We start from the raw sequence: 57671 nt of genomic DNA on the forward strand, positions 1-57671 counted from the left end.
CAAAATATAGATTATTCCGCTGTCAAAAGGTGACGCCACGCCCGGAAGGCAAGAAAAAAGCAAAAAAACGCAGAATTCAACCGCCTGCAGGGGTCACTTTTCCTCAAAAATGCCAAAATTTCCGCGAAAATCGCCGATTGTCATAATATGACATACGAGGAATGTATATTTGCATCGAGAACACTTTGCCCCGCCTTTTTTTGCTTGTAGGCGGAAGGAGTAGAAGATGGCTAGAAAGACCGAAAAAACGGATGATATCGCACCTAACCCGCTGATGGAGTCGGGCATCGGAAAGATGATTCAAGTCATTCGAGGCAAGCAGGTGTTGCTTGACCGCGATTTGGCGACGCTTTACGGGGTGGAAACGAAGCGTATAAATGAGCAGGTAAAGCGCAATATTGAGCGTTTTCCCGAAGATTTTTGCATACAACTCTCTTTAGAGGAATCGCAACTTCTAAGGTCGCAAAAGGGGATGCGGACGAATAGTTGGACACAACTAGAGGACGCATCATGTACTTTACTGAAGAACAAATCGCCAAGGCGCTGGAAACATTCCATGATTTAAAGTCGGCGACAAAGGTCGTAAGAGAACTCGGCTATCCATCGACAAAACAGCTATATAAGTGGATAAGGAGGGAAGGCCAACCACGTCAGGAAAGAAAAAAGCATCACAAGGTTATAAACACTACAGAACATCCGGCTCACGCCCCTCTCAAGATTAAACTTGAGGCCATCCACAGATGCTACGAAATGGGCGAACCGATGATTTCTGTAGCCAAGGATATTGGATATACGTATGCAAGTATCTATTATTGGTACCAGAACTATAAAAAGTACGGACTTATGGGACTACAGAACAAACCTAGACCAACGAAGCGGAAACAGGCGAAAGAAAAGGATCTTTCTTCCGAAGACGCGAAGGCGCTGAACGAGAAGATTCGAAGCCTACAGCTGGAAGTCGACATACTGAAGGAGACGCTGAACATAATAAAAAAAGACCCAGGCGTTGACCTGTCTGCCCTTCGGAACAGGGAAAAAACACAGCTCGTCAACGCCTTACGCAACCGCTACGAATTAAGGGATATCCTGCTCGCGCTGGGGATGTCCCGAAGCGTCTATTACTACAACGTAAAACACCTGGACGACCGGAGCAACAAGGATCGTCGGCTGCTCAAGGAACTCGTTCCCATATTTGACGAATCCAATAAAACCTACGGCTACAGGCGAATCCACAGTGAGCTTTCAAAGACCGGAAGGACGGTTTCCGAGAAGGTTGTCAGACGAGCAATGAAGCTCGGCAACCTCGTTGTCTACAGGCCCAAGAAGCTGAAGTATAGTTCGTACAAGGGCGAGATCACGCCCGCTGTCCCCAATATCCTCAACCGTAATTTTCACGCCGACGCACCCAATCAAAAATGGCTGACGGACATAACGGAGTTCCCGCTGCATGACGGCAAGGTGTACCTATCGCCGATTATCGACTGCTTCGACGGGGCACCAGTGTGCTGGACAATCGGGGAGTCCCCTGATGCGACCCTTGTCGACGAGATGCTGGACAAGGCCGTCGCGACACTCCACGAGGGCGAAGCCCCGATTATCCATACAGACCGAGGGAGCCATTACAGATGGCCTGGATGGATCGAGAGGATGAAGAAGTACGGCTTGACCCGCTCCATGTCAAGGAAGGGCTACACTCCCGACAATGCCGCCTGCGAGGGCTTTTTCGGTATACTCAAGAACGAGTTCTTCTACAGCAGAAATTGGAGAAAAGTCGACAAGGAAGAGTTCAAGGCCGAGCTTGAAAAATATCTGGAATGGTTTTGCACGAAACGGATAAAGGTCGGGCTCAACGGAATGAGCCCAGCGGATTACCGGAAACTATATTTGGACAAACAATCTGTCTAAATTATTGTCCGCATCCCCAAATGCGACCTTAGAAAAAAAGGGGCAAAATTTAAAGGGAAAGCACACAAAATACCGTTCTTTAGCCTTCACCGAACAAGGCGTTGCGATGCTGTCTTCGGTTCTAAAAAGCGAGACAGCAATCAAAGTCAATATCGCCATCATGCGGGCTTTCGTGCAATTGCGTCACCTTATGATGGGTAACGGGGGCCTCGTCAACCGGCTTTCAAACGTGGAAGCAAAGGATTTGGAACAGGACTGCCGCTTGACTGGTCATGACGAGCATCTGCTTGACCATGACCGTAAATTTGACGAACTGTTCGAGGCGATGGACCGTGGCGAGCTCAAATCCAAGGGTTTATTTTATAACAACCAGGAGTTCGATGCCTATGTATTTGTCTGCGACCTGATTCGTCAGGCAAAGAAAAGAATCGTACTTGTCGACAGGTACGTGACAGAAAAAACGTTGACCATGATGCTCAAACGGGAAAAGGGCGTTTCTGTGACAATCTACACCTACGACAAAAGCAAAGTCCTTGAAATGGACCTAGCCACTTACAATGAACAATATCCCGACAGCCCGATGCAAGTTTTGCCTAGTTACGGAATGCACGACCGATTCTTGTTCATAGACGATACGGCCTTCCACTTCGGAGCTTCGCTCAAGGACCTTGGCAAGAATACGTTCTTCTTTACGCAAGAAGATTTCACGTTGCAAGAAGTGCTGAAGGAATCGCAGAAAATTCAGGCAGAAAAAGAAAGCTAGGCGTTACAAGGTAACAACGCAGATTAGGGTTCTGCGGGCGTTACTCCAGCGTAAAACCCCGCCTAAAGTTCTCAATGAGGCAGCAGCTGATGCTCACGTCGGTCTCGTACTCGGGAATGTCCTCGCGCTTCACCCACATGGCTTCGGAGAGTTCTTCTTTTTGCATGTGGATGGTGTCGTCGCCGTCGAGTTCAGCGGTGAAGCCCGCGATGAGCGAGTCGCTGAAGGGCCACGGCTGACTCCCGAAATAGCGGATATTTTTCACGCGGAGGCCAGCCTCTTCCAAAACTTCACGGTGAACCGCCTGTTCAAGACTCTCGCCCACTTCCACGAAACCCGAGATGAGAAAGAGTCGCGGGTTCGGGTTGTCGATGTTGTGCGCCATCAGGAGTTTGTCGCCATTGCGGACAGCCACAATCACGACCGGCGAGATGCGCGGGTACACGGTGTTCCTGCATTTAGGACAAACTACCGCGCGTTCCTTTTCGCTACGGGTCATTTCACTTCCGCAACGGCCGCAGAACCTGTTGAGCGATTCCCAGTGAGCGATGTGCGCGGCGGTCGCGCCACCCATGCGTAAAAGCGGGTCACCCATGTAGCGGTACGTGCGCGCGGGGCAAAGGACATAATCGTCCGACGCGGATTCCACCAGTTCTTTCGAAATGCTTAAATCCGCCAGGAAATACGCAGCATCGTCAATGCTGAAAAGGTAATGGCACGGGATATTCCCTTGATTGAAATCTTCTACCCTAGGAATTTCAAAGGAATCGCCGTTCTTTTTGAGAAGGCTCTTATCCCCGAAAAAAACGACAAGAAAATCCGACGGTTTCGGGCTTTGAACCCGGAACTCGTTATGCAATTTATGTGGCGCGATTTCGTGAATCATGATCTAGTTATTAGTAGTTAGTCATTAGTCATTGGTTTAGATAATCGCGCCTACGGCGCCTGAATAAATTCTATTGACCATTGACTAATGACCAATGACCATTTCCTATTCCAGATACGTGTACCCGTAAAGGCCGCCGCGGTAGATGTTCAGGAATTCCTTGCCTTCTTGCAGGCTAATCTTCCCTTCCTTCACGGAGCGCGACACCCAGTTTTCCATGGTGCGCACGAGAGCCTTGTCGCTGAAGTTCACGTAGTCGAGCACGTCTTCCACGGATTCGCCGTCAATCACCTTGTCGATTTCGTAGCCGCCCTTGTCGTTGCACACGATATGGACAGCGTTCGTATCGCCAAAGAGGTTGTGCAGGTCACCGAGGATTTCCTGGTAGGCGCCCACGAGGTAGACCGCGATGTAGTACGGTTCGCCGTTCTTGAGTTCATGCAGCGGGAGCGTGCGGCTCACGTCGCCACCGCGGACGAACATATCGATTTTTCCGTCGGAGTCGCAAGTGACGTCCTGGATGGTCGTCTCGACTGTGGGTTCCTCGTTCAGGCGCTGGATAGGCATGAGCGGGAAAACCTGGTCCACGCCCCAGCTGTCGGGCAGGCTCTGGAACAAACTGAAGTTGCAGAAATACTTCTGTGCGAGCAAGCGCGGGAGTTCGCTGAGTTCGTAAGGCGGATGGCGCAAATCCTTCGCCAGCTGGTCCACCTTGCGTACGATGCTCCAGAACAGGCGTTCGCACATGGCGCGCGTCGGCAGGTCGTAATCGCCCACCTTGAAACCGTTCAGAACGTCATCGTTCAGCTGGATGGCATCGTGCCAGCTTTCGAGCAGGTTCTTCGGGGTAAGTCCCTTGTAAATGCCGTACAAATCCTTCAACGCATCGGGAGCGTCGTCGTCAATCTCGTGAGCGTTCTCGTCGAAGAACGCCTGGCCTGCGGTTTCCAGCACGTTGAACACCAAAATGGAATGGTGCGCCGCAAGAGCGCGGCCCGATTCCGCAATGATGTTCGGGTGCGGCACGTCGCCGTTTTCGCAGGCTTCGTACATGGCGTACACCACGTCGTTCGCGTATTCCTGGATGGAGTAGTTCACCGAGCTCGCGTTGGAACTGCGGGTGCCGTCATAATCCACACCGAGACCGCCGCCCACGTCCACGAATTCAAGGCTCATGCCCATCTTGCGAATCTGCACATAGAACTGCGAGACTTCGCGCAGGCCCGATTTGATGTGGCGGATGTTCGTAATCTGGCTACCCAGGTGGAAGTGGATGAGCTTCATGCAGTCTTCCATCTTCTCCTGCTTGATGTAGTCCAGCGCTTCTAGCAGTTCGGAACTGTTGAGACCGAACTTGCTGTGGTATCCGCCAGATTCTTCCCACTTGCCGCTGCCGGAGCTAGCAAGCTTGATGCGGATGCCGATGTTCGGGCGCACGCCGATACGGCGGGAAAGTTCCACCACCAAGTGGAGCTCGTTCATCTTCTCGACGACGATGAAAATCTTCTTGCCCATCTTCTGCGCGAGGAGGGCAAGTTCAATGAAGTCCTCGTCCTTGTAGCCGTTGCAGATAATCAGCGAATCCGGGTTGTCCATGTTCGCGAGCACCGCATGCAGTTCCGGCTTGGAACCGGCCTCGAGACCGATGTTGTATTTTTTGCCGTGGCTGACGATTTCTTCGAGCACGGCGCGTTGCTGGTTCACCTTGATCGGGAAGATGCTGTAGTAGCTCCCGTTGAAACCATATTCCTGACGGGACTTGTTGAAGCACTCGTTTATCTTCTCGATGCGGCTGTCCAGGATGTCCGGGAAGCGAAGCAGCATCGGAGTGGAGACGTCGCGGAGCGAAAGTTCCTGCACGAGTTCGTACAGGTCAATGTCCGGGCCGCCTTCCTTGAGCGGGTGAACAGTCGCGTGGCCCTTCTCGTTGATGTCGAAGAAGTTCACGCCCCAACCCTTGACGTTATACAAGTCACGGGAATCGTCAATGCGCCATTTTTTCATTGCTCTGAGTCTCTCTAGTCAACGAGAACAGGGTTGAAGTTTTCCTTCCACGGGAGGCCGTACTTGGTGAGGGCTTCCATGAACGGATCCGGGTCGAATTCTTCCACGGTATGCACGCCCGGCTTGTTCCACTTGCCGGTAAGCACCATCATGGCGCCGCACATGGCCGGCACGCCGGTCGTGTAGGCGATAGCCTGGCTGCCGAGTTCCTTGTAGCATTCCTGGTGGTCGCAAACGTTGTACAGGTAGTAGGTCTTGTCCTTGCCGTCCTTCTTGCCCTTGAAAATACAACCGATGTTCGTCTTGCCCACGGTGCGGGGGCCGAGGCTTGCCGGGTCCGGAAGGAGCGCCTTGAGGAACTGGATAGGCACGATTTCCTGGCCCTGGAACTTGATGGGCTGCGTGCTGAGCATGCCCACGTCTTCGAGGCAGCGCATGTGGTCGAGGTAGCTCTGGCCGAACGTCATGAAGAAGCGGATGCGCTTGACGCCCGGGATGTTCTGGGCCAGCGATTCGATTTCTTCGTGGTGCAGCAGGTACATGTCCTTCTTGCCCACTTCGTCAAACACGTATTCGCGCTTGATGCTCATGGCCGGGATTTCGACCCAGTGGCCCTTGCCGTTAGCGTCGGTGTCCCAGTAGCTGCCCGGAGCGGAAACTTCGCGCAGGTTGATTTCGGGGTTGAAGTTCGTCGCGAACTTGTAGCCGTGATCGCCGCCGTTGCAGTCGAGGATGTCGATTTCCTCGATGGTATCGAACTGGTGCTTGAGGGCGTAGGCGCAGTAGGCCTGGGAAACACCCGGGTCAAAGCCCGAGCCGAGCAACGCCGTGAGGCCGGCCTTTTCAAACTTTTCCTTGTAAGCCCACTGCCAGCTGTAGTCGAAGTAGGCGCTAAAGCCCTGTTCCTTCACGCGCTTGTCGTAGACCTTGCGCCATTCCGGATCGTCGATGTTTTCGGGCTCGTAGTTCGCCGTGTCCATGTAGTTCACGCCGCATTCGAGGCAGGCGTCCATGATGGCGAGGTCCTGGTACGGGAGCGCAATGTTCATCACCAGGTCGGGCTTATATTCCTTGATGAGCTTAGAGACATTTTCGGCCTTGTCCGCATCCACGGCGGCAGTCGTGATGACCGTCTTCGTGTTCGGGCGCAGTTCCTGTGCCAGCTTCTCGCAGTTTTCGCGGTGGCGGCTAGCGATGCAGATTTCGCTGAACACTTCGCTTGCCGTGCAGCACTTCTTGATAGCAACCGTGGCGACAGCGCCACAACCGATAATCAATGCTCTTGCCATTTTTTGTTTATTCCTCACGTTAAGAGTTAATCCATCGGGATGGCGATCCCGGTGGTGAATGTTAGCTTGATAAATTTAGGAAAAAAGTAAGCGTACATTCCCATTCTATTCTTAAAAAGTTCTTCAACGATATGTATAGGTGTATTTGTACCGCCTTATAACCTTATCAAAGTAATCATCTGCGGTTTTACGAACATAGGAACTTTCCACAACATTTCCATTCTCATCAACCGTAACGCCGACCACCCACCTCAGTTTTCCGCCATAATCATAATACTCTTCCCGATCCAAGCGCCCATCCTTATATACAGCACTTCGTGAAACCCCATTTTCCCAAATTGATTTAGTTGTTCCGTCTAGGTTGTAGGTATACTTCCGATGAATTCGTCTTCCAGAAAAATCATCCGAAAAAAGTATTTCAATTGGATTTCCTTTAGCATCCATCTCTTTTAGGCGATAACTATACATCTCTCCATTATAAGTAACCTTCTCTTCTTTTCTGTTTTCGCTAACATCAAAATCAACACGACTCTCACTAAACGACCGCTCATCATGAATAGAAACAAGCGAGCCATCCTCATCGTAATCAATCTTTAATTTGTGTATAAACGGATAATTTATTCGGGCAGAAACCATCCTGTCATTATCCACTCGATATTGGACCTCAAAAACCTTTCCAGAATCATTCTGTAAGGTGTACACCCTTGTAATCGCCCCCTCGTCTACAGATTCCGTCATTCGGAGAGATGATCTTCTATCGGTCCGGCGAGAAATCGGCAGTGTAAAATTTTCAATCGTCCTACTTAATACAACCCCTTTTTCAGTAGTGGATTTTGCCGAAAAGAGAATTTTTCCCAGGGAATCTTCTACAACATGTTCAATCTGTATTCCATAATCATCCCAACACTTTCTCTCTTTCCCATCAACTTTCAATTTGCCGGAAACTGTATCCAACACAAATAGTTCAGCATTTACGCACGCAATCTTTTCAGAAAGCACCCTCCCCTCAAAGTCCGTACGTTCATACTTTTTCCAACATCCAGTTTTATCGAGATGCGAAAAGAATTCCAGCGCCCTTGCTCCTTGGAAATTCGTACATCCCCAAAAGAGAAACGAAATTACAAGGACAAGGGAAAATCGCATCAAAGACATTTGTTACCAAAGCGAAGGTGTTGTAAATGAGAATCCAATTTCTGCATACACCCCAGGAATATATTGTATAGGCGACAACTTCAAGCCCATTTCAAAGCGAGTCCAGGAATCATAAAAGAACCCAGTCTTGGAAGTGATATATTTGATATCGGCATCTAAGGGGATGTCTATACTTTGACGAATGCCAGAAGGAGTATTTCCCTTGATATAATATTCTCCATAAACCATTAAATTATTGACGTGTTTAGTATCAAACACTTCCGTGCTATCCCTTCTATTGGGTTTCTTTTCAAGTTTATTTCCACAGAAGATATTTCTCGCATATCCGGCACCAAAGCCAAAGCACTTCCCACTTGACGGGGAGCAATGGACGACACCTATAGTCGCATCTACAAGGAATCCGACACCTATGCCCGAAGTATCTTCGACCCAACCATTGTCATCCAAAAGATTATCCGTCGGGAAATAGACATCCAAGCCAACCGTAGCACCAAACTTTAACGCCCACGTCTTGTCGTTTGTTCCTTTGGACATTGCCGGGAACAGCCCCTCATCAAAGGTTAGTTTTCCATCCCCAGCATTCTCGGCAACCTTCTTCTTTTCCCAAGTTTTAGAAGCCGAAAATTCCTTACTCCTTCCACCATTCGGATTGTACTCAGTCCAATAATGCTTGAAAGGCGAGTAATAACGCAAGGAATCATAACTATTTACAAATTTGTACGAGAATTTTCCGCTAGAAAAAACACTCATCGGGTTATCCGATTCAAGTTTGTCCCAAATAAGACTTTCTCCATTATACCTATATTGGAAGTTCCCATAAAACGGGGTTATTAGTTCGAGCTCTTCCAAGACTCCGTTCCGAAACGAAGCTCTCATCTTGAACGATTTCTTCTCCGCCGCGGTCTGTTCCGCAACGCTCTGGTCAGATTGCTTCTGCGCAAACTTTTGGTCTTTGATTAAGTTTTCGAGGACTCTAATAAGCGGAGAGTCCTTGAAAAACTTGGGTCCGTATTTTTCGGAGTCAAACAGGTCCCCACAGTCCTGCATCCATTTAGCAGCCAAATCATCCGTTTGCTTGATGACGTCTTCATCGTAACGCAACAGAAGGGAGCCTCTTTCGAAAGAGGTGTGCAAGGCTTTTTGCGGATTGTATTCCTCACCAGTGAATGCCTTGAGGTAGTCCAAACATTCCTGGGCATGAATTTCCAACTGCCTCGTTTTTTCATCTGAGGCAAAGGCATGCCCTGCCATTACAACAAGAAAGAAAGAAAGAAATAAAGAAAGAAGTCTTTCTTGTACAATTCCTCATCAGAAACCTCCTGAAAGAGTAAAAAATGGAGATCCCCACCTTGGTGGCCATGCGCACTAAACAACAAGTTGTTAAGTGCTGTCCGCCCGCCTGCGCGGGGATGACACCCTACTAATAATTTTCAGCGGTCACTTCGAAGAAGGACTGCGGGTGGGCGCACACCGGGCATGCGGCCGGAGCCTTGGTGCCCACGACGATGTGGCCACAGTTGCGGCATTCCCACACCTTGACTTCGCTCTTCTCGAACACGGCGGCGGTTTCCACGTTCTTGAGGAGGGCGCGGTAGCGTTCTTCGTGGCGCTTTTCAATGGCGGCGACCATGCGGAACTTGTTGGCGAGAGCCTTGAAGCCTTCGGCCTCGGCGGTCTTCGCGAAGTCTTCGTACATGTCGGTCCATTCGTAGTTTTCGCCATCGGCGGCGGCCTTCAGGTTGGCAGCGGTATCGCCGATGCCTTCGAGTTCCTTGAACCACAGCTTGGCGTGTTCCTTCTCGTTGTCGGCGGTTTTCAGGAACAGTTCGGCGATCTGTTCGTAGCCTTCCTTCTTGGCGCAGCTAGCGAAGTAGGTGTACTTGTTGCGGGCCTGGGATTCGCCAGCGAAGGCGGCCTGGAGGTTCTTTTCGGTCTGGGTTCCGGCGTACTTGTTTGCCATATTGTATCCTTTTGTGAATTGTGTCTCTTTGTCCTACTAATGTAGATTATTTTGGCTCCAAAAAGCAACCAATTGATAAAATTAACGCGAAAACCGCAGCGAATTAAATTCGTTGCGGCTTTTATGCATTCAAAAAAGAAACTTTTCGAAGCTTATCATCTTCAATTTTTACGAGAAGCGAGCAGAGCGAGGCCGCAGGACCGAAGCTGTACAAATAGTACAGCGAGAGTCCGAGAACGAAGCTATGCGACGCTTATCGTGAAAATTATACAGCCGCGAATGCGGCGCCGAGCTTCGCGAGGGCCTCGTCGCATTCCGCGGCGCTCACGTTCAGCGGCGGCAAGAGACGCAGCACGTTGCCCTTGGCGCTAAGCACCATGAGCTTTTCGCCCCGGGCGGCGGCGATGATGTTACCCACCGGCATGGATTCGTCAAGAGCCACACCGAGAATCAGGCCTTCACCGCGGATTTCCTTGGCAAAGCTGTACTTCTCCACGAGGGCCGCCAAACCGGCCTTCAGCTGGGCGGAACGTTCGGCGACATTCTTGAGTAGCCCCGGAATCTGCTTCACGACAGCGAGACCTGCGGCGCAGGCAATCGGGTTACCGCCGAATGTGGTACCGTGGTCACCGGCCTTGAGCTGGTCGGCAATCTTCTGGCGCAGGAGCACCGCACCCAGCGGGAGACCGCCACCGATTCCCTTGGCAAGCGTTACCAGGTCCGGATTCAGGCCGTACTTCTCGAAACCGAGGAAGGTTCCAAGACGTCCCACACCCGCCTGCACTTCGTCAACGATGACGAGGCAGCCGCATTCCTTTTGCAGGCTATTGATCGTTGCAACCATCTCGGCAGAAAGCGTCATCACGCCACCTTCGGCAGCCAGCGATTCCAGCATGATGGCACATGTATTGCCATCCACCTCAGCCTTCAATGCAGCACAGTCATTCCATGTTACGTGCACAAAATCACCCGGCATGGAACCGAAGCCTTCGCGGATGGCCGGCTGGCCCGTCGCAGAAAGTGCGGCATACGTCCTTCCGTGGAAACTGTTCACGAACGTGATAATCTTCTGCCGGTTCTTTTCGCCCTTCCGGTCGAAGTACTTACGTGCAAACTTGATTGCACCTTCGTTCGCCTCGGTACCCGAGTTGCAGAAGAACGCCTTGTCGAACTTGGTGATTTCAAGGAGTGCCTTGCCGAGATTAATCTGCGGGTAGTTCGGGTAAAGGTTGCTGATGTGGTTGAAGTGGTTCATCTGTTCCACCACAGCATCCTTAATCGCCTGGTTCTGGTGACCGAGCGCATTCACGGCAATACCCGCAACGAAGTCCAGGTACTGAGTGCCCTGGTCGTCATAGAGGTAAGAGCCTTCGCCCTTCACGAAGTTGATGTCTGCCTTGCCGTAGAGCGGCGCGATAATTTGTTTGTCCTGTTCGAGCAGGTTAGCGCAAGATTGTGCCATAGTTTAAATCTCCATTAATTTGTTTGCCAAAGTGTTCCGCGTCCTTCCAACCCACGATGTGGATGCTCTTGAGTCCTCGTCGGATCGACTTGAAACTCTCGCGGACTTTGGGAATCATACCGCCGGAGATGACGCCAGCTTCGATCAGCTTTTCGGCGTCCGCCTCGCTCAGTTCGGGAATCACATTCTTGTTTTCGTCCATCACGCCCGGCACATCGCTCACCAACACGAACTGGTCGGCCTCCAGCGCCACAGCCAGTTCGCTTGCAGCCGTGTCTGCGTTCACGTTCCAGCTCACGCCGTTACCGTTAGCGTCAGGACCAATAGAAATCGGGCTCACCACGGGAACAAACCCCGCACCCCAGAGCGCGGTCACAATGCCCGGGTTCACCTTCTTGATTTCGCCTACCAGGCCAAGGTCTACCTTGCCCTGCTTCTTGACCACCTGGAACAAATTCGCGTCTACGCCCGAAATACCGACGGCACCACAGCCGTTGTTCAGGAGCATGCGCACGAGCTTCTTGTTCACGTGGCCAGAGAGGGTCATCTCGACCATCTTCATGATGCCGGGGGTCGTGACTCGGAGGCCGTCGATGAATGTCGGTTGTTCCTTGAGCAAGGCGATATTCTCGTTGATGTCCTTGCCACCGCCGTGAACCACGGCCACCTGACAGCCACTACCGGGGAGGGTAGAAACTGCCGACACAAAATCAGCCAGCTTGGCTTCGTCGATTGCCAGGCTGCCACCAATTTTTACAACCACTTTTTTCATCGCTCGGTTTGTTCCTCTCGAGTTTTGCCTTGCAAGGCAGTGAAATTACGCGCAAAAATAAAAAAAAGAGGCCGCAGCGGCAATGTTTTTATTATATTATACCCATAATTCAACCAAAGACACAAGAGGTATATTATGGCAATCACGAAAGTTTGGCTCGACGAATCCAACGACGAGTGCGTTTCCTGCGGCGCTTGCGAAGCTACTTGCGACGCAGTGTTCGAAGTTCCCGAGAAGATGAAGGTCAAGGAAGGTGTTGACTATTCTGCTTACGAAAGCGAAATCAAGGACGCTGCTGACGGCTGCCCGGCAGGCGTGATCAAGTACGAGTAATTGAGGTCCGGCGCAACACGCCACCCGAACTCAAAACTTTTAAAGCCCCGTCTTCGTGACGGGGTTCTTTTTTTGCAACTCTCCAAGAAAACGGTTATTCCGGTTTCAACGCCTCGTACTTCGCCCTTATCCACTCGGGGGTGCGAGCGCGGGTTTCGATGCTCACGCGGTCGATGACGCCGTTCCAAGTTTCGGTCCTAACTTCGTTGCCGCCTATGCGGAACGGGACACTGCGGTTCAATTCGTTAGGGACAAATTCCTGCGTTTCGCCCACGGGCCTGCCGTTCACGTACATGTTCACCATGTGGTCCTTTGACACTAGCGCGATGAACGCCCACTCGCCCACGGGGATACTGCTAGAATCACCGAAGAATACCGCCTCAGGATAGCTGGGCATGCTCTTCATCACGGCAAACGACCCGCTATTCACCTCGTAGTGCCACTGGAACCTTGAGGTAGAATCGCTCCAGTAGGCGCGCTGGCAGAACAGCACCTGATGCTCGCCGTTGGGGCCGTTCCACTTGGTCCACAGCGAAAGCGTGAAGTCGCCACCGGTCGGGTTTAGCGTATCGAGGTCGATATACTGGCCAGCACCGAGCAGCACGCCCTTGCCGCTCACGCCATCCACGTAATTCACACTGTCAGCCAGTCTGCCGTCGTGGTTGAACACGTACTCGTCGCCATTCATCTCGATATTCACGGTTGTCCAGCCGGTATCGGACCAGCGAACATAATCGGTATGGTAAGAGTTAAACCCGTACGCATCTGCAAGCAGGGACAGGTCAGGGTTCCAGAGGAATCCGTCATAGTTTTCAAGCTGCGGGAGAACAACGGTATCGCCTTCATCTTGTATGGTAAACGGAATGTAACCCAGTACGGAATCACTTTCCGAATAAATTAACTCTTCCTGCATTCCCGGCGGGATAGAATCAAAACTGAACGAGCCATCTTCCTGCACATCGGCGCTAAGATGCGTCCCGCCAATGTGGACCTTGCCCGAAGTCACACCGGACATGCTCCCGCGCAGGGCCTTGCGCGAACCGACACGAACCTCAGTCGCCTTTCCACTCGGCGGGAGCGAGATACCCGAAAGGGACCCCGACCGTGCATACAGATAAACACCCGCAAACGCATTTACCACGCCCTTTGCAGAATCCGCATACTGGATGACAGTCGTCCGCCCGTTTTGCAGGTAACCGTGCATGTCATTACTTGCCACCTTGAATTCGAACTGCGCATTTGAATCGGCAACAGCTTCCAGAGAATCCTCAATCGCATAACCGTTATCCCAGTACAGCGTGAGCCGTGCGGCAGGCATCTTGTTGCCCTGCATGTCGACAACGGTCCCCGCAATCTTTGTCGTATCCGGTTCACGCGCAATAGAGTTCCCGATATCGGTCACGCCACCCGCAACGTCGTCGCCGTTCGAACAGGCAAAAAACGCAAGGGAAGCGGCAAGGGCAAGCGCCCATACTTGGCAAGGCTTTTTAAGACAAACTATCAAGCGATTCATCCTTCGGCCTCCTTCCCCACCTTCTTGCTCATCGGGAACGCCACGAGCATCATCTCGTAAACGCGTTCCACGTTCGTGTCGTTGGACGCACGGGCAATAATCTTCTTGCGGGCTTCTTCGAGGACTTCCACAGCATAATTATAGGAACTTTCGCTCATGGCAAGCGTCGTGAAGGCGGCAAAGCGCTCGTCCTTCGGCATGGACTCCACCGCGCCTATCGCATGCTGGATATACTCGCGACGAATCTGCCGGAGGGCAATCGGCGGGATTTCTGCAGCATCGAGCATCTGCGAGGTCTGCACGTAACGGCCGTCGTCGAGCTTGCGCAAGAGCCCCCATTCCAGCAGGTTCTTCACCGCATCGCGCGCCTCTTCCGTAGTTATCTGCGGGGTAAGCGAGCGGGCCAACACGCGGTAGTCGCCGTGCCACTGCGTATCCGCCGCGAGTTCACGAATTACCGGGTAGTACCACTTGCTGAAGTAGGCCTGCTCGCGCGTGGTGATGTGCGTGAATTCAATCTGCTTGCGAATTTGCAGAATCTGCTTCCAGGCCTGGTCGCGCTCGTCCACCTGCTGCGCCTGGTTGTACTGCACCAGCGCCTCGAAGTATTCCTTTTGCAGGGGCTCGAAATCCATCGCCTTCGAAATCTTCTCGATAGATTTCGGCGTGAGGTTGAACCGCCCGCGAATCACGTTCAGGCAGTACGAGGAACTGCTGAACCCCGCCTTCGCCGCAAAGAAACGGTGCGAAAACACGGAGCGCATTTTCTTCTGCTCTTCGAAATAGTCCTGCATGAACTTGCGGAAGTCATCGTAGTCAAAAAGATGTTCCAGCGCGATACTCATGCCCATAAACTACATTATTTTTACACAAAAAGGCGATTTTTGAGTAAAAAAGCGTGTAAAACGCGTTTAAACCGCAAATTTTTGCTACACACGCAGTGTAAAACTAAGATCCCCGACCACGTCGGGGATGACAACAGGAAAACCAAAGATCCCCGATCAAGTCGGGGATGACTACAGGAAAACCAAAGATCCCCGACCACGTCGGGGATGACGACAGGATGACAACGGGATGACGACAGGAAAATTACGCGACCTGGCGGAGGGTGAACACGACGGAAGCGGGCCTCCCCTCTTCGTCCCTCTCGACAAGGATAAACGAAAGCTGGACCCTGCCATGCAACTTCCCCTGGCACTCCGCAAAAATCAGGCTCTGCTGATCCAAGCGAGCCGGAAGCGTTTTCAAGTCCAGGAATTCGAGCATCTGCAGCTTGTCCTTGGTCTCGACAAGCGCAAAGACAGCGCGCTCGATGTTTGTCGCCAGGTTGTCCTCGTCACGAACGACATCCGAGACAAAGGGGTCGCGCTGCACCACCTCGTACGTATCATTCTTCAAGTCGACAACATACACGCATTGGTAAAGCGAGGTAATCGCGCGCGTGACTCGGTCCTTGTGTTCCTCGTCGCGGTACTTCTGGTCAAGCACGATATTGCTGGTATAGATGCTCCTGAAGTGATTAGATATGCGGTTGCACAGATAATAGCCCGCCATTCCAATCGCGATGGATTCAATCGTATAGCCGCCCATCACCGCAATGAACCAATCCAGCGGCTCATGGAAATCACTACGGACCAGGGAGCGAAAATCACTTACCAGCACGTTAGACACAAGAATCATCACATAGTTCAAGGCAACGCTGATAAGGTAAATTTTCTTTTCGCAATAGAACAGGCTCACCATGGGCACAAGCGCGTAGGTAATATAGACACCCACCTTGGCCGTACACATGAACGTGAGGACCCCCATAAAGCCAACCAGCCCCCAAAAAACGGTCCACAGGCTAAGCGGGAAGTAGCGGTTCAGAATTTTTTGACCAAACGAAAGAATAATGAGGGCCAAGCTCATCAGTACACACGACGAATACGAGACGTCACAGTAACCCAAGAAACGGTCAAGCGCGATGGCCGGGCCCGCAAAGGCGCAGAAGAACAGAATCTTGGCCATAGACTCGTTCATCGAACGTCTATTCTTTAGAACAAAATCTCTATACCTATTGATCCCGCTATCTTGCACTGGCATAAATCTCCGCTTTCAGTACAAGATAAAATAATCAAAATAAAGTTCAATAGAGCGCAATGCAAATAATTTGTAAGAAAAAAGTTTACTTTGCGACGAGAAAATAATTTTTTGATATGAAAAAGCCCCGCACAAGGCGGGGCTGAATTTGAATGGGAGATCCCCGCCTGCGCGGGGATGACAGAACCAAACTATCTACCCCTCTTCATCTGCTTGAGGAGGGCGCTCATTTTCGGGGGCTGGGCAACCACGTTCTTCTTGGGCGCAAAACCCGGGCGATCCTTGCCCGCAATCTTGTTCTTGAGGTCAGCGATGGTCGCATGGCCCTGGATGCCGCCCTGCGGGCGGGCATTGCCGCGAGCACCATCGCGGCCGCGGCCACCGAAGTTCCCGCGAGAACCGCCGACACGCTGGCCGCGAGGGCCAGTCACACCCGCACCTGCCACACCGTCGGTAGATTCCTGCTTCATCGAGAGGCTGATACGCTTCTGGTTCGCATCTACGGCAACAACGCGCACCTTCACGACATCGCCCACGGTCAGGACTTCCTTCGCGTCGGTCACGTACTTGTCGCTGATTTCAGAAATATGCACGAGGCCATCCTGGTGAACGCCAATGTCCACGAACGCGCCGAAGTTCGCCACGTTCGTGACCACGCCTTCCATCCAGCTGCCCGTAACGAGGTCGTTGATGGTCTTGATGCGGTCATCGAATTTCGCATAACGGAATTCCTTACGCGGGTCGCGGCTCGGCTTCTGCAGTTCCTTCACGATATCGTCGAGGGTAGCCTTACCCACCTCGTCGGAGAGGAACTCATCGACCTTGATAGCCTTCACCGCTTCGGCATTGCCCACGATATCCTTCACCGGAACACCCACCTTCTCGGCCATCTGTTCCACGAGGGCGTAGTTTTCGGGGTGCACCGCGGAATCATCCAGCGGGTTTTCGGCACCCGGGATGCGCATGAAGCCCGCCGCCTGCTCGAAGGCCTTCGGACCGAAGCCCTTCACCTTCTTCAGGTCTTCACGGCTGGCAAACGCGCCGTTCTCTTCGCGGTACTTCACGATGGCTTCCGAAAGCGTATTGCTGAGGCCCGCCACATGGGCAAGGAGCGGAGCGGAAGCGCTGTTCACGTCCACACCCACCATGTTCACGCAGCTTTCCACCACTTCGTCGAGGCGTTTCTTGAGTTCGCGCTGGTTCACGTCGTGCTGGTACTGGCCCACGCCGATAGACTGCGGGTCTACCTTCACGAGTTCGGCAAGCGGGTCCTGCAGGCGGCGGCCAATCGAAATCGCGCCGCGGGTCGTCACGTCTTCCTTCGGGAATTCCTGGATGGCAATCATGCTTGCGCTGTAAACGGAAGCGCCGGCCTCGCTCACGATAACGCGCGGCGGAACCTTGCCCTTGAACTTGAGGGCCATCTCGCCACAGAAGGCGTCGGTTTCGCGGCTCGCGGTTCCGTTACCAATGGCGATGAGGTCAATCTTGTACTTGTCGATGAGCTGCATCAGGTACACAGCGGCACCGGCCTTGTCGTTCCACGGTTCATGCGGCTTGATAATGCCATGATCCATGAACTTGCCGTTTTCGTCGAGCACAGCCACCTTGCAGCCCGTACGGAAACCCGGGTCGAGAGCGAGCACGGCCTTGTGACCGGCAGGGGCGGCAAGCAGAACGTCTTGCAGGTTCTTGCTGAACACCTTGAAGGCTTCCTCTTCGGCGGCGTCCTTGAGCATCAGGCGCACTTCGCTTTCCATGCTCGGCTGCAGCAGGCGTTCCCAGGCGTCCTGGCACATGGCCTCCAGGTACGGAGTCCAGGTCGTTTCGCCCTTGATAATCTGGGTCTTGAGGTAGCCGACCATTTCGTCGTTCGGCACTTCGATGGTGAGGCGCAGCACCTTCTCCTTTTCGCCACGGCGGAGCGCAAGCATGCGGTGGCTCGGAATCTTGCTGACCGGCTCGCTGAAGTCGTAATAGTCCTTGAACTTTGTCTCCTGCTTCTCGAAATCCTTCTTGACCTTGGAAACCATCACGCCGGTCTTTTCCATCTTGGCACGGAGGTACTGGCGGAATTCGGTATTGTCGGCAACCTCTTCGGCGAGAATGTCGGCGGCACCCTTGAGGGCGGCCTTCGGGTCGGCAAGGCCCTTCTCCTCGGAGAGGTAGATGCGGGCGATTTCTTCGGCGGTGTTGCCGGTATTTTCCTGTGCCCACATCAGGCGAGCCAGCGGTTCAAGACCGAGTTCCTTCGCGATGGTCGCGCGGGTGCGCTTCTTGGGCTTGTACGGGGCGTAAATATCTTCGAGGAGAGTCTTGTCCTTGCAGGCCTCGATCTGGGCCTTGAGTTCGGGAGTGAGCTTGCCCTGTTCCTCGATGCTCTTGAGCACCGTTTCCTTACGGTCGGCAAGTTCCTGCAGATAGTCGCGACGGTGGCTGATGTCGCGCAGTTCAATTTCGTTCAGCGAACCCGTCTGGTCCTTGCGGTAGCGGGCGATAAAGGGGACCGTGCCCCCCTGGTCCATGAGTTCAAGCGCCTTAGCGACGCGCCATACTTCGAGCTTCAGTTCTTCGGCAATAATTGCGGAAAAATCCATGTTCTATTCCTATATGTAGATTTTTAGGGTCATAAATGCCCTGGGTTGACAAAGGCGGAATATAGCAAATGAAAATGTCAGTTTTATGACAGAAAAGGCCTTTTTACAAGAAGCATTTTTTGCCACGCACCGTCAAAGCAGCCCTATTTCGTTGAATATCAACGTTTTAGCCCGATTGTGAAAAATCCCACACAACATTACCACAACCGGAAAATTTTTGGTATTTTAAGGAAGACGTCCAACAGGAGTTCCGGATGAAAAGACTTATCGCCATCGCCATGTGCGCAATTTTTGCGGGGTGCCTAGAGCCCCAGCAGGTCAAGGTAGAAATACCTGCCCAAGAGACGCACGCCAAGGCGGAGTCCGTTTTCGACAGCGGCCTGGGTTGGACCCCGGTAAAGACGGTCAAGGTTTTCACGCTCGGCGAAAAGAAGGTCGAGGTGGAACAGATTGCCGTAAGCAGCAAGCAGGATATCGACAGGGCCCTGAAGGAAGGCGCCAAGCACTGGATTACGGACTCAATCTTTATACACGAATCCGCAGACTTTATACTCATCCGCGAATACAGGCGCGACGCTCCACGGTTCTACGAATACCCGCGCAGCCAGTTCGTATTCGAGTTTCAGCCCAAGTAGATTTCGGGATTTTTAGAATAGAACCTGCGATGAGTCCAGCCGTACCAGAGGGCTGGATTTTCTTTTATGCGGGATTCGAGCCAGGCGTTGAAGGCGGGCATGACACCGCCGGGCTTTGAGCTTTTATCGCAGGGAGCGGAAGCTTCATTGCAAGTGTCGGATGCGCGCGGCAGTTCAATCGCATGGAGCACGTGAATTGTTTTCGAGATGCCGGGAACGTCCGTTTTAGACTGTCCGCGGCAATCCTCCAGCCAGCAGATATACACGGGCGTCTCGGGGCGGTGCCGGAGCAGAAAGTCCGGGAGCGGGTTGTTGCGCACGGGCCTGTGCATGAACTCGCCATCGAGCGCACTCGGGATGCGGCTATCCTGATCGGCCAGCAGACAAACTAACTTCCCATCACCCAGCAGGCGCAAGAACTCCCGCGGGGTGCGCGCATCTACGCCGTAAGGGCGACCATCGACGGCCCGAATTCGCTTGTCCAAAATGCGGTTGAGCCAGGCAGGCCTTAGCGGGATGTAGCTTGCCACCAGCGGGATTCCGAGGCGGCAGAGCCAGGGGCCAATCGCCTCGTAGTTCCCGAAATGCGCCGTAAGGAATATACCACCACCGCGCATCTTCTCGAGGACCGGTGCAGAACCTTCCGCAAGGGCAAAGTCCCAACCCTCGATGCGGCAGGGGTACGCCGATACTTCGCGGGGCAACTTCTTGAATGTCGGGAACCGGAAAAGGAGTTCACCCGCGTGGTGCGCGAGATTGCAGATGAGCGTGCCGTAAAACTTTGAGTAACTCGTGCCATAGACATGCCGCAGGTTCGCGTACACCGTAGAGCGCTTCCACCCGCTGGAGCGGAGCACGAAACCGGCGGTTCGCGCGAACACTTTCGACATGATGGAACGGAGTACGGGCATATTACAGCAAAATATACTTAAAAATTGATATGATACGCACCGTATCATTCCCATAAAAATATTGAAAATTTTTGTCTAAAAAATTAAGTTTTTACAACAATTTTCTCATTTTTGTATCATTCCAAGTATTGCTTTTTCAAAATACAGAAGATAAATTTATAGACATGAAACCGATAACCGAATACAAGGACTACCGCAAGTTCATGCAGGACTTCTACGACGAGCGCAAGCGCACGGGCGCGTTCTCGTGGAGGGAATTCTCGAAACTTGCGGGGTTTGCATCCCCCACCTACCTCAAGCTGGTATGCGAAGGCAAGAGTGGCCTGAGCAAGGTCAAGATGTTGCAGGTTTCCAAGGCGATGGGGCTCACCGGTTACGAGGAGGAATACTTCTCGCTGCTCGTGACACTTGCCAAGGCAACCAAGGATGCCGACAAGAAGGCAACGCTGCTCAAACTGGAAAAGATTGCAGTCGAGCACAAGGTGCGCGTTGTCGATAGCGAAGCCTTCCAGTATTACGAATCCTGGAAGTACCCGGTAATTCGCGAACTTGCGCCAATGATGCCGGGAGCACAGCCGCGAAAGATTGCCGACGAGTGCAAGGAATATGTTTCCGCCGAAGAAGTCCGCGACATCCTCGCCTTCCTGGTGAAAGCAGGGTTCCTGAAGAAGGACGGCGAGAAGGCCTATTCACAGACCGAGAAGGCTGTCATCGGTTCGGCAGAAGCGCAACCTATTGCCATCCGCGCCATGCACAAGGAAATGGGCAATATGGCCGTGCGTGCGGTAGACCGCTACAGCGCAAGCGAGCGGTACTTTACCGGAATGACCATCGGCGTGAACGAATCCAACTATGCACGCATCGTCGCCGAAATCGATGCCTGCGCCAAGAAAATCGCCGCCATCGCAAACGAGGGCGGCAAACTGGACCAGGTCTATGGCCTGAACTTTCAACTTTTCCCGTTTACAAACAAGATAGAAGGAGTGAACCATGCTTAACCTCAAGAAGAATCTCTATATCGCAGGCGCGTTCGCCCTTTGCGCTCTGGCAGCCTGCTCTTCGGATAACCCCTCTTCGGCGGGCTCCACGACCATGCCGAACGCGACTGCCGAAAACAGCAGTTCTTCGGACGAGGTGACAACAAGTTCCTCGGACAACGCAATTACTAGTTCGGCAGACGAAGAAATCAACAGCAGTTCCTCCGTAAATTCTTTCGTTCCAGGTAAAGGCATCGTCTTCACGACCGCAGCCACATCGGTAAAGAAAATCAATCAGGGCGAAGTCACCGTCTACGGCAATGAAAACGGAGCGGAAGCGACCTGTTCCGCAGGCAAGTACGCCAGCACGAAGAAATACCTGGCGAGAATCAGCATTGCCGACGGTGAAACCATGGAACGGACAATCGGGTTATACAACTTCGGAAGTGCCTGCAACGATATCTACAAGGCTTTCCAGGAATCGTGCAATTCCGGCTTGGTAGATGTCGCACCAGATGCAGTATGTAGCGGGAACGGAGACTTAAAGGCTTTCTGCTACGCTTCCAAAACTGATTCCGTTACGACATGCAATGCAAGAGGCGAATGCGTCACAGCAGGGCCGGATTCCACAATCAACTTCGACACGCTTCTTGAAAGTTTCACCAAGGAATCCAACGATATCTGCGGCACCATCGCAGACGGTGTAGACACGACAGAATACGACATTCCCAAATCAGACCCCGACAGCAGCATCAAGGCGAATTCCGGCAGGGTATTCATCCTTGAACCTAATACAGATAAACTAGATGTTACCGATGAAGAGCGTGCGGTTCTGGACAGTCTTGCATCGGCTTTCCCGGAAAAACGCAGGATAGACGAAATCGACGGCATGACCATTTTTATCAACGACGATGCCGAATACTACTTCACGACGGAAGGCAAGAAATTCATCCTTAACGAAGATGACAACACCTGTACCGGAAACATATATGCGGAAGAACTTGGTGTAATGCGTTCCGTATCAAAATACGGCAACTGGCGTGTAACCAATACAACTACCCTCCTGGTTCGCGACATCGGAATTGTATACCTGGTCAATGACGGTACCGGTTCGGCCAAGGAAGTTTTCCAAGCGGAATGCGAAGCGACAAACGGTTCTTATTACGAATATATCGAGAAGGCATTTGGATGTGCCGTAAAGAATTTCACCGGCATTCCGTTCGAAACCATCGTTAGCGAACAGGAAACCTTGAGTAGGAACAATTTCAATATTCTTCCGGAATTCACTCCGCGAAACTAGAACGCACTAAAAATTATACTAGATTGTTATCCGTTGCGGCACGTGTCGCGACGGAGTTTTTTTATGGCAATTTTCAATAGCATTCTCGAAACTATCGGCAACACGCCACTCGTACGCATCAACAAGTTGAACAAGGGCGACGCCGAAGTCTACGTAAAACTCGAAAGTTTCAACCCGCTCGGCAGCGCGAAAGACCGCGTGGCGTTCAACATGATTGAGCGCGCCGAAAAGGAAGGCAAGCTCAAGCCGGGCGCGCTCATCATCGAGCCGACCAGCGGCAATACGGGCGTCGGACTCGCCTACGTGGGTGCGGTAAAGGGCTACAAGGTGGTGCTCACGATGCCCGATTCCATGAGCGTCGAGCGCCAGATGCTCCTGAAGGCGCTCGGGGCCGAGGTCGTGCTGACCGAAGGCGCGAAGGGCATGGCGGGCTGCATCGAGAAGGCGAACGAGATTGCGGCGCAGAACCCGGGAAGTTTCATTCCGCAGCAGTTCGAGAATCCGGCGAACCCGGAGGCGCACTACCTCACGACGGGTCCCGAAATCTGGAACGATACCGAGGGCAACGTAGACGTGTTTATCGCGACGGCGGGCACGGGCGGAACCGTAAGCGGTACGGCGAAGTACCTCAAGGAAAAGAACCCGAACGTTTATGTAATCGCCATCGAGCCCGATGACTCCCCGATGATTAGCAAGGGTGTAGCGGGTCCGCACAAGATACAGGGAATCGGTGCGAACTTTATCCCGAAAATCTACGACCCGAAGGTGGTCGACGAGGTGTACCTCACCAGCACGGAGAAGGCCGGGAACGCGGCCCGAGCGGCAGCAAGCGAAGAAGGCATCTTCGTCGGGATTTCGTCCGGAGCGGCTCTGGAATGCGCGTTGACGGTTGCGAAGCGCCCCGAATTCAAGGGCAAGCGAATCGTCGCGCTCCTCCCCGATACGGGCGAACGCTACCTGAGCACCTGGCTCTGGACGGAAAAGTAGCCTGTATAGTTATATTTCAATAAACAAGTATTCGAAAATAGGAGATTCACCAAATGGTCATTACCGTATTTATCCTGTACCTGCTGATGATGCTCGGTATCGGATTCTACTTTTCCAAGAAGGCGAACAGCCTGAACGCTTACTACCTGGGCAACCGCGGCATGAACAAGTGGGTGGTCGCGATGTCCGCGCAGGCTTCCGACATGAGCGGCTGGCTCCTGATGGGCCTCCCGGGCGCCATCTTCGTGAGCGGTTTCTCCGAAGCGTGGATCGGTATCGGACTTGTCATCGGCACATACCTCAACTGGAAAATCGTGGGTCGCAGGCTCCGCAAGTACAGCCACTTCTGCGGCGACTCCATCACGCTCCCCGACTTCTTTGCGAACCGCTTCCGCGACAACAAGGGAATCATCCGCGTTATCGCCTCCATCTTCATTCTCGCCTTCTTCCTGTTCTACACGGTTTCGGGCTTTGTCGCAAGCGCCAAACTCTTCGGCACCATCTTCGGCATGGACTACACCACGGGCCTTATCATCGGTGCGGTCGTCGTGGTGAGCTACACCTTCATGGGCGGTTTCTTCGCCGTGTGCTGGACGGACTTTATCCAGGCGACCATGATGCTCATCGCCGTCATCGCCATTCCCTCGATTATCATGGCAGGTTCGGGCGGTTTTGCAGCCACCATGGATGCGGTGAACGCGCAGAATCCCTACCTGATGAGCCTGTTCACGAACGCTACCACCGGCAAGTCCATCGGGCTGATTGCGTTGATTTCTAGCCTCGCCTGGGGTCTCGGCTATTTTGGCATGCCGCATATTCTGGTGCGCTTCATGAGCATCAAGAACGCCGAAGACATCAAGTTCTCCCGCCGCGTCGCCATGACCTGGGTCACCATCTGCCTCGGTGCCGCCATCATGATTGCAATCCTCGGCCGCTACTATGTGGAAGCGAACGGCATTACCGTCGCCGACCCGGAACGCATCTTCATGATTCTCTGCCAGACGCTCTGCCACCCGGCTGTCGCCGCCATTCTCATGGCTGCCATCCTTGCCGCCATCATGAGCACCGCCGACTCGCAGCTGCTGGTTTCGGCATCTGCATTCAGTAACGACCTCTACAAGCACCTGTTCCGCAAGAATGCGAGCAACAAGGAAGTCATGTGGGTGAGCCGCGGCGTGGTCGTACTCATTACGGTTATCGCGGTCATCGTCGCCATGCAGGGGGCGCCCAGCGCCAACGGCGCTGCACAGGGCAAGAGCTTCCTCGATGTGGTGATGAGCCTCGTGAGCTTTGCCTGGGGCGGATTCGGCGCCTGCTTCGGCCCGATTATGCTCCTTGCCCTGTTCTGGAAGCGCACCTCGCTTCCGGGCGCCATCGCGGGTATGCTCGTGGGCGGCATCACCGCATTCGTGTGGAAGTTCTACCTCTCCGGATTCTCCGCCGAAATCTTCCAGATTTACGAACTGGTGCCCGGCTTCGTGCTTAGCTTTGCGACCATCGTGATCGTGAGCCTCTGCACCAAGGCCCCCAGCAAGGAGATTCAGGAGGAGTTTGACGCTGTGGAACACACGCGCCTGAGCGATATGAAGCTGTAACCTAGAACGGGCTTACGCCCTACAGACGAAAGTACAAAAAAGGCCTGCTCGCAAGCAGGCCTTTTCATTTTCTAGAGTTTCATCCCGTATTGGGAACGCGATTCCACTAGGCTTACTCGACATCCTTAATCGTGCAGTCCATGGACTCGCCCGCCTGTGAGGTAATCGTGCTGTCGGTACCCACAGAATAGATGAACATCGAAAGCGATGCATCCTCTTCGCGTAACGGGAGCATCAGCAACGTGGAGCGCTGGATATCGTAGTGACCTTCATGCTTGTTCACCACATTGTCGCCAACCGAAGTTTCATAGGCGTACGAACTATCGAGGAATTTAAAAATCTTCGTAGAATCGCCATCGGCACATTCATAAATCTTGTTCTGAATCACTTCGGCCTTGGAGACCTTGCTCTTCTGGACAGCGACGCTAGCCTTAATCGCTTCGCTGTAATCGCCACCGTCTACAGAGTACAGAATTGTGTCGTCTTCATCGGCATTGTCGGTTTCTTTGACGACGAACGACATTTTGAAGCCTTCTTTCACTTTTTCCACAATCTTTTTGGCGGCATCGGTTTCGCTATACTGCACGCCGCTATTGCCCTTTTCAATACTCACCACGCCACCCGCAAAATCCGTATAGGTGACCACCCACAATTCGTCCGGAATGCGAAGTGCCAAAACGCCCTGCTTGCTGCCAGTCGACAGGTAGACTGTCTGGTCAAACAGCTTGAGTTCCATATTCTTCAGCAGATCTTCCAGTTTCGCAGCGCGGGCACCTTCCGGAAGCACTATCGAAGATGAAGAAACTTCAGAAGACGAGGATTTTGCATTGTCCTTCCCCGAAGAAGAACTATCGTCTTCTGCCCGCAAAGAGGAGGACGAATCATCTTCGTTGGAAGAAGAGGATTCTTCGGAAGAAGGGTCCGCAGAAGCGGAAGAGGAATCGTCACCGCAAGCAGCAAACACGAACGCCGACGAAATCAAAAGAGCAAGAAACCTATACTTCATATTCTAAAATATAGTTTATCAAGAAACAGGAAGCCCGTTCTTGCTTGAACGGGCTTCCTAATTTACGCCATCGCTTATCGTAGCGTCACGAACTTGTTCGCAAGCACCTTCCCACGGGCATCAAGCAGCTTCGCCACGTAGCGGCCGGCGGGGAGCGACTCGAGCGAAACATGCGCGAACCCTGCCACCTGCTTGGAAAGCACCGCCTTGCCCGTCACGGCAAACAGCGAGAGCGTGCTGCCCGCAGGCGCGGTCACATGCATCGAGCGGTTTTCAAGTTGCATCGCCGGCGCGAAGTTCGCCACCTGACGTGCATCGCGCATCTTGGTAACGAATTCAGTGCCTTCAGGTGCGCCGACAATCGTCCCGCGGCCCACCGTACTCATGTACACCACGCCAAACGTGTTCATGTCGCCCTGCACGAAGTTTCCGTTACCCGGACCACCGAACTGATGCTTGTCATCGTTCACGCGTTCAAAAGTCTTGCACTTGTCGGTACTGCGGTAGATGCCGATCGGGTCACCTTCCTTCGCGGCACCCCAGATAAAGATGGTCTCGTAGTCGGCACCTTCCTTGGCCTTGCCGATACCCACGGCGATTGCAGTCGATGCGCCCTCGCAACGGTTCCAGGTCTTGCCACCATCTTCCGTATAGGCAAGCCCGTTCTCGCTGAAGCCCTTCGGGAGCCACATCTGCGCCTGGTCCATCGGGACCCACACGTGGCCTTCCCTGCCCGGCACCGTGCGGATGAGGCCGCCGCCGTTGTAGTATTCGCCCGCGGCGTCGTTCTGCAAGCGCGCACCATATTTCGCGAAGCTCTTGCCACCGTCATCGGAGCGGTACAGGTTCGCCTGCGCATCCATCACGTAGAACACATCCGGATTCACGGGGTCCGCGACAATGCGGGAATTCTGCGTCTGCCCGCCGTCGAGTTCCACCGCGGTCCAGGTCGCGCCGTTATCGGCGGAGCGGTACGTGGTCGAGCCCATCTCGGGCCGGTGCAGCATCACCTTGCCGTCGGCGGAGAGCACCACCATGCCCTTCGGACCCTTGAGCGTAGTCTTCACGCTGTCCCATGTCTTGCCCATGTCGTCGCTGCGGTACATCACGTTGTAGTTGATGCTTTCGTACTGGCCGTACACGGTAATCACGCCCGTGCGCAGCAGGCTACCGCTGAGCGGCGCGAATGCCATCGTCTCGGTGGAGCCGACCGTCGGCGTATGCCTCTGGGCGCTCGCGTTGATATCGGTATAGACGGCGCCGTCGTAGTCGCCAATCGCGGTCACCAGCGGGCCGCCCGGAATGCTCACGATATCGAGCGGGACGGTTTCCTCGATGCCGCGGGACATGAACTTCCACACGGGGACCTTCGCGGTGATGTCGTCGGTCATGAAAATGCCGTTGCCGCTCGTGACCCACGCCTGCTTGTTGTCGAACGGGTTAATCTCGAGCGAACCCGCCCAGTGGATGGCGTTGCCCGGAATCCAGTCCGTGCCGTTCGCGTCAATGTTGATGCCGTCGCCGTAATGCTGCCCGTGAATCCACGTCTTGCCGCCATCCGTGGTCGTGTAGATGCGGTCGCCGTAGTTGTCGCGCTCCTCGCCCTTCGCGTTCTTCGCGAGGTGACGCCCCGTGTACTTGCCGAGCGTCGAGACCACGATATACTTCGGATCCTTCGGGTCGATGGAAATGCCGCCGTAGGAACTATAGTCCTTCTCGTAGGTGGTGGGGCTCTGCTCGTGCGTCACCGAATCACTCGGGGTGATATCTTCCCACGTGCCGCCCGCGATGTTGTACTTGTAGACCGCGCCACTGTTGATGTTGTGCGGGCCCGGACCGTCGGCATAGGTGATGTACATGTCGCCACCCACAATCTTCGCGCGGTGGGGCATCAGGTTCGCGGGGCCACCCGATACGGTCTTCCATGTGGCACCGCCATCGTTACTCACCTGCAGGTTGTCCTTCGTTTCGGAGATGCCGATGTAAATCGTCTTGGTCGAGCCGTCGGCGTTCTTGCCCTGTGCCTCGTCGAACACCACGAAACTGATACCATTCACGTTGGTGAGGCTGTTCCCTTCGGCATTGGAAAGCGCGACCTTGTAGGCGCTCGTCCACGTCTTGCCGTAGTCGCTGCTCTTGTAGAGGCCCTTCGTGCGACTCCCGCAGAAGATAATGTTCGGCTTGTTCGGGTCCACCGCGAGCTTTTCGCCGGTCTGGCGGCCCATGCCGTTGCCGTGGGCGAGCATTTCCACGTAGCTCGTGTCCCAGGTGGCGCCGTAATCCTCGCTCCGGAGCACGGCAGTCCGGCCCTGGCTAAAGTAGCCCGTCCCGCCGAGCACGTAGATGCGCTTCGGGTCGGTCGGGTCGAGCGCGAACGCCTCGGTGCCGTACAGGCCCTTGTCGTTCTCCGAGATCCAGTCCATCAGCGGGATCCACCTCTTGTTCTCGAAATCGAAGCGGTAGATGCCGCCCACGTCGGTACGCGCATAGAGCACATTTTCGGCCTTCGGGTGGAAGATCACCGCCGACACGAAGCCGCCTCCATCGAAGCGGACATTGCCCCAGTTGTAGTTTTCGGCCTGCGAAAGGCCCGCACCCGCCGCGACCAGCGCGGCACCCAGCATCAATTTTTCGAACATATTCTTACCAAACATAAAGGTACAACACCCCCATACACCGGATATGAAAATATATTATTGGGTTCCGATGCGTCACAGAATGCCGCCGGGGCGCCCCAAAAGCGTTTATGCAAACACAACAAGGCAAAAATCGCCCCAAATTTCCAGAATCCCTTTACAAAACGGCCTTTTTTATTAAATTTGGAACACTCGCGGGAGTAGCTCAGTTGGTAGAGCGCGACCTTCCCAAGGTCGATGTCGAGGGTTCGAGACCCTTTTCCCGCTCTAAAAAAGAAAAGCCACCCAATGGGTGGTTTTCTTTTTTATGGGTCGGGAGAAAAAGGTGGCGAGAACCCTCGAAGAGGGTTCGGCACAAAAGTGCCGTGGGCACGAAGTGACCATGAAATAGGCACTTTTTGAGCTTGATGCGAGCCTGCGAGCATCGAGCCCGTAGGGTTGACAATCAGCCGCGCAGCGGAGTCTGATTGTCAACAAACCCTTTTCCCTTTTCATAGTCGGGAGAAAAAGGTGGCGAGAACCCTCGAAGAGGGTTCGGCATAAAAGTGCCGTGGGCACGAAGTGACCATGAAATAGGCACTTTTTGAGCTTGATGCGAGCCCACGAGCATCGAGCCCGTAAGGTTGACAATCAGCCGCGCAGCGGAGTCTGATTGTCAACAAACCCTTTTCCCTTTTCATAGTCGGGAGAAAAAAGTGGCGAGAAACTTCAAAAAGAGTTCTTTTTTCTATCATTGTCGCATGCATTTCCGCAAAAACGTTTTCAGTATATTCGCCGCGACCATCGTGCTCACCGCTCTCTGCGCAAGCCAGAGCGCCGCAGAAGAGGAAAAATCCCTGTGGCAGCGTTTCGTCGACTGGTTCAAGCCCGCCCCCTCGCTCGAAGGCGAAGGCCCGCTCTACGACGAACTTCGCGAACTGGAAACCCAGATTGACCGCATCGAAGGACGCTACTCGCGCGAACGCAGGCCCGGCAACAAGACCCGCCTGAAAAAGGAAATGGAAGACCTTAAAACCAAGCGCGAAAAGCTTATCGACAGGATCCGCGAAGAGGAAAAGGCCAAGAAAAACGCTCCCGCCGTACAGCCTGTCGCAGCGAGCAGTTCTGCGACCGCCGCTGACACCAGCAAGGCCGCACAGGCGGACATCTGCACGCCCGACACCGTCTTCGTGCGCGACACGGTCATCGTTCACGATACGTTGTACGTAATAGTTTCCGGAAAGCCCGGCGAGCAGCAGGCACCCGCAGCGCAGTCCAATACAGCGAAACCCGCCGGAGAAGCCTCCCCCACGGATTCCGCGACAGCCTCGCAGGCCATACCCGCTGCGGATTCCGCTACGGTTCCAGGTAATAAGTAGGCCTCACGCCCAGCAGTTTCTCGTCGGCAGCAAGCTCTGCCGCCGGCTCATTGCGCCCGACAACAAGCGCGCTGTCAAAACCCGCAACATACGCGCCGTACACATCCGTCCCGAGCGTATCGCCAATCATAACCGCCTTCGCGCCCGCGGGCAAGGTCGCGCGGACCTTCTGCCATATTCCGGGGAAAGGCTTGCCGAAATATTCCGCAGCGCAGCCCGTCTCCCGGCGCAGGCGTTCGCAAAGTTCGCCCGAAACAGGCGCACGAGTCCCGTCAATCCGCGGGGCCCACGCATCCGGGTTCAAGACAAGCAACAGCGCTCCGGGCCGGCGCAAGATAGCTACCGCCTGCGCGTACATCTCGTCCGTCGCCGTCGAAGAAGAAATCGCCACCACGGGCGAAACCGGATTCTCCACGGCAGCAATCCCGCATTCGGCGAGCACGTTCACGCCCGTCGCACGCCCGATGTAATAGACCTCGCGACCGGCATCAAAAGGCGAGCCACCCACAGGCAGACGCGACAACCAGCCCTTCAGTAAACTCCCGGAAGAAATCGTTTCCGCAACGGTGAAATCGAACCCGCGGGCATCCGCCTCATCGGCGAGAGCCTGATCCAAGTTCGACGCCGCATTCGTGACCAGACGGATTTCCTTGCCCACGCGACGCAGTTCAGCGAACCACTCCTTCGCGCCCGGGTACACGAAATCGCCCCGGTTATAGAGCGTGCCGTAACCGTCAAAGCAGAATGCATCGTAGCGGTCGAGAATATCGGAGAGGCGCACGCGCGGCGGCTCCCCATCGGGGGTCGTACGGCCAGAAAAAGCGCCCGACTTTTCGACAAGCGCGCGATACCGCCCGTATATTTCGAGTTCAAGTGCTTCCATCGGCAAGCGAAATGCGCTAGGCGTCGCTTCTCAATATGCCGTAGTCACGCCCTTCTACAGGAATTACCAACTGCATCTTGGAAAGCGTGCCGATATACTTCTTGAAAACAGCCTTGAAATCTTCGCCCAGCACCTCTTCGTCGTCATTTTCGAGGTTGTAGGCGACATAACTTCCGTCCGCAAAAATCGAAATACAGCAGTCCCACGTGATATCGCCTTCCTGTTCTTCCTGGTCGTCGTCGCGGTCCTGGCTTTCGAGCATGAGCATCGGGCGCGGAGCCGGGATAGCCTCCGCATGGCCGTTCTCATAGACAAAGTAATTGCGGCTGATGAGTTCGTGTTCCAGCGCCATCGTGGAAGGCTCGCGTTCAAACTCGCCACGCAGGCGGCGGATATTGCCGAGGTCGTCCTCGTAGGGGTCCTCGAAATCCTTCGGGAGCACAATCTGGTAGTAGTCGAACTGCTTGCCGCTCGCCGCATACGTGTCCTTCCACGCCTGCGGAGGTTCGGGGCGCAACGTCAAGAAGTCCTCGAAAGAATCAAGAATGTCGTGAAGGCGGGACTCCCAGCCTTCGCCCCTCTGGGCTTCAATCAACTGCATCAGGTTGCCCAGGCGCTCTTCGCCCGAGATGGAAGAAAGTTCCTCGCTCGGCACGCCGCTCATATCAAATTCGTTCATATTTTTCATTCCAAGTCAAACATTCATTCCTGGATCCTTCGACTTCGAGGCTTCGCCTCTCCGCTCAGGATGACACATTACCACTTTTCAACGGTCTTTATGGTCAGGCTCATCGCAATGTCCTTCTCGTAGTACGCGGGTTCGTTGATGAAGATGGGCCACACGCTCTCGCGCCCGTCAGCCTCGCCTTCGTACAAAATGTCCTTGCCGTCGAAGGTGCGGAAAAGTTTGTCGCCCTTCTTAAGTTCGCGATAGTCTGCCCCAAGCAAATCCGGGTGAATCATCGCCTCGATGGGTGCGCCCGCCCAAGCCTTCGGGTAACCGAGGTCACGCAACTGCGTATAGACCTCCACCTGGATGGGGGCACGCTTCTGCAGTTCCCCGCGGTTCCATTCATCCGCAAGTTCCAGGTAACGCTTTACCAGCTTTTCGGTCCGTTCGAACAGGCGGGCATCCAGCGTGCCGTGCTGCTGCGGGCCAATTTCAATACACACGTCCGCCTTCGCGACCGTGCCGAAGTAGGGCGACGCGGAGCGCTCCTCCGGCTGGTAGTAAATCCAGGCGTCATCGAATTCCTGCGTCAAGACGGCGGAGGCCTTCATCGTGAACGGGTCACGTGCCGAAAGAATCAGGCACAGCCCCATATTCGAGCCCGTGTTGTGCACGTCGAGCAACAGGTCGGTCTTCGTGTTTGCTCCCTTCGGGCCGTAAATGCGGTTGAGTTCGCGCGCACGGCGAAATTCATACTGCTGCGGTTCGAAAGACGCGTCTAGACAAGTTTGCGAAAAAGAACGGTTCAAATCAAAGTCGCGGTAACGCCGGTTGAGCCGCATGGCCTCCGGGTTCGCAAGCACCAGCGAAACCTCTGCGCTGGGGCAGCACGCACTGTAACATTCGGGGTGGTCCATCCACTTCTCGACAAGACGGACTCCCGTGCGTTCATTCCCGTGCGTTCCGCCAGAAACGACTATGGAATTAATCAAACTCATACTATTTATTATAGAAAAATTTATATTCCCTTTAAACAGGAGTCCTTATGAAAAAGCACCTCATCCCCTTTGTCGCCGCGATGGTTTCTCTTGCCGTCTTCGGTTGCAGCGAAACCAAGACACCTGCCACGGAAAACAAGGCGGCAGAAACCGTCGAGAAACCCGCCCCGGTTGAAAACACCGCAGTCGAGAAAGCCTCGCCTACAGAAAACGCAGTCGAAGGGACAAAAACAGTGACCCTCGCGAATGGCGCAAAGGTAATCTGGATGCAGGACAACCAGGGCGAAAAACTGAACCCGCGCAGCCTCTTCAGCGATGCAAGCGATTCGCTATTTGCAAGCCTGAACATGCCCGACGGCATCCCCGCCTCGGTGAGCACTTTCCTCGTGCAGGTCGATGGCAAGAACATCCTATTTGACGCGGGCCTCGGCGCCTTCGGCGGGCAGACGACGAAACGTCTCGAAGCGCTCGGCATAAACGCCGACGACATCACACTCATCTACCTGACGCATTTCCATGCAGACCATATCGCGGGCCTTATCACAAAGGACGGCGAAGGCAAAGACGTGAAGGTCTTCAAGAACGCGAGCGTCTATGCGGGCAAGGTGGAATACGACGCATGGATGAACGACATCCCGAAAAACGACTTGCAAAAAATGGTCATGGAAATCTACAAGGACAGCATTCATTTGTTCGCATTCGGCGACAGCCTCCCGAACGGAGTCCTCGCGTTTGATGCCATCGGGCACACTCCCGGCCATACCGTTTTCCAGTTCGGGAACCTGCTCGTGATCGGTGACCTGATGCACGGTTACGCCCTGCAGAAGGACCACCCCGAAATCAATTCCAACTACGACATGGACAAGGAAAAATCCATCGAGAGCCGCAAACGCATCATGCAATACGCCCGCGAAAACAAGCTCCTGATGGCGGGCATGCACCTGCCTCCCCCGGGATTTGCGGAATAGGTTAAGGTGTGAGTAGAAAAGGCTTCGCCTTGACTTTATAACCTTTCAGCGGAGAACAACATGCCAACCCAGAACAGAAAAGAAATCCTGAAAAAAGAGGGATATGTGGAAACCAGCGGTCCGGGCGGAACACGCCGCATATTCACGCCGGAAGAGTACAAAGCGTTCATGGAAGAAATTGATGCCTATCCCGACCAACACAAGGCTGACATGCTAAGGCGCATGCTGAAACCGGTGTATCACGAGCCCGAGAATAAAAAGGATTAAAAAACGGGTACTCGCCCTGTATTTTTTCTACATTTGCGCGCATGGATCTGGATTTCAACCGCAAGCTTTCCATCGCGCCGATGCTAGACTGCACCGACCGTCACGAGCGCTACTTTCTGCGGCTGATTTCCAAGCACATTCTGCTCTACAGCGAGATGGTTGTCGCAAACGCGGTGCTCCATGCAAAGCCGGAGCAGTTCCTCGGGCACGAAGCCTTCGAGCACCCCGCAGTTCTGCAGCTCGGGGGCAGCAACCCGGCCGACCTCGCGCAGGCAAGCAAACTCGTGGAATCCGCGGGTTTCCAGGAAGTGAACCTGAACTGCGGATGCCCTTCGGACCGCGTGCAGAACGGGAACTTCGGGGCTTGCCTCATGAAGGATAAGAACCTCGTGGCTGACTGCTTCAAGGCCATGCAGGACGCAGTTTCCATTCCCGTCTCCATCAAGTGCCGTATCGGGGTCGACGAGTTCGACAGCTGGGAATTCTTCACCGATTTTGTACAAACTATCCGCGATGCGGGTTGCAGGGTTTTCATCGTGCATGCGCGCAAGGCCTGGCTCCAGGGTTTAAGCCCCAAGGAGAACCGCGAGGTCCCGCCGCTGCACTACGACTTCGTACACCGCCTCAAGGCAGAGATGCCAGGCCTGAACATCAGCATCAACGGCGGCATCAAGACGCTCGACCAGGTGGAAGAGCAACTGCAGGACCTGGACGGAGTGATGGTCGGGCGAGAAGCGTACGAAAACCCGTGGTTCCTGCGCGATGCCGACGAGCGGATTTTTAACGACCTGCGACCGGCGAGCGACAACCCCGCAGACATTATCGCCGGCAAGGCACGTCCCGCCACCCGCAAGGCGCTGCTCGAGGCCTACCTCCCCTACGTGGAGAAGCAGACCGCCGAAGGCTGCCCCGCGACCATCCTCGTTCGCCACCTGTACGGGCTATTCACCGGACTCCCCGGCGCCCGAAAGTTCCGCCAGATGCTGAGCAACAACGCCCCGCGAGCCGCACAGTTCGGCGGTGCCGCGGCACTTATCCGCCAGGCAATGGACCAGGTGACCGAGTAATTTGCGTTTTTCGGTAAAAAACAGCCCCGTCCGCACCCCCTAGTCTGCCCTAAAATCCCTCTTTCCCCTTGACAAAAGGCCAAAATATTTCTCTATTTGGGGGCACATTTTTAAGTTTAACCTTTAACGGAGATACAACCATGCCTTGCGGAAAGAAAAGAAAGCGCAGGAAGATTGCGACCCACAAGCGTAAAAAGCGCCGTCGTCGTGACCGTCACAAAAAGAAACTTCGCTAATATCCGTTAGCATCTTCTTGTGATTTCCAAAAGACGGAGTGAAAACTCCGTTTTTTAGTTTTTTTTGTTTTTAGGGCTTGCCCAAAGGAATCAAAATGATTGATCGCAACAAGCACTTCCTCCGCCTGATGGACTGGAGTGAAGAAAAAATCCTCGAAACCGTCGAAATCGCCTCCCGCCTGAAGGCCGAGGTTCACGCCGGCAAGGTGTCTGACCGTCTGCACGGCCAGAACATCGCCATGTTCTTCGAGAAACCCTCGCTGCGTACCATCACCACGTTCCAGGTGGGCATGAACCAGCTCGGCGGCCACGCCGTGCTCCTCGCCCCGGATTCCATCGGGCTCGGCAAGCGCGAAAGCGTCAAGGACGTCGCCCGCTGCCTCAGCCGCTGGGTGAACGCCATCGTAGTCCGTTGCTTCAAGCAGCAGCTGGTGGAAGAACTCGCCGAATTCGGCAGCGTCCCTATAGTGAACGCCCTCACCGACGACTGCCACCCCTGCCAGGCCATCGCCTTCGCGCAGATGATCAGCGAGAACCTCGGCGGTTTCAAGAACGCCGATGGCAAGCCGAAGACTGTCGCCTTCATCGGTGACGGCAACAACGTGGCAAACTCCTTCCTCGCGCTCGCCTCCAAGGTGGGCATGAACTTCACTCTCGCCTGCCCCAAGGGTTTCGAGCAGCCGAAGAACGTGGTGGAAGAAGCCGCAGCCGGCCTCAAGAAGCACGGCTGCCAGTACCGCGTGTTCAACGACCCGAAGGAAGCCGTCAAGGACGCCGACATCCTCTATAGCGACGTCTGGGTGAGCATGGGCCAGGAAGGCGAAAAGGCCGAAAAGCAGAGCCACTTCCTCCCGTTTCAGATCAACGACGAACTCCTGAAGCTCGCTCCGGCACACTGCAAGGTGAGCCACTGCCTGCCCGCACACCGCGGCGAAGAAATCACGGATTCCGTGATGGACAACCTCGACGTGAACATGAGCTTCGAAGAAGCGGAGAATCGTCTCCATGCACATAAAGCCGTTCTCTGGCAAGTCATGACTCCTTTTTCCCGATAAGCTTCGCTATACTGCGTTGTTCGGCCTCTCACGTACCTTTTAGTACGCTACGAGGCCTCGCGCCTTGTCTAGCTCGCTTCTCTGAAAAAAGTTTTTCGCAACCCTTTTCTTAAGCAAAATGCGTTTTTGATAAAAAATTATTAAGTGAAAAATCCCGCCAATCCGCGGGATTTTTTCGTTATTTCGCGATAAAGTCGCTGGGCTTGACGCCGTAGAACACGACATCGTCTATCCAGAATTCGGTCTCGTCGTAGGAGGCTATCGAGATGGTCGTCACCGCCTTGCTGATGACATCCCAACCGAGATTGCCGTACATATCGTCGCGCGGCTTGAAATTAGCAGGCTTTATGACGCGCCGCACCCAGCCATCCGTATTGAGGGTATCGTAAGCGAGCGTCTTGCCTTCTTCGTTCGAACTGCCGAGCGTCTCAAGCGTAATCGAGATGACGCCGTTCCCGCGGGCATAGAACACGATAGAATCCGTTGCAGACAGATCGCACGGAGATTCCTCCGGGCAAACCCAGATTCCGTAGAACGACCAGCGTCCGCGCCCCGCAGAAGATACCCAGTGCAAGGCGTTGCCGGCACGGTCCGCACCCGCTTCCACGAAGAATTCCTCAATGTCCTCGCGCGTCTCGGGCACCATCGCCACCTCGGGAGTCGTCTTCACGCTCGTATCCGTAGAAGACATGTAACCCGCCTCGCTTATACCGAGTTCCCGGATAACGAACTGCGCTTCCGCAGATTCGAAGTCCAGCACCTTGACAGAATCCGGTTCAAACGTGCGGACATTCGCGAGCGTTTCCTTCCCGGGCCAAACTTCCGCATATTCGTCCACAATACTATCGCCCACAACCACACGCAGGTCATAATCATACGCCGGGAGCGAATCCATCTCGTAGAACCCTTCACTATCGGTCTTTACAAGACGGTCGGTTCCATACACCTGAATCCAAGCATGGTCAACGCCTTCCGGTAGGTAAACCCTACCACGCATGCTCCCCGTCTTTGCCAACACAAACCGCTGACCATCGAATTCGCGCAAGTCTTCGGCAAAAATCTTCCGGAACAGGCCCTTGCCCTTATCTACAATCTCGATCGTCGCCACATCAACACCGAGACTATCGATACGGATACAGCCCAAGGAATCCGTCACAAATTCCTCATAGTATTCCGGTGCAGCGGAATCTCCGTCAATACTGCGGACAAAACTTGCGGCACGCATACGGGCCAACACACCTGCCGCAGGCACGGAATCCTCGTGAACGACCTGAATCAGGTAGGCATTCTCTGTCTCGACCGTGCTGATGCCCGCCACCTTGTCGTTCGAGCACGCACAAAGAATCACGGTCACAAGGAATAAGAGGAACTTCTTCATTTTCTCGCGCCCTCCTTTTTCACCTGATGGCCATTCTGCACTTCGGCAACCGGGTAAAGGGCAAATACAAACTGCATCGCCTTGTTCGGCACCTTTACCTCACCCACCCTCTTCTGCACCTGGCGCCTGAATTCAAGCGTCATCTCGTTCAGGTCGGCAAAGCAATCTTCATCGACACCCACGAGCAGCGAAGATATATTGCGCCTCGCAGGCTCAATGGAAACCAGAGCGTTCTGCGCAAGGGCGAGCAACTGGTTCTGGTAACTGCGTATGGCGGCAGTCTTCGTGGGCGAACTTCCCGATGTAAAGTTCGCTGTCGTTGCCGCATAGCGTTCCGATGCGAGCGGAGTAATGAGCTTTAGGTCCTTGAGCACCTTTATGGCTTCGCGCACCTGGTCTTCCGAAACAGTCGGCGTAATCTGCTTCACCAGGCGCGAGACTTCGGCATGCCCACCGTTCATCTCGATAAGCGCGCGTACCACGGGAATCCACCACTTGCTTAAGAACAGGTATTCGCTCGGATTGAACTTGCGCAGGTCAACATCCTGCAGGGCAAGCGCCATCTTGTAGAGTTTGTCCTTCTTTGCGGGCGACTTTGTCTTGGACGCCGCCACCAGAATCTCGAAAATCTCGCCACTGCGGCCCTTCAGGTCCAACAGATCCTTGGCCAGCGGAATACTGCGGTTGGGCAAGTGAAGTTCCTTGTTCAGCACGCGGAACACCTGGCTCGTTTCCAGACTGAGCTTCTGCCCCAACATCTTGTAAGAATACAGGGGCATCTCCAGCTTGCGCTGGGTATAGTAGTTCTTCAGCAGATCCCTGTAATCGCTTATTTCGTCAATATTCAGCATAGGCACATTCTAGAAAAGACAATTATCCAATCAATAAAATAATCTATTCTGGCCTAAAAAAGGCGCCAGTAACTCACCCACCATTGAAAAAATTACAATGAATTGTTATAAAACAGCCCCATTTTGCCCCTTCAAGTAGGTAATTTCTTATCTAGGAAGATATTTCCGCCAATAAAGTTTCACATCCACACACAAAAAAAATCCCGCCGGTAAACTCCGGTGGGATTTTTTAGTTGCGAAAGATTCCCGCCTTCGCGGGAATGACGATAAGCGGGAATGACGACGCTAGATCAAACCTTCAAAGAAGTTGTTGCCCTTGTCATCCACGAGGATGAAGGCCGGGAAGTCCTTGATGGTGATCTTGCGGATGGCTTCCATGCCGAGTTCCGGGAAGGCCACGATGTCGTTGCTGAGGATGTTCTGTTCAGCGAGGATGGCTGCCGGGCCGCCGATAGAGCCGAGGAAGAATCCGCCGTACTTCTTGCAGGCGTCGGTCACGTCCTGGCTGCGGTTGCCCTTCGCAACCATGATCATCGAGGCACCCTTGCTCTGGAAGCGCATCACGTACGGGTCCATGCGGTTGGCAGTCGTCGGGCCGAAGCTGCCGGTGGGCATGCCTGCCGGAGTCTTGGCCGGGCCGGCGTAGTAAATCGGGTGGTCGGACACGACCTTGAGCACGGTCTTTTCTTCGTCGGTGAGTTCTTCGCCGCGTTCCTGCTTGTCGAAGATTTCGGCAATCTTTGCGTGAGCCATGTCGCGGGCCACAATCATCGTGCCCTTGAGGCTGAGGCGCGTCTTCACCGGATACTTGGTGAGGTCGGCGAGCACTTCCTTCATCGGGCGGTCAAGGTCGATTTCAACGGCCGGGGCGAGGTTCACGGCATTGCCAGCCGGAATGTAGTTTTCCGGATGGTGTTCCATCTTTTCGAGCCAGAGGCCGTTCTCGTCAATCTTTGCCTTGATGTTACGGTCGGCAGAGCAGCTAACGCCGATAGAAACCGGGCAGCTTGCAGCATGACGCGGAGCGCGGATCACGCGCACATCGTGCACTAGGTACTTGCCGCCGAACTGGGCGCCAATGCCCGTCTTCTGGCAAATGTGCAGGACCTTTTCTTCCATTTCGAGGTCGCGGAAAATGCGACCGCCTTCGGAACCCGTGGTCGGAATATCGTCGAGGTAGCCGCAGCTAGCGAGCTTCACCATGTGGGTGTTCATTTCGGCAGAGGTACCGCCAATCACAATCGCGAGGTGGTACGGAGGGCAGGCCGCAGTACCGAGCGTCTTCACCTTTTCGGCGAGGAACTTTTCCAAGGACTTCGGGTTGAGGAGCGCCTTGGTCATGGGCCAGTAGTAAGTCTTGTTGGCAGAGCCACCGCCCTTGGCCACGAACAGGAACTTCATCTCGGCGCCTTCTTCGGCGTGGATGTCGATCTGGGCAGGCAGGTTGCAACCGGTGTTCTTTTCTTCGTACATGGTCAAGGGTGCAATCTGGCTGTAGCGCAGGTTCTTGGTGGTGTAGGCGTTGTAGATGCCTTCCGAAATCGCTTCGGCATCGTCGAAGCCGGTCCACACCTGCTGGCCCTTGTGGGCAACGCAGATTGCCGTACCGGTGTCCTGGCAGAACGGGAGGATGCCCTTGGCGGCAACGCAGGCGTTCTTGAGCATGGTGAGGGCGACAAACTTGTCGTTGTCCGAAGCTTCCGGGTCCTGCAAAATCTTGGCGACCTTCGCCGTATGGGCCGGGCGCAGGCAGAATTCGACTTCTTCAAAGGCTGCCTGGGCAATCTTGGTGAGCGCCTCGGGGGCGACCTTCAGAATCTTCTTGCCTTCGAATTCGGCGACGGAAACGCCGTCTTTACCGAGGTTCACGTATTCGGTAGTATCTTCACCGTGCTGGACGGTTGCTTCGTATTTGAATGCCATAATTTGTGTCTCTAGTGAGGGGTTAAATTTTGATTCATAAGATAAAAATTGCCCCGACCGAAGGGGGCGGTCTCGCCAGGCGTAATGCCTTTTTTTGTAAAAACCGCCGATGAACGTACAAAAAAAGGGGATTATTTGAATTTTTTTAATTTTTTTTTAGCAATTCGCCCCAAGATGTGCTATTTTTTAGAGCGTAAGTTTAAAAACAACCCCTAAAGAGGAATGGAATCTATGATGAAAAAGATTTTGATGGTCTCCATGCTCGCTGCGGCAGTCGCATTCGCCGCGCCGGCCAAGTCCGCCAAGAAGGCAGCCCCCGCTGCCGCACCGGCACCTGCCGCCGAAGCCGCCGCTCCCGCTGCTGCTCCGGCCCCTGCCGCTGAAGCTGCCCCGGCTGCTGCACCTGCTGCTGAAGCCGCTGCTCCGGCCCCTGCCGCTGAAGCTGCCCCGGCCGCCGCTCCCGCTGCCGAAGCCGCACCGGCACCTGCCGCTGAAGCCGCACCGGCACCTGCCGCTGAAGCTGCCCCGGCCGCCGCTCCTGCTGCCGAAGCTGCTCCCGCTGCCGAGGCCGCTCCTGCCGAAGCCGCAGCCGCCACTGATTCCGCCGCCGCTCCGGCCGAAGCCGCTCCTGCTGAAGCAGCGCCCGCCGAAGCTGCCGCTCCGGCCGACACCGCCAAGACCGAAGTCCTCGAAGCCAAGACCGAAGAAGCCCCGGTAGACTCCGCCGCTCTCGCCAAGGCCGAAGAAGAAAAGAAGGCTGCCGAAGCTGAAGCTAAGGCAAAGGCCGAAGAACAGCAGAAGATGGAAGCCCAGAGCATGGGTTCTGCAAAGACCACCATCATGGAAAACCCGTGGGAATTCCTCGTGGTGTCTGCGCTGTTCGTCGCTTCTGTTCTCGTGATCATCTTCACCGGGGATTGATAGCGACCGTTCGCGCTTGATGCGTGAGCTACGTCTCCGGACCGCGCTCACTCTCACTGCAAAGGCTCGTTAATACGAGCCTTTTCCGTTCACGGAAGACCGTTCGCGCTTGATGCGTGAGCCACGTCTCCGGACCGCGCTCACTCTCACTGCAAAGGCTCGTTAATACGAGCCTTTTCCGTTCACGGAAGACCGCTCGTTCAACAACAGGTTTAAAAGGCCGGCTGAAAGCCGGTCTTTTTGCAACAAGCCCCAGACTCCACGCTATTTTGCAAATCCGGCGGTGAAATCGGACTTTTTTCATCATTTTCACCGCCACTTCCGCAACTTTACCCCCAAAAATACGGCAAAGGAGGGCGCACGCCCTCCCTAAGACCCTCCCGACACTTAATAATCCGCTAAACAGGTATAAAAAGGAGATCCCCGCCTACGCGGGGATGACAGCAGATTATGTGAGCCGGAGGCGGCTCGTATCAACGAGCCGTCGTAGGCGACCTTTGGACACTTGCGCTTTAGCGCTTAGTGTACATGGCCACCTTTAGGTGGGAGCGAGTGAGGAACCGGAGGTTTCAATGCCCTAGATGACGAGCGAGCGGTCGCATTTGCGCGAGCACCTGCGGTGCACTTACTTATTCACGACGCAGATTGCCGTAACGGAAGCCTCGATGGAGTACTTCTTTCCAGGAGCGCAACCCGCCGGGTTGAAGTAGGCAAAGTTGGACTGTTCCACGCCGTCCCAAGTCAGCTTCAGGCTATTGTAATCCGCTCCGACCTTGGGTTTGCACCCGATGGTGCAGTTAGAAGGCGCACCAGCAGGGACCTGCACCGTCATGGGCGTCTGGGCCTGGATGAACAGCGAATCGGGCAGGTTCGGGAGAACCGTCTCTCCGTAAGAAGCCTGATCGTTGATGCTGCCCAAAGCAAGCACCAGGTCCACCGATTCGGGGTCAAGCACGGTCACGCCGTCGCACTGGTATGTCTGCGTGGTCCTGTCGTCGTTCGTCACGGCGACAATGGGGGCCACCTTCTGCTTGTGCATAGACGCTTCTGCAGATAAAGTAGCACTCGTGCCGAAGCCGGAAATTGTCCCGAGCGTAGACGTCCAGGAATACCCGGTAATGGTCGCCTCGGATTCCGCCTCGACGGTCCACGTGATTGTCTCGCCCGCCTTGGCAGTTTCCTTGTCGGCCTTGCAGGAATTAATCGTTATAGGAATACCCTGCACCTGCAAGGGTTCGCAGGCAATTTCGGTTCCATCGACATTCAGAGTCGCCGTGTAGGTTCCCGACTGTTCGTAGGAAACATTCACGGAGTTCATCCCGTTACCCTGCACGGTCTTGCTCAATTCCGGGAAAGTCCATACGAACGGCGCCATGATGGCGTCAAAAACATCGCCCGTCTCGCGGAAGAACGACCAGGTCGCCATCCCCCCCTTCTCGATTATGGCGGTCTTCGGGCCACAGGCTCCGTTCACAGCCATCTTGGGTTCGTTCAGGACCTCGTCAGAAGAGGCAGTTGCCGTCTTGGACGAAGAGGAAACCACGGGCTGGGGCGTCCTCGAAGAAGACGAATTCGTTGTTTGCGTCGACGAAGACGTTACAGACGGCGGAATTTCACCCTGCGACAAAGGGGTATCGGAAGAAGTCACAATGGGATCCTGAGAAGCCGTACTGGTCGGCTCCGGCGTATCCGGGCTGGAAGGATCTTCACCACAAGCAGAAAGGCCCAAAAGGGCAAGACCGCTCACAAACATAGCCGGAGCAACTTTGTAAATAAAATTTTTCTTAAAAGAGCGAAAGCGCTTATCTTGAACTGAATTCATGTTTTGAAATATATAAAAAAAAGCCCGAAAGTGTAGTTTTTTTTGATACGGATTTTACGGCCGACCTTAAAAAAGTCTATTTTCTATATGGGATGTTTTGCGCACTTCTTTAAGGGAGGGCTTTATGCCGCTGTTACTTGTTCCAGTCCTTTTGCTGGTGTCGTTATGTTTTGCCGCTGTTGACCAAGAGCAACCGACACCTTATGATTTGATTAGACCGATTTGGCCCATAAAGTGGGATACTGCCGCTACCGACAATGGCGGTACCGTCGAAAGTTTCAGCAAGTACACGCCCAACCGCAAGAAGCACAATACCGTACCTAAAATTGGTTCGATGCCCCAGGACTTTGTGCCGAACGGGATTATCCCCGACTCGCTGAACCAGGCATATCGTGACGCCCAGAACCTGCGCATAGGCCGTATCCGCATCAACCAGGCGGGATACCTGCCCGAAGACCCTGAAAAGCAGTTCTACTATGTTTCTGCCGGGACCTGTGGCGAGAACTTCTCTGTCGTCGACCTGGATGGTAACGAAGTCTTTACAGGAGGAACTTTCACCAACACCGGCAAGTCGACCGGTTCGAGCTGGGATATCAAGGCGGGCACCGACGCCGCGACAAACGACCAGGGACGCTATACCGCCAGCGCCGAGGGCCCCACGGGCAAGGTATGTATCGGCAACCTGACCCAGGCAACGGGCCTCGAGATGAACACCCGCTACCGCGTAAAGGTGCTCAACCAGTATTCCGCTACATTTATTATTAGTGACAAGGTCTACTCGATGGTCCGCGACGCGACCCTCAAGTTCTACGGCATCAACCGTTCCGGCAACTCTGAATCCTGGTTCCACAAGCCGAGCCACACCAAGGACGGTGCAGGCAAGTTTGTAAAGGGTGTCGGCGCCGTTACCGGGTTCACCCCCAAGGAAGGCGCCCTGCAGGGCGGCTGGTACGACTGCGGTGACCACCTGAAGGAATCCCAGACCCAGGCCTACGCATTCATGGTGCTCGCGGTGATGGCTGCATCGAGCCCGGAACGCGACGAGGACCACTATGCCTACAACATGGGCGAAACCATCAATACCGACGGTATCCCAGACATTCTGCGCGAGGCAAAGCACGGTGCGGACTTCTTTATGCGCGCCTACACCTTCGCGAACGGGGTCATCGACAACATGGCGGTCTCCATCGGAAACTTCGGTGCGGACCACGGATGGTGGGGCCGACCCGAAAACCAGGACGCCCTCCCGACGACCTTGACCGGACGCGGCGGGCCGCACGAACGTGACATCCGCCTGGGCGAACTGGGTTCCAACATCTCGGGCCAAATTGCAGCGGGCCTCGCCATATTGAGCAAGGAATACGCGACATACGACAAGCCCTTTGCTGACAGCTGCCTTGTGGTTGCCGAGAAGATGTACGATTTCGCCAAGAACCTGAAACTCAAGGAAAAGAGCCTTGGCCCCGGAACCTACGACGGCGGAAAGGCCTACGTGCACAACACGATTGCCGACGGCTGGTCGAGCCCGGCCTACAACGGCAACAACGAATCCCACGACGACTTGGCCATTGCGGCAATCGCACTCCACTACGCCACCTACGAAAAGACCGGCAAAATGGACTACCTGAACGACGCCGTGGAAGATACGCAGATTGGCGTGCCCCAGGAAGCCTCGACCGGATTCTTCAAGGGCGGTTGGATGGCCTGGAGCCGTGACGGCATGCGCAAGTCCAGCAAGAACACGAGCTGGGCGAACGCCTACACCTACACGCTGTACGGTTTCTACAAGATGCTCCTGAAGGACAAGGAAACCGGCCTCAAGTACGGCATCGACGACAAGACACGCCTGACCTATGCCGAAAACGTGGCCCTGATTCTCGGAACCAACATCAGTTACCTGAGCGGAAGCGGTTCCCAGAGCATTACTATCCCGACCCTGAACGGCCCGACCCCTGTTTCGTTCGGCGACCTGTGGTACAACATGCAGACCGACCAGACCTGGATTTACAACCGCTACCAGGCGGGCAATATCTTTGAAGTGCTCGCCTACTCCGACGTGACCAAGGACCTGGAAGGCATCAACCTGCCGCAGAAGGGCATGCAGAACTGGAACTCCGCCGAAATGAAGCAACTGGGTATAAACCAGCTCAACTACATGCTCGGCGTGAACCCCTGGGATGTATCCTTCTTGCTGGGCGTGGGTGACAAGAACGACGCCCACCCGCACCACCGCGCATCGAACCCCGAAGGCAAGAACATGCCGGGCGCAGGCTACAAGTACAATCCGCCTACCGGCGCATTGTTCGGCGGCGTGACCCCGGGTACCGAGAACGCCTGGTCGCCCTCGACCCTCAGCTGGGAAGACTACCACCTTTCCGAAACCTGTATCGACGCTACGGCCATGTTCGTGGCATCGTGCGCCGTTGCCGTCCGTGAAGAGGACCGCAACCGCGCCCCCTCGCAGATTAACGTGGAAATCCGCTACGTGGGTTACGATTCCGCAATCGTGAAGGTAACGCAGGACATGCGCGGCCCCGCGATGATCCTCTACAGCACGAACGAGACCGGCCCGTTCAACATCCCCGCGAAGGATACCGTGAACGGCGTGAGCCACGAGATTCACCTGACCGGCCTGCAGAACGGCACCACCTACTACTTCAAGGTCATTGCGATTAACATCCGGAGCGAGGCGTATGCCACCAAGTGGCTCGTCGACAGCACTACGACCCCGTTCACGTTCACGACCCTCGTGAGCCCGCCGGCACCCGCCGACATCCAGAACGTGAAGGTCTGCAACCTGAGTTCCGACAGCGCCGAAATCATGTGGTACACCCCGAACGGCCAGTACGAATCCAAGGTCTACTGGGATACGACACTCACAAGCTACGACAAGATGACCTGCCCCGTATCGGGAACGGGCTCTTGCGACATCAACGGCAACGCCGACGTCTCGGGAATCCCGACCAGCTTCCACTACGTGAAGATTGGCAAGCTCAAGGAAAAGACAACATACTACTACTGCGTGGAAAGCAACGGCGTGCAGCGCTGTACCGACGATAACGGCATGCCGCTCAAGTTTACCACCCCCGTGACGCACTACGACTTCGACGTGAGCGTTTACCAGTACGAGTTCGGCGGGATGGACTTCTTGAACCTGAACCTCACCAACAACGAGGACCGCGCGTTCAACGAACTGACCCTGCGATTCTACGTGACCGCAAAGCCCGAAGACATCGAGGCGCAGCCCGGACAGAACAACCAGCCGGGAACCTGCCCGCTGCTTGTGGACGAAGACATTTGCCAGGCCTACGACGAAGCGGGCTTCAACCGCCCCTGCGTGAACCAGGCCGGCGAAAGCGTAGACGACTCGCTGCGCTACTACCTGCGCCATGCAGTACCCGTAAAGCTTGAAGACACCTACAACCCGGCAACGGGCGAATACGACTGGTACATCCCGGTACCGCTGGGTGGCACGACCATCAAGTCGTCCTCGCGTATGCGTATCGACCTCGGGTTCTCGAGTGGTATCTACCAGAACAACATGTGCGAAACCCTGCGTACCCCCGCAAAGAAGCGCCTCGTGACCGGCGGTAATTCTCCCGACTGGTCGTGGGCGGCCCACAAGCGCGACGTGGACGGCGCCGACTACGAAGGCGTCCCCGCATGGGACAAGGACCAGGGCGACTTCGAACAGGCTCCCATCAACCCCTACATCGTAGTCTACCGCAAGGACGAGTTCATCTCCGGCTTCAGCCCCTCTTACAAGGAAATGACCACCAAGCGCGCCCACTACGACATGACTGTGGCATTTAACCCGCCGTTCAACGTGTCTAACGGATCCTACGTGCAGATTGATTCCGCAAGGAGCACGATGTACCTCACGGGTACCGCCCTGATTTCGGAAAGCGGTTACGTGAACGCCATCTGGGTGAACGGCGTCGCCCTCTCGAAGGAACAGCTCACGAAGGCTGCGGTCTATAACTACGAGACCGGGCGATTCGACCTGAATATCCCGGCGAAGATGAGCATCGGTACCAACAAGGTGGACGTGACCATATTCGCAGGCCCGAACCCCGAGTGCGCCGAATGCCAGGAGAATGGCGGATGCGCGTTCGTGAACCGCACCTACTACGTACAGTTCAGCAAGGGCGACCGCACGCAGGGCAAGCTCCTGCTGGTGCAGAAGGATGGCAGTTCGGTAACGAGCCCAGCCCCGATTGACGGTTCGCTCCAGTTCCAGATCCAGCTGCGCGACAAGGACAACAAGAACAACGCGAACATGCCCGTGAAGCTGTTCAATTCCCGCACGGGCGATTCTACCGAAGTCATTCTGAGCCGCACCAACGACGCGCTGGGCTACTTTGAAGGCGAATGGCTCAAGGCATCGGCGAGCGAAGCGGGTCTCCCCAACGTGAACTTCCTGGGTGGCGATACCATCTGGGTCAAGTACCAAGACCCAGCCGATGACGAGGAACGCGACTCCGTTTACTTCTACTCGCAGCCGACCCGACCCGACCCCAAGAAGGCGCTTATTGCTAGCGACGTGTGCACCATTACCGGCGATGCCGTCACGGAAAACACCCTGAGCATTGAATTCAGCGGAAGCCAGTTCGACGGAACCAGGAACATCCTGGACAGCGTCGAGGTAACGCTCACCTCCGCAAATTCTGCAGAAAGGTCGTTCATGCTGACTCCGGCCGCTCCGGTAGTCGGCGCTACGGCAACATTCACGTTCGCGGATTCCCTTGTCGGGCTTGCGAACCCGAAGGGCTTGGTAACTGTCTACATGCGTGAAGATGGCAAGCAGCAGATGTCGTCCGCCACCATTACCGACGCCGTCAAGCCCAAGCTCGTCAGCGTCTCTATTCTCGAAAACGAGAACCACGAGAACGAAAACGACACGCTCAAGGTTAGCTTCTCCGAACCCATCAACCTGCCTTCCAAGACAGAATGGCCGCTGACCGTCTATGACGGGACATCTGAAGTGGTGCAAGCCGGCATCCGCGTGATTTCGGCAACGACAAGCGACGATGGCAAGAACTGGATGTACGTGATTCAGGGGAATGCCGGTGGTAACTTGGTGAAGCCCGGTTTCCGTGCACAAATCGATGCCGCATTCAACGTGACCGACATGGCGACAAACACGCTCGCCACATGCGCTCCGGTAACCATCATCGAATCGAGCCGCCCCGTGCCCGTGCACTACGCGACCATAACCGACCTCGAAGGTGACGGCCAGCCCGATGAAATCTACATCGAGTTCGTGCGCGTGCTCAAGGACAAGAACATCCCCGACACGGTCGACGTGTACTGGGGCAACCCCTCTACATACGTACCGTTCGCAATCCCTGCCGGCGGTTGGGACATTACCACGGTCTATGGCGAAAAGACTCCTGTCGCCATTACGAAGCTGGATTCCGCAAACGGAACCTGGATAAAGGGAACCGCCAAGAAAACCTGCATCGACTTCAAGGACGACACGACCTACGTAACGCAGAAGGTCTACACCTACACCTACGTCGATGCCGAGGAAACCATCAAGGCCGACAGCACACTCCTGAGGATAGATACCATCTCTACAACCGTATCGCAGAAGTGCGCACAGTACCAGACCACGCAGGATTCCACGTTCATTCCCAAGGTCGACACCCTCGGCTGGGATTCCGTGCAATCCGAACACAGCGCATTCACGATTAAGATTCAGGGAGACCTGTTCAAGAACATGACCTATGGATCCAGCGGCGGCAACGGAGCAATCCTCCCCCGCAAGGGACCGATCGAAAGCCTGCTCGATGCCACGAACGCGACACTCATCGACAAGTGCCCGCCCATCATCGTGAAGGCGACAAAGACCTCTGCAGGCGCTTACGAGTTCCTCGAAGCGACCATGTCCGAACCGCTCGTTGTCATCGACAATCCGGCACTGGAATACATCGAACGCAAGCGCAGCTCGCAGGAAGGCATCTACCTGAAGCCGCTCTCCGTATCGACAAAGCAGGACGTGAAGGAAAACTTCGGTTACACCGAGGAATCCGAAGGCGCTGTACGCATCGGCGACTATATCAGGCTCGTGCCCATCAAGGAACTTTCGCGCTACAAGGACAAGGCGGGCAACTTCCCCACCATAAACAACCCGTGGGTTATCGTCTCTGGCGCCACCGCCGAAAAGACAAAGTTCAAGGTCACGCTCGCAAGCGATGTCACCAAGCCGCCTCGTGAAGTTCCGTATATGGGAACCGCCGTAAGCGAAAACGAAATCTTCCGCGCGACCATCATGAACCCGAACGGGACAGAACTGCTCACGAAGCTTGTTGACGGAACCGTTATCCCGACAACAATCGTACTCGACACGAATTCCTACAAGCACGCCGGCCCGCAGTTTATCGTGGATATCACGATGCCTTCGGCCCTGCAGACCGACGACTTCGGGAAGCCCATCTTCGATTTCGTCATCCGGTTCACGATGAACGTCTACGACAACCTCGGGCAGTTTATCGCCAAGCAGGATATCCGCATGAACATGAAGGATATCGGCTACGACAAGATTACGGAAGACGGCGTATTGAAGCTGAACCTCGAATGGATGGCGCCTAACGGGTCCCCGGCAAGCAAGTCGGGCAAGAGGCTCGGGACAGGAGCCTACATCGCGAAGTTCGATTTCGATGCGAAGGCGACATACGTCGCCGACGAACCGACAACCAACGAAGACGGAAGCACGTCTTACAAGAAGGGTGATGTTATCAAGACGACGGACAACACCACGAAGACCTTCGGTTTCAAGCGTGCGAAGAAATAGACTGGATACAAGTTTTTTGATGAAGTTATTTAAGAAGGAAAGTTGAAATTGAAGTACTTGAAAAGATTGTTCGCTATTTCGTTCATCTTGGGAGAAGTGCTGTGCGTGAACGCCATGGCACAACTCCCGGAAATCGACCGCACCTGCAAGGATTGCGACCGCAGGTACCTCGACTCGTTGAACGTGTACAACCGTAGGCCCATCCGCGTGAACCAAGCGGGTTTTAGGCCGCAGGACAACAAGTATGCCTATGTGGCGGACCCGACGGACATGACGTTCAAGGTGGTCGATGCGAATACGAAGCAGGTCATCGACGTGGGGAACTCGAGCCTCACGCTTATCGATGCCGCAGCACCGAAGCCGAATATATGGGTGAACGGAGCGTTCAACTCGCTCGACGCGCTCTATGAATTCGGTAGCAAGGATTCCACAAGCAGAAATACAGAAAAGCTCTACAAGGCAGACTTCACGAACCTGACCGCCATCGGCGAATACTTCATCGTGAACGGGCACGATACCTCGGCCACGTTCCACGTGCACCCCTCCATATTCAACGCCGTGCTCGAGAACTCGCTCAAGTTCTTCGGCATCCAGCGCTGCGGCAACACGGATTCGCACCTGCACGCCCCCTGCCACCTGAAGGACGGTTCCGAAATCGGGCACGACCTCACCGGCGGATGGCACGACTGCGGTGACCACTTCAAGGTTTCCGAAACGCTCAGCTATACGGCCTATGCACTTGCGATGACCTACCTCGTGTACCAAGACAAGGCAGAAGACCGCTATGGACATTCCTACGACGACACAATCCCGGACGGCTACCCCGACATTCTGTACGAAGCCAAGATCGGTGCCGACTACATCTACAAGCTCTACAAGGCATCGAAGGAAGACGGCCTTATCGCCCAGCACGATATGTACCATTCCATCGCCGTCGGCAGCGAAGACCACCAGTTCTGGGATGTGCCCGAAAAACAGGATGCACAGCCCCATTCAAAGGGCGGTCCGGACCGTCACGTGGCCAAGGGAGCGGGAACAAACTCGGGCGTATTCGCGGCAGCACTTGCATACTTCGCCATGGGCTGGTACCCGTACGACCCGGTATACGCCGACTCGCTTATCGAGGCTGCCAAGGACATCTACAAGAACGTGCTGAAACCGCAGACCTACGGCTACGGCGGACACTACACCAACACGGATGAGCTGGGTGGTTTCTACCCGGGCGGCACTAGCGAAACGAACATGATTGACGACGCCGCCGCTGCCGCACTCGCCCTGTGGTTCGCCACTGCAGATACCTCTTACCAGTTCGACCTGTACAAAGACCTGAAAATCAACGACAACTCCACGAACTACGGCTACAACAACGAACCCGATGATGCGGGCCCGTACTTCAAGGGCGGATTCCTCGGACTCAAAAGTGGCTTTACTCCGGGTGGATGGGCAACAGACTTCGAGAACATCCATTCCTACGTACTCTTCTCGTTCGTGAAACTCATCCTGAAGGACAAGGAAACCGCACTATACTACAACGTTGGCGAACTGGAACGCGATACACTTATCCAGCGTGCAACCAACTGCCTGCGCCGCCTTACCGACGATGGCTCGCAGGGTTCAAACCTCATCTACAAAAACCGCTTCGGGCAGGTTACCTCCGACGGGCCGTATAACCTCGTATGGACTTCGAGCGCCTGGGGTTTCAACCGCTACAACATGGGTGCAGCAAACGCCATCTTCATGCTTTCTGAGCTCTTGCCCCCGGGAGAAGAAAAGGAAGCCTACAAGAATTTGGCCCTCGACAACATTTACTACAACCTGGGTGCAAACCCGTGGGATATTTCCTTCTTGATGGGCGTGGGCGACAAGAACTCGAACCACCCCCACAACCGCGCGGCCAACCCGGACGGCTACAATGCAGGCGGCATGCCATACAAGTACCAATGCCCGCGCGGCGCCCTCATGGGCGGTGCGGCACCTACCGCAGTATTGCTCGAAGACTGGAGCGACTATACCGCAACGGAAACCTGTATCGACTTCTCAGTACAGCTCTTGATCCCGGCACAAAGCTTTGCAGAAACGCTCCCCATCGACAACGAAGGTCCGCTGTTCAGCAACATTGCCGGCACCCCGATTTCGGATACCGAGGCCATCGTGAGCTGGGATGCCAACGAAGTCGCACTCGTAACCGTTTTCTACGCAGAATCGCCTGACGAATCCGCGACGCTGTCCGTACAGCAGACAACTGCATCGAAGGGTGGTGCAGTGACGCTCACAGGCCTCACCCCGAACAAGACCTACTACTTCTTCCTCGAGGGCATGGACACGAAGCACAACCTCACGACCGACAACAATCACGGTCAGTGGTACCAGTTCACCATGACGCCCAAGATGACGACCATCAGCGGAGTCACAATCTGCCAGGTGGACAACAGGAGCGCAAAGATATACTGGTGGTCTAGCGACCGCATGAACGGCGTCGTGAACTACGGTACATCTCCTAGTTCATATACGCAAGCACAGGCCGCAGAAGGCGGAGCGGTACTCTTCCATGAAGCAAAGCTCACCGACCTCAAGCCGGGAACCACGTATTACTTTACCGTATCTTCGGGTGCGGCAAAATCCGAGGAATACAGTTTTACCACCGAAGCCTACGCGACATACGCCGATCTGGACGTGTGGATAAAGCCCAGCGCCTACCAGAATACAAGCAACTGCTCTCCGTCTAACGGCTGGCAGAAATGTGGCGACTTCATTATTGAAATCGACAACAACGATACGCTCGTGTTCGAGGATTTCGAACTCCGTCTGTATCTGGGCAACAACACAAACATACAAACGCCGGTCAGCTACATCGGTCAGGTATTCGACGGCACCGGTCTTGTGGTCGGCATGCCGCAACTCACCTTCGGGACGCCTACACCCGATGGCGTGGGGCAGTACTACATGCCCATCACGGTCAAGAGCAAGCTCTACGTTTCAGGCCGCATCATATTCCAGGTCAAGTGGCTCACCACCACGTATGCAGATTTCGATACGCAGGCATGGTCGCTCACCGCACACACGGGCGAAGACGTTCCCGAAAACTTCGGTGGCGTCGATCTCACGCAGGCGCCGTACTTCACCGGTTCCGAAACATCCCAGCTCGAAACTAACTCGCAGGGAGTGAAGGTCATAGGCTTCACGCGTGACCCGTACATCCCGGTTTACTACCACGGCAAGCATATTTACGGCTACGGTGCAGACTACACGCCCGAATCCGGCCCGCAGATACACCGCACCGTCACGCTCAACTTCGAAACACCGTTTGCAAGCCCGCACTACTCGCTCGAACAGGAAGGCTATGAAGCACGCTACAGCGGCACCAGCAAGGTATCCCCGATGGGCGTCCTCGACGACCTCGAGATGAACGGCAATTCCTACTTCGGGCATACCATGTACATGCCCGATACCCGCAAGGACTCCATCATCTTCCTGCTTGACACCACGCTCTCTTACGGCAACAACTACATGGAATGGGTCAGCTGGCACAACCATGGCGCGAACCAGAGCGCAGAAAACAAGTATGATTGCGCCTGCACCGTGGTCCGCAGCAACGTGGAAGTCGACTCCATCACGATTCCGCCCGAAATACGCTACCTCAAGTTCACCGTCGATACGGTGCGCGTCTATACGGGCAGGATGGTCGAAGTCCACCTGGAACTACTCGATTCGAACCTCGAAATTCTGAAGATTGACCCCATCAGCGTGCTGCTCACTTCTGAATCCGGCTTCGCGAAGTTCTACACTTCGCCCACGTCCACAACTCCGGTCGAGCACATCGACATCATCAAGGGCGAGGCAGTGTTCTACCTATCCTCCGACAAGCCGACCATCACAATCTTGAAGGCCACCGGAAACAACTCTTCAAAGTTCAACTACATTCCGGCAACGGTTCCGCTCATTATCGAGGACCTGCCGCCCTGGCCGATTATCGACAACGCCCTCATGATCGATACCGACTGCGACGACATTCCCGATGCCATGCAGATTACGCTATCCAACGAATACATTGCAGCAGACAACCAATCGTTCAACTCCATCAAGTTTACCTACGCTGGCGATACCGTCACGAGCACAAACCTGATTTCGCAGAACGGCAGGGACATTGTCGTGGGTGCAAGCCTCACGGGCGCCACCGTGAACACGAACCCCGAAGGAAGCATCACGCTTGTAAGCAACACGAAGGATGGCAAGAAGGAATCCGCCGACTTCTACAGGGATGGCATTCCGCCTAATCTCGTGTCCGTTTCTGTACTCGAAAGGCTTTCTACCGCAACAAGCGACTTCGTTTATATCCAGTTCAGCGAACCCGTGAAGGAACCTTCGCCGGAATGGCCGCTCATGATTGACGGAGCCAATATTCCTGCACACGTGAAGGGCGTAAAGCTCTACAACGAGGCGCAGAACATCTGGGAATTCGAAATCGACTTCGACGCAGGCGGAGGCTCGCTCGTTACCGAAGGCATGAAGGCTTCGCTCTCGCCCACAGCAACCATCAAGGACCTCGCGGGCAACGGCATTGGCCCCTGCGCCCCGAAGGTGGTAGATGTCGTGCTGAAGATTCGCCCGATTCCGATGACCTACGCAAGCATCTCTGACCTGGACGAAGACGGACTTGCAGAACATATCGAAATCCAGTTCCTGCAGGCGGTAGACGCAAAGCACTATCCGGATTCCATCTCGATTGTCTTCGGTAGTTCCACTCCCGAAACGCTCACCGTGCGCAAGGCCCAGTTCATGCTGAACGCCGACCAGATGTCGAGTTCGTTCGACCTGCCTGTACCGTTTATGCTGGGCAACACGAACGGCAGTTACGAAGACACCCTAAACGGCAAACTCCTCGTGGGTGCGGGCCTCGTGATAGAACATCTCGGTACCGGAGCCGCCTACGAAACGGCAACAGTACTTGCAGAAGACCTCGCCGGCCCCGTATTCGTATCGGCAAGCCTGAACTCTGCAAACTACGAGGTGCTCAACGTGTACCTGAGCGAGCCCGTCACAACCGTCGATTCGACGGCGATTCTCTACGTGCGCGAGCGCAACCTCATGAACATATCCAAGATAGACCTTATAGGATGGAGCCTGAGCAACGGCGGGACAACGCTCAATGCGCTGTTTACCTCCGACGCGGCATCGGCCGTCATGGAAGGCGACCGCATCAATCTTGCCCCGAAAACAGCGAGCGCGTTCATGGACAAGAACGGCAACCGCCCGGCAGAGAACAACCCGAAGGTCACTATCGGCGGCGAGGGCAACCCGAAAATCAAGTTCGATATCCATCTCGCAAGCCAGGTAACGACAGTTTCTGCCGCAACGCCGTCGCTTATCCCGAGCAAGAATACGATAAACGTCTACGTGGTGAACCCGGCGACCCACAAGCTTGACCGCATCGAAGACGGTGCAGTTGTGCAGACGGGTATCGACACGCTGGTAACGCCGCTTACGGGAGCCGTATGGACCATGGACCTCACCGTACCGCGTGGCGGCCCGCTGAGCCAGCCGGCCTACTGGAGAAGCCTCAAGGTGAAGTACAGCATCCCCATATACTCGAACCTAGGCAACTTCGTGAACCGTGCCTCGGGCACATTCACCGTAGATTCTGACGTTTACTACTCGGTGAACAACAAGGTGACGTTCTTTGTGGAATGGGTGAACGCCCCCAATGGAGGTATCCGCTCACAGCAAGGCAGAGCCGTGGGCACGGGAGCCTACATCTACAAGGCAGAACTGGAATGCAAGTTCTACCCGAACCCCAACCAGGACGAGAAAAACAGGGAACGTTTCAACACGTCGAATTCTTACGATAAGACTGAGACCTTCGGCATACGCCGACTCAAGTAACAACTATCGGTGGGATAGCCTTTGCACGAGATTCTATTTTCAAATTCACCCATTACAATTATCTTTTCGGCAACGGCTCTCCTGCTGACGTTCGCCTTCCCCACCATATTGGGGCAAAAGACCGGACTCAAGCGCTTCCCGAAGGCAATTTACCAGCTGATGCTCATCTGCATCTTCTGGAACGCTTCAAGCCTTGTGGGCGGCATATTCTTCGGCGGCACGGAATTTTCCCTCGCCGCAAAGATTCTGTTTGGCGTGCAGGCAATCGCATGGGTGCAGGCGGGCAACGCCATCTACCATATCTGCGCAGATTCCCTCATGTTTCGGCGTTCCAATTTCTGGAGGCTCTTGAACGCGCTGGGGGCAGCAAACGTCATTGCAGTAACAACCATTTTCTGCCTCAACGAATCGTTCTTCACGCAATTCACGATTCTCGGGATCAGGCCATTCCAGGAATTCCCGTACTTCAAGGTCTATTCCATCCTATTCTTTATCTTCGTTGTACCGAACCTAATCCTTACCATATTCAAGCTGACACGGAACACCCTGCAAACCAGCAGCAAGGATGTTGCACAAATCAACTTGTACGCAACAGCCAGCTTCACGTTCTTCGTGCTGTTCTCGTTTATACTGGACTATGTGCTTCCCGTTTCGTGCAGTTTCAACATCAACGACAATCCTCCCGTATTCTTGCAGTTTAACCAGTATTCGTGCATATTCCTCGCCATCCTTTGCGGGCAGTACTTCACGTCCATTTCGTTCAAGAACAAGAGTTCGAACTGGCTCATGAAAAGCCTTATGAACCAGCTGAGCGACTGCGTATTCACCTTCCAGCCCGACGGGAGAATAAACAGCAGCAATTCCGCCGCGCAGCTCCTGTTCCGCATGACAGAATCCGAAATGAAGATGCACCGCATCCAGGACCTGATTCCAAACATCCTCCTCGAAAACGAAATCTTCCGCGAGAACGAAAAAATCCAGATTAACGACGAAGTCCATACCTTCAACGTGTCCCTATACAAGTACCGTACCACGCTTTCGACGTTCATGTGGTTCCTGCTATTGAGCGACCAGACAAAATCGCTTTTCTACCAGCAACGCATCAAGACGCTGAACAGCCAGTTCACGGAATACAAGAAGGACCTCATCCGCTACCAGGACCGTCTCGACAATTCCGAAAAGAAATTCAAGGAGCAGAACAACTTCAGTTCTACCCTTATCAACGCACTCCCGTTCCAGTTCTGGTCCAAGAACGAGCAGGGCGTTTACATGACGCAGAACATTATGGACATCAGGTCCCGCGGGAACCTCATCCAGACCACCGACTCGCCAAGCAAGATTTCTTACCGCGAAATGCAGGCACGGAACAACGGGCTTTCGAACATACATACCAGCTACGAGAACGAGCACCACGAAGAAATCACCGAGGAAGAAGCGAACATACTTATCCGCGACAACAAGCCGGTATTCATTTACAACGTGCAGTTCATCCCGATTATCGCGGGGCAAAAGCCGTACAAGATTATCGGGCTAAAGCAGGACATGACCGAGCAGAAGCGGCTTGAACGCGAGCGCGACATGTTGAGCGAGCAGAAGCGAATCCATTCGAGGCTCGAAGACCTGGGAACCATGCTCGGCGGCTTTGCGCACGACTACAAGAACAGTATCGGCGCCCAGATCGGATTCTGCGAACTCGCGCAGGAACTCCTCACGAACACCCCAATGGAAGGAGTCCCCGACAAGGCAAAGAACAGCGTCGTGAAGGCAGGTGAACTCATTGCCGAAGCGAACAAGGCGGCAAACAAGGCGAAGGATTCCGTGAACCAGGTGCTAAGC

Annotated in this window: 40 protein-coding genes and 1 tRNA gene (1 of these 41 running past the window's edge); 19 read left to right on the top strand and 22 right to left on the bottom strand. The window is 54.7% G+C overall.

The features are described from left to right. Nucleotides 1-226: 226 nt before the first annotated feature. The 3 genes from BUA44_RS15095 to BUA44_RS11625 all read left to right on the top strand — a co-directional run bounded on the left by BUA44_RS15095 (nt 227) and on the right by BUA44_RS11625 (nt 2668). On the top strand, nt 227-565 hold the full coding sequence (locus BUA44_RS15095) for an ORF6N domain-containing protein (RefSeq protein ID WP_143151976.1): 339 nt from the start codon (nt 227-229) through the stop codon (nt 563-565). Continuing rightward, entirely contained in the window at nt 511-1905 is a 1395-nt protein-coding gene (locus BUA44_RS11620; protein WP_072812207.1) for an IS3 family transposase, read from the top strand. The genes BUA44_RS15095 and BUA44_RS11620 overlap by 55 nt, the downstream gene beginning before the upstream one ends. A 190-nt stretch (nt 1906-2095) precedes the next feature. Then, entirely contained in the window at nt 2096-2668 is a 573-nt protein-coding gene (locus tag BUA44_RS11625) for a phospholipase D-like domain-containing protein (protein ID WP_178348794.1), read from the top strand. A gap of 40 nt (nt 2669-2708) precedes the next feature. Here BUA44_RS11625 and nudC read toward each other — a convergent pair whose 3' ends face one another. The 8 genes from nudC to argB all read right to left on the bottom strand — a co-directional run bounded on the left by nudC (nt 2709) and on the right by argB (nt 12193). Further along, a complete protein-coding gene (gene nudC, locus BUA44_RS11630; protein ID WP_072812211.1) occupies nt 2709-3554 on the bottom strand; it encodes an NAD(+) diphosphatase in 846 nt (281 codons plus the stop codon). Nucleotides 3555-3659: 105 nt separating this feature from the next. Then, entirely contained in the window at nt 3660-5558 is a 1899-nt protein-coding gene (gene speA / locus BUA44_RS11635) for a biosynthetic arginine decarboxylase (RefSeq protein WP_072812213.1), read from the bottom strand. A 14-nt stretch (nt 5559-5572) separates the two neighbouring features. Then, a complete protein-coding gene (locus BUA44_RS11640; protein WP_072812215.1) occupies nt 5573-6847 on the bottom strand; it encodes a saccharopine dehydrogenase family protein in 1275 nt (424 codons plus the stop codon). 123 nt (nt 6848-6970) lie between these two features. After that, entirely contained in the window at nt 6971-7990 is a 1020-nt protein-coding gene (locus BUA44_RS11645; protein WP_072812217.1) for a hypothetical protein, read from the bottom strand. A 12-nt stretch (nt 7991-8002) separates the two neighbouring features. Then, nucleotides 8003-9250 (bottom strand): hypothetical protein, encoded by a 1248-nt coding sequence (locus tag BUA44_RS11650; protein ID WP_143151977.1) that lies wholly within the window; start codon nt 9248-9250, stop codon nt 8003-8005. Between the two features lie 169 nt (nt 9251-9419). After that, a complete protein-coding gene (gene rbr, locus BUA44_RS11655) occupies nt 9420-9959 on the bottom strand; it encodes a rubrerythrin (protein WP_072812223.1) in 540 nt (179 codons plus the stop codon). A 265-nt stretch (nt 9960-10224) separates the two neighbouring features. Continuing rightward, complete coding sequence (locus tag BUA44_RS11660) at nt 10225-11421, bottom strand: aspartate aminotransferase family protein (protein WP_072812225.1); 1197 nt, start codon at nt 11419-11421, stop codon at nt 10225-10227. Continuing rightward, nucleotides 11402-12193, bottom strand: coding sequence for an acetylglutamate kinase (gene argB / locus BUA44_RS11665; RefSeq protein ID WP_072812227.1), 792 nt, complete (start codon nt 12191-12193; stop codon nt 11402-11404). The genes BUA44_RS11660 and argB overlap by 20 nt, the downstream gene beginning before the upstream one ends. A 135-nt stretch (nt 12194-12328) precedes the next feature. Here argB and BUA44_RS11670 point away from each other — a divergent pair, with 135 nt between their 5' ends. Beyond that, entirely contained in the window at nt 12329-12526 is a 198-nt protein-coding gene (locus tag BUA44_RS11670; RefSeq protein WP_072812229.1) for a ferredoxin, read from the top strand. Between the two features lie 94 nt (nt 12527-12620). Here the strand turns inward: BUA44_RS11670 and BUA44_RS11675 are convergent, their stop codons facing one another. The 4 genes from BUA44_RS11675 to BUA44_RS11690 all read right to left on the bottom strand — a co-directional run bounded on the left by BUA44_RS11675 (nt 12621) and on the right by BUA44_RS11690 (nt 18715). Continuing rightward, nucleotides 12621-14039, bottom strand: coding sequence for a LamG domain-containing protein (locus BUA44_RS11675; RefSeq protein ID WP_072812231.1), 1419 nt, complete (start codon nt 14037-14039; stop codon nt 12621-12623). Next, nucleotides 14036-14884 carry a TIGR02147 family protein gene (locus BUA44_RS11680; protein ID WP_072812459.1) on the bottom strand — a complete coding sequence of 283 codons (849 nt, stop codon included), beginning with the start codon at nt 14882-14884 and terminating at the stop codon, nt 14036-14038. The genes BUA44_RS11675 and BUA44_RS11680 overlap by 4 nt, the downstream gene beginning before the upstream one ends. 244 nt (nt 14885-15128) lie before the next feature. Further along, nucleotides 15129-16058: a hypothetical protein gene (locus tag BUA44_RS11685; RefSeq protein ID WP_072812234.1), complete on the bottom strand. Its 930-nt coding sequence runs from the start codon at nt 16056-16058 to the stop codon at nt 15129-15131. A gap of 251 nt (nt 16059-16309) precedes the next feature. Beyond that, a complete protein-coding gene (locus BUA44_RS11690; RefSeq protein ID WP_072812236.1) occupies nt 16310-18715 on the bottom strand; it encodes a Tex family protein in 2406 nt (801 codons plus the stop codon). Between the two features lie 254 nt (nt 18716-18969). Here BUA44_RS11690 and BUA44_RS11695 point away from each other — a divergent pair, with 254 nt between their 5' ends. Further along, on the top strand, nt 18970-19350 hold the full coding sequence (locus BUA44_RS11695) for a hypothetical protein (protein ID WP_072812239.1): 381 nt from the start codon (nt 18970-18972) through the stop codon (nt 19348-19350). On the opposite strand, the gene BUA44_RS11700 is transcribed toward BUA44_RS11695, so the two are convergent. After that, entirely contained in the window at nt 19338-20261 is a 924-nt protein-coding gene (locus BUA44_RS11700) for a lysophospholipid acyltransferase family protein (RefSeq protein ID WP_072812241.1), read from the bottom strand. The two genes, BUA44_RS11695 and BUA44_RS11700, sit on opposite strands and share 13 nt — an antisense overlap. Before the next feature lie 164 nt (nt 20262-20425). On the opposite strand from BUA44_RS11700, the gene BUA44_RS11705 reads away from it, so the two are divergent. From BUA44_RS11705 to putP, 4 genes are all read left to right on the top strand, one after another. Then, the gene (locus BUA44_RS11705) at nt 20426-21259 is read left to right on the top strand and encodes a TIGR02147 family protein (RefSeq protein WP_072812243.1); all 834 of its coding nucleotides are present in this window, start codon (nt 20426-20428) and stop codon (nt 21257-21259) included. After that, nucleotides 21252-22538, top strand: coding sequence for a hypothetical protein (locus BUA44_RS11710; RefSeq protein WP_072812245.1), 1287 nt, complete (start codon nt 21252-21254; stop codon nt 22536-22538). The genes BUA44_RS11705 and BUA44_RS11710 overlap by 8 nt, the downstream gene beginning before the upstream one ends. Nucleotides 22539-22601: 63 nt before the next feature. Then, on the top strand, nt 22602-23525 hold the full coding sequence (cysK, locus tag BUA44_RS11715) for a cysteine synthase A (RefSeq protein ID WP_072812247.1): 924 nt from the start codon (nt 22602-22604) through the stop codon (nt 23523-23525). Between the two features lie 53 nt (nt 23526-23578). Continuing rightward, complete coding sequence (putP, locus tag BUA44_RS11720; protein ID WP_072812249.1) at nt 23579-25120, top strand: sodium/proline symporter PutP; 1542 nt, start codon at nt 23579-23581, stop codon at nt 25118-25120. Between the two features lie 112 nt (nt 25121-25232). On the opposite strand, the gene BUA44_RS15735 is transcribed toward putP, so the two are convergent. Together BUA44_RS15735 and BUA44_RS11730 are read right to left on the bottom strand one after the other, a co-directional pair. After that, nucleotides 25233-26126 (bottom strand): hypothetical protein, encoded by an 894-nt coding sequence (locus tag BUA44_RS15735; RefSeq protein WP_072812251.1) that lies wholly within the window; start codon nt 26124-26126, stop codon nt 25233-25235. A 74-nt stretch (nt 26127-26200) separates the two neighbouring features. Next, nucleotides 26201-28780 carry a VPS10 domain-containing protein gene (locus BUA44_RS11730; protein ID WP_255370548.1) on the bottom strand — a complete coding sequence of 860 codons (2580 nt, stop codon included), beginning with the start codon at nt 28778-28780 and terminating at the stop codon, nt 26201-26203. 176 nt (nt 28781-28956) lie between these two features. Here BUA44_RS11730 and BUA44_RS11735 point away from each other — a divergent pair. Continuing rightward, nucleotides 28957-29029: transfer RNA gene (locus BUA44_RS11735), tRNA-Gly, on the top strand. 473 nt (nt 29030-29502) lie between these two features. Then, nucleotides 29503-30120, top strand: a complete 618-nt coding sequence (locus BUA44_RS11740) for a hypothetical protein (RefSeq protein WP_072812255.1) — start codon at nt 29503-29505, stop codon at nt 30118-30120. Here BUA44_RS11740 and BUA44_RS11745 read toward each other — a convergent pair. The 3 genes from BUA44_RS11745 to BUA44_RS11755 form a co-directional block, all read right to left on the bottom strand. After that, nucleotides 30098-31003, bottom strand: a complete 906-nt coding sequence (locus tag BUA44_RS11745; protein WP_072812257.1) for an HAD-IIA family hydrolase — start codon at nt 31001-31003, stop codon at nt 30098-30100. The two genes, BUA44_RS11740 and BUA44_RS11745, sit on opposite strands and share 23 nt — an antisense overlap. A 16-nt stretch (nt 31004-31019) precedes the next feature. Then, nucleotides 31020-31682 carry a hypothetical protein gene (locus BUA44_RS11750; RefSeq protein WP_255370549.1) on the bottom strand — a complete coding sequence of 221 codons (663 nt, stop codon included), beginning with the start codon at nt 31680-31682 and terminating at the stop codon, nt 31020-31022. A gap of 77 nt (nt 31683-31759) precedes the next feature. Then, nucleotides 31760-32671, bottom strand: coding sequence for an aspartoacylase (locus tag BUA44_RS11755; protein WP_255370550.1), 912 nt, complete (start codon nt 32669-32671; stop codon nt 31760-31762). 47 nt (nt 32672-32718) lie between these two features. On the opposite strand from BUA44_RS11755, the gene BUA44_RS11760 reads away from it, so the two are divergent. The 4 genes from BUA44_RS11760 to argF all read left to right on the top strand — a co-directional run bounded on the left by BUA44_RS11760 (nt 32719) and on the right by argF (nt 36264). Next, on the top strand, nt 32719-33639 hold the full coding sequence (locus BUA44_RS11760; RefSeq protein WP_072812259.1) for an MBL fold metallo-hydrolase: 921 nt from the start codon (nt 32719-32721) through the stop codon (nt 33637-33639). Nucleotides 33640-33699: 60 nt separating this feature from the next. After that, on the top strand, nt 33700-33906 hold the full coding sequence (locus tag BUA44_RS11765; RefSeq protein ID WP_072812261.1) for a hypothetical protein: 207 nt from the start codon (nt 33700-33702) through the stop codon (nt 33904-33906). A gap of 41 nt (nt 33907-33947) precedes the next feature. Beyond that, nucleotides 33948-34973 (top strand): tRNA dihydrouridine(20/20a) synthase DusA, encoded by a 1026-nt coding sequence (gene dusA, locus BUA44_RS11770; protein WP_072812263.1) that lies wholly within the window; start codon nt 33948-33950, stop codon nt 34971-34973. A gap of 331 nt (nt 34974-35304) precedes the next feature. Continuing rightward, nucleotides 35305-36264: an ornithine carbamoyltransferase gene (gene argF / locus BUA44_RS11775; RefSeq protein ID WP_072812266.1), complete on the top strand. Its 960-nt coding sequence runs from the start codon at nt 35305-35307 to the stop codon at nt 36262-36264. Between the two features lie 178 nt (nt 36265-36442). On the opposite strand, the gene BUA44_RS11780 is transcribed toward argF, so the two are convergent. The 3 genes from BUA44_RS11780 to BUA44_RS11790 form a co-directional block, all read right to left on the bottom strand. After that, nucleotides 36443-37642 (bottom strand): hypothetical protein, encoded by a 1200-nt coding sequence (locus BUA44_RS11780; RefSeq protein ID WP_072812269.1) that lies wholly within the window; start codon nt 37640-37642, stop codon nt 36443-36445. Further along, nucleotides 37639-38493: a DUF4423 domain-containing protein gene (locus tag BUA44_RS11785; protein ID WP_072812272.1), complete on the bottom strand. Its 855-nt coding sequence runs from the start codon at nt 38491-38493 to the stop codon at nt 37639-37641. Before BUA44_RS11785 ends, BUA44_RS11780 begins: the two co-directional genes overlap by 4 nt. 285 nt (nt 38494-38778) lie before the next feature. Beyond that, a complete protein-coding gene (locus BUA44_RS11790; RefSeq protein ID WP_072812275.1) occupies nt 38779-40416 on the bottom strand; it encodes a fumarate hydratase in 1638 nt (545 codons plus the stop codon). A 231-nt stretch (nt 40417-40647) separates the two neighbouring features. On the opposite strand from BUA44_RS11790, the gene BUA44_RS15740 reads away from it, so the two are divergent. Continuing rightward, nucleotides 40648-41337, top strand: a complete 690-nt coding sequence (locus tag BUA44_RS15740; RefSeq protein ID WP_178348795.1) for a hypothetical protein — start codon at nt 40648-40650, stop codon at nt 41335-41337. A 625-nt stretch (nt 41338-41962) separates the two neighbouring features. Here BUA44_RS15740 and BUA44_RS11800 read toward each other — a convergent pair. Further along, nucleotides 41963-43090, bottom strand: coding sequence for a hypothetical protein (locus BUA44_RS11800; protein WP_178348796.1), 1128 nt, complete (start codon nt 43088-43090; stop codon nt 41963-41965). Nucleotides 43091-43367: 277 nt separating this feature from the next. Here BUA44_RS11800 and BUA44_RS11805 point away from each other — a divergent pair, with 277 nt between their 5' ends. The 3 genes in view from BUA44_RS11805 to BUA44_RS11815 are tightly spaced (at most 42 nt apart) and all read left to right on the top strand, a layout consistent with a single transcriptional unit that may run on beyond the window. After that, nucleotides 43368-49955 carry a glycoside hydrolase family 9 protein gene (locus BUA44_RS11805; protein ID WP_072812283.1) on the top strand — a complete coding sequence of 2196 codons (6588 nt, stop codon included), beginning with the start codon at nt 43368-43370 and terminating at the stop codon, nt 49953-49955. 42 nt (nt 49956-49997) lie between these two features. Continuing rightward, complete coding sequence (locus BUA44_RS11810) at nt 49998-55835, top strand: glycoside hydrolase family 9 protein (protein ID WP_255370551.1); 5838 nt, start codon at nt 49998-50000, stop codon at nt 55833-55835. Nucleotides 55836-55856: 21 nt separating this feature from the next. Beyond that, nucleotides 55857-57671: the 5' portion of a PAS domain-containing sensor histidine kinase gene (locus tag BUA44_RS11815; protein ID WP_072812285.1), read on the top strand. Its footprint extends 549 nt past the window's final position; 1815 of the gene's 2364 nt are visible here — the first part of the coding sequence; its start codon is at nt 55857-55859; its stop codon lies off the right edge, out of view.

The sequence above is a fragment of the Fibrobacter sp. UWR3 genome (genome assembly GCF_900143055.1).
Lineage (GTDB): Bacteria > Fibrobacterota > Fibrobacteria > Fibrobacterales > Fibrobacteraceae > Fibrobacter.

Bases quoted from the DNA above. Each gene is read 5' to 3' on its own strand.
- BUA44_RS11675 (WP_072812231.1), bottom strand. From the start codon at position 14,039: ATGAATCGCTTGATAGTTTGTCTTAAAAAGCCTTGCCAAGTATGGGCG.
- BUA44_RS11745 (WP_072812257.1), bottom strand. From the start codon at position 31,003: ATGGAAGCACTTGAACTCGAAATATACGGGCGGTATCGCGCGCTTGTC.
- BUA44_RS11760 (WP_072812259.1), top strand. From the start codon at position 32,719: ATGAAAAAGCACCTCATCCCCTTTGTCGCCGCGATGGTTTCTCTTGCC.
- dusA (WP_072812263.1), top strand. From the start codon at position 33,948: ATGGATCTGGATTTCAACCGCAAGCTTTCCATCGCGCCGATGCTAGAC.
- argF (WP_072812266.1), top strand. From the start codon at position 35,305: ATGATTGATCGCAACAAGCACTTCCTCCGCCTGATGGACTGGAGTGAA.
- BUA44_RS11755 (WP_255370550.1), bottom strand. From the start codon at position 32,671: ATGAGTTTGATTAATTCCATAGTCGTTTCTGGCGGAACGCACGGGAAT.
- cysK (WP_072812247.1), top strand. From the start codon at position 22,602: ATGGCAATTTTCAATAGCATTCTCGAAACTATCGGCAACACGCCACTC.
- BUA44_RS11620 (WP_072812207.1), top strand. From the start codon at position 511: ATGTACTTTACTGAAGAACAAATCGCCAAGGCGCTGGAAACATTCCAT.
- BUA44_RS11705 (WP_072812243.1), top strand. From the start codon at position 20,426: ATGAAACCGATAACCGAATACAAGGACTACCGCAAGTTCATGCAGGAC.
- BUA44_RS11685 (WP_072812234.1), bottom strand. From the start codon at position 16,058: ATGAACGAGTCTATGGCCAAGATTCTGTTCTTCTGCGCCTTTGCGGGC.
- BUA44_RS11625 (WP_178348794.1), top strand. From the start codon at position 2,096: ATGATGGGTAACGGGGGCCTCGTCAACCGGCTTTCAAACGTGGAAGCA.
- BUA44_RS11800 (WP_178348796.1), bottom strand. From the start codon at position 43,090: ATGTTTGTGAGCGGTCTTGCCCTTTTGGGCCTTTCTGCTTGTGGTGAA.
- BUA44_RS11730 (WP_255370548.1), bottom strand. From the start codon at position 28,780: ATGTTTGGTAAGAATATGTTCGAAAAATTGATGCTGGGTGCCGCGCTG.
- BUA44_RS11740 (WP_072812255.1), top strand. From the start codon at position 29,503: ATGCATTTCCGCAAAAACGTTTTCAGTATATTCGCCGCGACCATCGTG.
- BUA44_RS11660 (WP_072812225.1), bottom strand. From the start codon at position 11,421: ATGGCACAATCTTGCGCTAACCTGCTCGAACAGGACAAACAAATTATC.
- BUA44_RS11695 (WP_072812239.1), top strand. From the start codon at position 18,970: ATGAAAAGACTTATCGCCATCGCCATGTGCGCAATTTTTGCGGGGTGC.
- BUA44_RS11680 (WP_072812459.1), bottom strand. From the start codon at position 14,884: ATGAGTATCGCGCTGGAACATCTTTTTGACTACGATGACTTCCGCAAG.
- BUA44_RS11645 (WP_072812217.1), bottom strand. From the start codon at position 7,990: ATGCGATTTTCCCTTGTCCTTGTAATTTCGTTTCTCTTTTGGGGATGT.
- BUA44_RS11780 (WP_072812269.1), bottom strand. From the start codon at position 37,642: ATGAAGAAGTTCCTCTTATTCCTTGTGACCGTGATTCTTTGTGCGTGC.
- nudC (WP_072812211.1), bottom strand. From the start codon at position 3,554: ATGATTCACGAAATCGCGCCACATAAATTGCATAACGAGTTCCGGGTT.
- putP (WP_072812249.1), top strand. From the start codon at position 23,579: ATGGTCATTACCGTATTTATCCTGTACCTGCTGATGATGCTCGGTATC.
- BUA44_RS15735 (WP_072812251.1), bottom strand. From the start codon at position 26,126: ATGAAGTATAGGTTTCTTGCTCTTTTGATTTCGTCGGCGTTCGTGTTT.
- BUA44_RS15740 (WP_178348795.1), top strand. From the start codon at position 40,648: ATGATGAAAAAGATTTTGATGGTCTCCATGCTCGCTGCGGCAGTCGCA.
- BUA44_RS15095 (WP_143151976.1), top strand. From the start codon at position 227: ATGGCTAGAAAGACCGAAAAAACGGATGATATCGCACCTAACCCGCTG.
- BUA44_RS11785 (WP_072812272.1), bottom strand. From the start codon at position 38,493: ATGCTGAATATTGACGAAATAAGCGATTACAGGGATCTGCTGAAGAAC.
- BUA44_RS11650 (WP_143151977.1), bottom strand. From the start codon at position 9,250: ATGGCAGGGCATGCCTTTGCCTCAGATGAAAAAACGAGGCAGTTGGAA.
- BUA44_RS11640 (WP_072812215.1), bottom strand. From the start codon at position 6,847: ATGGCAAGAGCATTGATTATCGGTTGTGGCGCTGTCGCCACGGTTGCT.
- rbr (WP_072812223.1), bottom strand. From the start codon at position 9,959: ATGGCAAACAAGTACGCCGGAACCCAGACCGAAAAGAACCTCCAGGCC.
- argB (WP_072812227.1), bottom strand. From the start codon at position 12,193: ATGAAAAAAGTGGTTGTAAAAATTGGTGGCAGCCTGGCAATCGACGAA.
- speA (WP_072812213.1), bottom strand. From the start codon at position 5,558: ATGAAAAAATGGCGCATTGACGATTCCCGTGACTTGTATAACGTCAAG.
- BUA44_RS11790 (WP_072812275.1), bottom strand. From the start codon at position 40,416: ATGGCATTCAAATACGAAGCAACCGTCCAGCACGGTGAAGATACTACC.
- BUA44_RS11670 (WP_072812229.1), top strand. From the start codon at position 12,329: ATGGCAATCACGAAAGTTTGGCTCGACGAATCCAACGACGAGTGCGTT.
- BUA44_RS11700 (WP_072812241.1), bottom strand. From the start codon at position 20,261: ATGCCCGTACTCCGTTCCATCATGTCGAAAGTGTTCGCGCGAACCGCC.
- BUA44_RS11765 (WP_072812261.1), top strand. From the start codon at position 33,700: ATGCCAACCCAGAACAGAAAAGAAATCCTGAAAAAAGAGGGATATGTG.
- BUA44_RS11710 (WP_072812245.1), top strand. From the start codon at position 21,252: ATGCTTAACCTCAAGAAGAATCTCTATATCGCAGGCGCGTTCGCCCTT.
- BUA44_RS11690 (WP_072812236.1), bottom strand. From the start codon at position 18,715: ATGGATTTTTCCGCAATTATTGCCGAAGAACTGAAGCTCGAAGTATGG.
- BUA44_RS11750 (WP_255370549.1), bottom strand. From the start codon at position 31,682: ATGAACGAATTTGATATGAGCGGCGTGCCGAGCGAGGAACTTTCTTCC.